At 72.4% G+C, this 51203-nt stretch carries 47 protein-coding genes and 1 pseudogene (1 of these 48 running past the window's edge); 22 read left to right on the top strand and 26 right to left on the bottom strand.

All coding sequences use genetic code 11. The features are described 5' to 3' along the window. The 6 genes and pseudogenes from ACGF0J_RS09845 to ACGF0J_RS09820 all read left to right on the top strand — a co-directional run. Nucleotides 1-831: pseudogene (locus ACGF0J_RS09845) on the top strand (DNA-directed RNA polymerase subunit beta); the annotation flags it as partial. A gap of 220 nt (nt 832-1051) precedes the next feature. Continuing rightward, nucleotides 1052-1429, top strand: a complete 378-nt coding sequence (locus ACGF0J_RS09840; protein WP_393143886.1) for a hypothetical protein — start codon at nt 1052-1054, stop codon at nt 1427-1429. Nucleotides 1430-1776: 347 nt separating this feature from the next. Next, complete coding sequence (locus tag ACGF0J_RS09835; RefSeq protein ID WP_393143884.1) at nt 1777-2940, top strand: phospholipase D-like domain-containing protein; 1164 nt, start codon at nt 1777-1779, stop codon at nt 2938-2940. Between the two features lie 168 nt (nt 2941-3108). Then, a complete protein-coding gene (locus ACGF0J_RS09830) occupies nt 3109-3792 on the top strand; it encodes a hypothetical protein (protein ID WP_393143882.1) in 684 nt (227 codons plus the stop codon). A gap of 182 nt (nt 3793-3974) precedes the next feature. Next, on the top strand, nt 3975-4856 hold the full coding sequence (locus tag ACGF0J_RS09825; RefSeq protein ID WP_393143880.1) for a sigma-70 family RNA polymerase sigma factor: 882 nt from the start codon (nt 3975-3977) through the stop codon (nt 4854-4856). Between the two features lie 160 nt (nt 4857-5016). Next, on the top strand, nt 5017-5364 hold the full coding sequence (locus ACGF0J_RS09820) for a DoxX family protein (RefSeq protein WP_393143878.1): 348 nt from the start codon (nt 5017-5019) through the stop codon (nt 5362-5364). Between the two features lie 140 nt (nt 5365-5504). On the opposite strand, the gene ACGF0J_RS09815 is transcribed toward ACGF0J_RS09820, so the two are convergent. Next, entirely contained in the window at nt 5505-7760 is a 2256-nt protein-coding gene (locus tag ACGF0J_RS09815; RefSeq protein ID WP_393143876.1) for an Orn/Lys/Arg decarboxylase N-terminal domain-containing protein, read from the bottom strand. 401 nt (nt 7761-8161) lie between these two features. Here ACGF0J_RS09815 and ACGF0J_RS09810 point away from each other — a divergent pair, with 401 nt between their 5' ends. Continuing rightward, nucleotides 8162-8509, top strand: a complete 348-nt coding sequence (locus ACGF0J_RS09810; protein WP_393143874.1) for an isoamylase early set domain-containing protein — start codon at nt 8162-8164, stop codon at nt 8507-8509. Nucleotides 8510-8664: 155 nt separating this feature from the next. Beyond that, nucleotides 8665-9534 carry a GNAT family N-acetyltransferase gene (locus ACGF0J_RS09805; RefSeq protein WP_393143872.1) on the top strand — a complete coding sequence of 290 codons (870 nt, stop codon included), beginning with the start codon at nt 8665-8667 and terminating at the stop codon, nt 9532-9534. A gap of 80 nt (nt 9535-9614) precedes the next feature. Here ACGF0J_RS09805 and ACGF0J_RS09800 read toward each other — a convergent pair whose 3' ends face one another. Next, nucleotides 9615-9863, bottom strand: a complete 249-nt coding sequence (locus ACGF0J_RS09800; RefSeq protein WP_393143870.1) for a hypothetical protein — start codon at nt 9861-9863, stop codon at nt 9615-9617. Between the two features lie 167 nt (nt 9864-10030). Between ACGF0J_RS09800 and ACGF0J_RS09795 the strand changes: the two genes are divergently transcribed. Further along, nucleotides 10031-10888 carry an arginase family protein gene (locus ACGF0J_RS09795; protein WP_393143868.1) on the top strand — a complete coding sequence of 286 codons (858 nt, stop codon included), beginning with the start codon at nt 10031-10033 and terminating at the stop codon, nt 10886-10888. 55 nt (nt 10889-10943) lie between these two features. Here ACGF0J_RS09795 and ACGF0J_RS09790 read toward each other — a convergent pair whose 3' ends face one another. After that, nucleotides 10944-11819, bottom strand: coding sequence for an alpha/beta fold hydrolase (locus ACGF0J_RS09790; RefSeq protein WP_393143866.1), 876 nt, complete (start codon nt 11817-11819; stop codon nt 10944-10946). An 85-nt stretch (nt 11820-11904) separates the two neighbouring features. On the opposite strand from ACGF0J_RS09790, the gene ACGF0J_RS09785 reads away from it, so the two are divergent. Then, on the top strand, nt 11905-12450 hold the full coding sequence (locus ACGF0J_RS09785) for a CGNR zinc finger domain-containing protein (protein ID WP_393143864.1): 546 nt from the start codon (nt 11905-11907) through the stop codon (nt 12448-12450). A 128-nt stretch (nt 12451-12578) separates the two neighbouring features. Here ACGF0J_RS09785 and ACGF0J_RS09780 read toward each other — a convergent pair whose 3' ends face one another. After that, a complete protein-coding gene (locus tag ACGF0J_RS09780; RefSeq protein ID WP_393143862.1) occupies nt 12579-12974 on the bottom strand; it encodes a VOC family protein in 396 nt (131 codons plus the stop codon). Between the two features lie 102 nt (nt 12975-13076). Between ACGF0J_RS09780 and ACGF0J_RS09775 the strand changes: the two genes are divergently transcribed. From ACGF0J_RS09775 to ACGF0J_RS09765, 3 genes are all read left to right on the top strand, one after another. Continuing rightward, nucleotides 13077-13703: an NTF2-like N-terminal transpeptidase domain-containing protein gene (locus tag ACGF0J_RS09775; protein ID WP_393143860.1), complete on the top strand. Its 627-nt coding sequence runs from the start codon at nt 13077-13079 to the stop codon at nt 13701-13703. A 204-nt stretch (nt 13704-13907) separates the two neighbouring features. Then, nucleotides 13908-14222 (top strand): hypothetical protein, encoded by a 315-nt coding sequence (locus tag ACGF0J_RS09770; RefSeq protein ID WP_393143858.1) that lies wholly within the window; start codon nt 13908-13910, stop codon nt 14220-14222. A 58-nt stretch (nt 14223-14280) separates the two neighbouring features. After that, entirely contained in the window at nt 14281-15690 is a 1410-nt protein-coding gene (locus tag ACGF0J_RS09765) for a serine hydrolase domain-containing protein (RefSeq protein WP_393143856.1), read from the top strand. A gap of 31 nt (nt 15691-15721) precedes the next feature. Here ACGF0J_RS09765 and ACGF0J_RS09760 read toward each other — a convergent pair whose 3' ends face one another. Further along, nucleotides 15722-16834 (bottom strand): serine hydrolase domain-containing protein, encoded by a 1113-nt coding sequence (locus ACGF0J_RS09760; protein WP_393143854.1) that lies wholly within the window; start codon nt 16832-16834, stop codon nt 15722-15724. A gap of 95 nt (nt 16835-16929) precedes the next feature. Here ACGF0J_RS09760 and ACGF0J_RS09755 point away from each other — a divergent pair, with 95 nt between their 5' ends. The 6 genes from ACGF0J_RS09755 (at nt 16930) to ACGF0J_RS09730 (ending at nt 21606) form a co-directional block, all read left to right on the top strand. Next, nucleotides 16930-17556, top strand: a complete 627-nt coding sequence (locus tag ACGF0J_RS09755; protein ID WP_393143852.1) for a TetR/AcrR family transcriptional regulator — start codon at nt 16930-16932, stop codon at nt 17554-17556. 139 nt (nt 17557-17695) lie between these two features. Continuing rightward, nucleotides 17696-18181 (top strand): hypothetical protein, encoded by a 486-nt coding sequence (locus ACGF0J_RS09750; RefSeq protein ID WP_393143850.1) that lies wholly within the window; start codon nt 17696-17698, stop codon nt 18179-18181. A gap of 187 nt (nt 18182-18368) precedes the next feature. Next, nucleotides 18369-18953 carry an isochorismatase family protein gene (locus ACGF0J_RS09745; protein ID WP_393143848.1) on the top strand — a complete coding sequence of 195 codons (585 nt, stop codon included), beginning with the start codon at nt 18369-18371 and terminating at the stop codon, nt 18951-18953. A 13-nt stretch (nt 18954-18966) separates the two neighbouring features. After that, a complete protein-coding gene (locus ACGF0J_RS09740; RefSeq protein ID WP_393143846.1) occupies nt 18967-19878 on the top strand; it encodes a GlxA family transcriptional regulator in 912 nt (303 codons plus the stop codon). Between the two features lie 39 nt (nt 19879-19917). Beyond that, the gene (locus tag ACGF0J_RS09735) at nt 19918-20499 is read left to right on the top strand and encodes a DinB family protein (RefSeq protein WP_393143844.1); all 582 of its coding nucleotides are present in this window, start codon (nt 19918-19920) and stop codon (nt 20497-20499) included. 75 nt (nt 20500-20574) lie between these two features. Next, nucleotides 20575-21606, top strand: coding sequence for a LacI family DNA-binding transcriptional regulator (locus tag ACGF0J_RS09730; protein WP_393143842.1), 1032 nt, complete (start codon nt 20575-20577; stop codon nt 21604-21606). Nucleotides 21607-21697: 91 nt separating this feature from the next. Here the strand turns inward: ACGF0J_RS09730 and ACGF0J_RS09725 are convergent, their stop codons facing one another. The 13 genes from ACGF0J_RS09725 to ACGF0J_RS09665 form a co-directional block, all read right to left on the bottom strand. Continuing rightward, on the bottom strand, nt 21698-22828 hold the full coding sequence (locus ACGF0J_RS09725) for a low temperature requirement protein A (protein WP_393143840.1): 1131 nt from the start codon (nt 22826-22828) through the stop codon (nt 21698-21700). Between the two features lie 342 nt (nt 22829-23170). Next, nucleotides 23171-23890 carry a cupin domain-containing protein gene (locus ACGF0J_RS09720; protein ID WP_393143838.1) on the bottom strand — a complete coding sequence of 240 codons (720 nt, stop codon included), beginning with the start codon at nt 23888-23890 and terminating at the stop codon, nt 23171-23173. After that, on the bottom strand, nt 23887-24807 hold the full coding sequence (locus ACGF0J_RS09715) for a PmoA family protein (protein ID WP_393143836.1): 921 nt from the start codon (nt 24805-24807) through the stop codon (nt 23887-23889). Before ACGF0J_RS09715 ends, ACGF0J_RS09720 begins: the two co-directional genes overlap by 4 nt. Then, nucleotides 24804-25898 carry a Gfo/Idh/MocA family protein gene (locus ACGF0J_RS09710; RefSeq protein WP_393143834.1) on the bottom strand — a complete coding sequence of 365 codons (1095 nt, stop codon included), beginning with the start codon at nt 25896-25898 and terminating at the stop codon, nt 24804-24806. The genes ACGF0J_RS09715 and ACGF0J_RS09710 overlap by 4 nt, the downstream gene beginning before the upstream one ends. 1011 nt (nt 25899-26909) lie before the next feature. Then, a complete protein-coding gene (locus ACGF0J_RS09705) occupies nt 26910-27842 on the bottom strand; it encodes a GntR family transcriptional regulator (RefSeq protein ID WP_393143832.1) in 933 nt (310 codons plus the stop codon). A gap of 105 nt (nt 27843-27947) precedes the next feature. Beyond that, nucleotides 27948-29282, bottom strand: a complete 1335-nt coding sequence (locus tag ACGF0J_RS09700) for an aminopeptidase P family protein (RefSeq protein ID WP_393143830.1) — start codon at nt 29280-29282, stop codon at nt 27948-27950. Then, the gene (locus tag ACGF0J_RS09695; protein ID WP_393143922.1) at nt 29275-30114 is read right to left on the bottom strand and encodes an ATP-binding cassette domain-containing protein; all 840 of its coding nucleotides are present in this window, start codon (nt 30112-30114) and stop codon (nt 29275-29277) included. Before ACGF0J_RS09695 ends, ACGF0J_RS09700 begins: the two co-directional genes overlap by 8 nt. Before the next feature lie 5 nt (nt 30115-30119). Next, on the bottom strand, nt 30120-30944 hold the full coding sequence (locus ACGF0J_RS09690) for an ABC transporter ATP-binding protein (protein ID WP_393143828.1): 825 nt from the start codon (nt 30942-30944) through the stop codon (nt 30120-30122). Beyond that, a complete protein-coding gene (locus ACGF0J_RS09685) occupies nt 30941-31930 on the bottom strand; it encodes an ABC transporter permease (RefSeq protein ID WP_393143826.1) in 990 nt (329 codons plus the stop codon). The genes ACGF0J_RS09690 and ACGF0J_RS09685 overlap by 4 nt, the downstream gene beginning before the upstream one ends. Further along, entirely contained in the window at nt 31930-32889 is a 960-nt protein-coding gene (locus tag ACGF0J_RS09680) for an ABC transporter permease (protein ID WP_393143824.1), read from the bottom strand. The genes ACGF0J_RS09685 and ACGF0J_RS09680 overlap by 1 nt, the downstream gene beginning before the upstream one ends. A gap of 2 nt (nt 32890-32891) precedes the next feature. Further along, nucleotides 32892-34565: an ABC transporter substrate-binding protein gene (locus ACGF0J_RS09675; protein WP_393143822.1), complete on the bottom strand. Its 1674-nt coding sequence runs from the start codon at nt 34563-34565 to the stop codon at nt 32892-32894. A 42-nt stretch (nt 34566-34607) separates the two neighbouring features. Next, nucleotides 34608-36605, bottom strand: coding sequence for a glycoside hydrolase family 127 protein (locus ACGF0J_RS09670; RefSeq protein ID WP_393143820.1), 1998 nt, complete (start codon nt 36603-36605; stop codon nt 34608-34610). A gap of 276 nt (nt 36606-36881) precedes the next feature. Further along, a complete protein-coding gene (locus ACGF0J_RS09665; RefSeq protein ID WP_393143818.1) occupies nt 36882-37334 on the bottom strand; it encodes a MarR family winged helix-turn-helix transcriptional regulator in 453 nt (150 codons plus the stop codon). A 98-nt stretch (nt 37335-37432) separates the two neighbouring features. On the opposite strand from ACGF0J_RS09665, the gene ACGF0J_RS09660 reads away from it, so the two are divergent. Both ACGF0J_RS09660 and ACGF0J_RS09655 read left to right on the top strand, forming a co-directional pair. After that, on the top strand, nt 37433-40693 hold the full coding sequence (locus tag ACGF0J_RS09660; protein ID WP_393143816.1) for an efflux RND transporter permease subunit: 3261 nt from the start codon (nt 37433-37435) through the stop codon (nt 40691-40693). 126 nt (nt 40694-40819) lie between these two features. Continuing rightward, entirely contained in the window at nt 40820-41227 is a 408-nt protein-coding gene (locus tag ACGF0J_RS09655) for a hypothetical protein (RefSeq protein WP_393143814.1), read from the top strand. Nucleotides 41228-41256: 29 nt separating this feature from the next. Here the strand turns inward: ACGF0J_RS09655 and mnhG are convergent, their stop codons facing one another. From mnhG to ACGF0J_RS09615, 8 genes are all read right to left on the bottom strand, one after another. Next, nucleotides 41257-41631, bottom strand: coding sequence for a monovalent cation/H(+) antiporter subunit G (gene mnhG / locus ACGF0J_RS09650; protein ID WP_393143812.1), 375 nt, complete (start codon nt 41629-41631; stop codon nt 41257-41259). Then, on the bottom strand, nt 41621-41890 hold the full coding sequence (locus ACGF0J_RS09645) for a monovalent cation/H+ antiporter complex subunit F (protein WP_393143810.1): 270 nt from the start codon (nt 41888-41890) through the stop codon (nt 41621-41623). The genes mnhG and ACGF0J_RS09645 overlap by 11 nt, the downstream gene beginning before the upstream one ends. Next, nucleotides 41887-42513, bottom strand: coding sequence for a Na+/H+ antiporter subunit E (locus tag ACGF0J_RS09640; RefSeq protein WP_393143808.1), 627 nt, complete (start codon nt 42511-42513; stop codon nt 41887-41889). Before ACGF0J_RS09640 ends, ACGF0J_RS09645 begins: the two co-directional genes overlap by 4 nt. After that, entirely contained in the window at nt 42510-44024 is a 1515-nt protein-coding gene (locus ACGF0J_RS09635; protein ID WP_393143806.1) for a Na+/H+ antiporter subunit D, read from the bottom strand. The genes ACGF0J_RS09640 and ACGF0J_RS09635 overlap by 4 nt, the downstream gene beginning before the upstream one ends. Next, on the bottom strand, nt 44021-44524 hold the full coding sequence (locus ACGF0J_RS09630; RefSeq protein ID WP_393143804.1) for a Na(+)/H(+) antiporter subunit C: 504 nt from the start codon (nt 44522-44524) through the stop codon (nt 44021-44023). The genes ACGF0J_RS09635 and ACGF0J_RS09630 overlap by 4 nt, the downstream gene beginning before the upstream one ends. Next, nucleotides 44521-47391: a Na+/H+ antiporter subunit A gene (locus tag ACGF0J_RS09625; RefSeq protein WP_393143802.1), complete on the bottom strand. Its 2871-nt coding sequence runs from the start codon at nt 47389-47391 to the stop codon at nt 44521-44523. Before ACGF0J_RS09625 ends, ACGF0J_RS09630 begins: the two co-directional genes overlap by 4 nt. Nucleotides 47392-47675: 284 nt before the next feature. Next, a complete protein-coding gene (locus ACGF0J_RS09620; RefSeq protein ID WP_393143800.1) occupies nt 47676-49373 on the bottom strand; it encodes a potassium/proton antiporter in 1698 nt (565 codons plus the stop codon). A 33-nt stretch (nt 49374-49406) separates the two neighbouring features. Further along, nucleotides 49407-49967, bottom strand: coding sequence for an SPFH domain-containing protein (locus tag ACGF0J_RS09615; RefSeq protein WP_393143798.1), 561 nt, complete (start codon nt 49965-49967; stop codon nt 49407-49409). Nucleotides 49968-50267: 300 nt separating this feature from the next. Between ACGF0J_RS09615 and ACGF0J_RS09610 the strand changes: the two genes are divergently transcribed. After that, nucleotides 50268-51203, top strand: partial view of a histidine kinase gene (locus ACGF0J_RS09610; protein ID WP_393143796.1) — the 5' portion only. The gene runs 84 nt beyond the window's last position; the window shows 936 of its 1020 coding nt (coding positions 1-936); its start codon is at nt 50268-50270; its stop codon lies off the right edge, out of view.

The following is a 51203-nucleotide window of genomic DNA, read 5'->3' as shown; positions in this document are numbered from 1 at the left end:
CCGGTCGAGGACATGCCGTTCCTGGAGGACGGCACCCCGGTCGACATCATCCTCAACCCCCTCGGCGTGCCCGGCCGGATGAACGTCGGCCAGGTGCTCGAGATGCACCTGGGCTGGATCGCAGCCCGAGGCTGGGACATCTCCGGCGTCGAGGAGGCCTGGGCCGGGCGGCTGCGCGACAAGGGGCTCGACAGGGTGGAGCCGCGCACCAACATGGCCACCCCGGTCTTCGACGGCGCCCACGAGGAGGAGATCGTCGGCCTGCTCGACACCACCCTGCCCAACCGCGACGGGGATCGGCTGGTGCGGCGCAGTGGTAAGGCCCGGCTGTTCGACGGCCGCTCCGGTGAGCCGTTCCCCTACCCGATCGCTGTCGGCTACGTCTACATCCTCAAGCTGCTCCACCTGGTCGACGACAAGATCCACGCCCGTTCGACCGGTCCCTACTCCATGATCACCCAGCAGCCGCTCGGGGGTAAGGCCCAGTTCGGCGGCCAGCGCTTTGGTGAGATGGAGGTGTGGGCGCTGGAGGCCTACGGCGCCGCCTACGCCCTCCAGGAGCTCCTGACCATCAAGTCCGACGACGTCCTCGGCCGCGTGAAGGTCTACGAGGCCATCGTCAAGGGCGAGAACATTCCCGAGCCGGGCATCCCGGAGTCCTTCAAGGTCCTCATCAAGGAGATGCAGTCGCTCTGCCTCAACGTCGAGGTGCTCTCCAGCGACGGCATGTCCATCGAGATGCGCGACACCGACGAGGACGTCTTCCGCGCCGCGGAGGAGCTCGGCATCGACCTGTCCCGGCGTGAGCCGAGCAGCGTGGAAGAAGTCTGACGGTCCCGTACGCCGGCGCGGGCGTCCCAGGTCCGCGCCGGCCCGCTCGCCCGAGCGCCTCCACCCGGCTCGCGCGATGGATGTCCCCTTCATGATCAGTTTCCTACGGGTGCGGGTCGAGCCGGCGAACACTGCGTGTCCGGCCTTCTGTCGCGACGGACGGTTGGTCCAAGATCGACACCGGGCGGCGAATGATCCGCTCGAACCGGAAGGGGAAACGATGAAGAAACTGATCAGGACCGCAGTGGTGGGCATGGGCGTGGCGGCGGCGACCTTCGCCCTCGCACAGCCGGCCTCGGCCGCCTCGTTCACCTGGAACGTCGGTGACGGCACCGTCAGCTACAACGACGGCACGGACACCATCTGCGCCCAGGCGTACAACACCGAGGGTTCGCGCTGGGTGGAGGTGAAGCTGACCCCGGTCAACGGGGGAGGGCCCTCCTACACCTGGAGGGACAGCAACACCAGCCACCCGGGCGGCACGTGCCGGAGCCTGGCCACGGCATACGAGGACACCTCCTACCGCGCCACGGTCAGGACGTACTGGGGCGAGCGCGGCACCGTCGTGAGCCGCGGCAGCCGCACCTTCCACAGCTGACCGCCTCTCCAGTTGACCGCGCGGGCGGCGGCGCGGCGACGCGCCGCCGCCCCGATCGGCCCACGCGCCGCTGCGCCCCTCCTCCGCGCCTCTCCTTTGCGTCCCTCCTCTGCGTCCTTCCGCGCCACTCCTTCCGCGCCACTCTTCCGTGCCCCTTCGTGGGGCCGGCCAGCTTCCCCGACGTTCTTCTGCCGTTGATCCCGGCTTCAGTGCGCCGTCCCCCAGGACCGCCAGGATCGGCGTGATCGGGGACCCGCAGGCGGGCCGCGGGGCCGCCCGTCGCCTTCCCCGAGGATGTCTCGGCCCCGAGGAAGGCGGCACTCGCCCGCCTCGCGAAGGAGTACCCCATGCCAGGCAAGTTCCCGTCCGTGCTGGCTGCTGCCGTCATGGCCGCGGCGGCGCTCGCCGCTCCGGCCGCACCGGCTGCCGCGGCCGCCTCCACCTGCGCGGACGCGCCCGACGCTCCGATGACCCCCAGGGCGGTCTTCAACGATCCGGTGGGAGGCGACGGTGCCGCCATCGTTCGCACGCTCTGCGGCCTGGTCCGTCAGACGCCCGCCGGGGCCCGCATCCAGGTCGCCCACTTCGTCATGTCGGGCGCTGACGGCGCCGCGTTCGCCGACGAACTGATCAAGGCGGACCGGCGGGGCGTGGACGTCCGGGTCGTCGTCGACGGCGACAGCCGCGGTCAGGCGGTGGCCCGGCGGCTGGCGGACGCGCTCGGCACGGACACCTCGACCCGGTCGTGGTTGCACGTGTGCACCGGCCCGATGTCCGGCGGGACCGCCGCGTGCATCGGCGACAAGGGTCAGCACAACAAGTTCTACCTGTTCTCCCGCACGGGCGGCACGTCCGACGTGATCGTGCAGTCGTCGGCCAACCTGACCGATCTCAACTCCACCACCTACTGGAACAACGCGGTCGTCCTGCCGGGCAACAGGCGCCTGTACGCGGCGTACGACGCCTACTTCGCAGACCTGGCGGCCGAGCGGAAGAACCTCGACTACTACCGCGTCGTCCAGACCGGAGCCGCGGGCGGCGCCGTGCGAGCCTCGTTCTTCCCCAAGGCCGAGGGCGACCCGGTCGTCGACGAACTGGACAGGGTGTCCTGCGAGGGAGGCGCCACGGTCCGCGTCGGGATGTCGGAGTGGGACACCTCCCGCAAGGGGATCGCGGAGAAGCTGCGCGACCTGGCCACGCGGGGCTGCACGGTGCGGATCGTCTACGGGATCATGGACGAGGAGGTCAGGAACGTCTTCCGGGCCGAGCCGCGCATCGAGTCGCGCGTCCTGGGCAGCGGCGGCGCGCTGCCCGGTCGCCTGCACTCCAAGTATCTGCTGATCGAGGGCCCGGCCAACGGACACCGGGTGCTGACCGGCAGCCACAACTACAACCAGACCTCACTGCGCCGCAACGACGAGACGCTGCTGAGGCTCAACAGCAGGACGATCTACCAGCAGTACGTGCAGAACTTCGAGCGCCTGCGAGAGGTGGCCCCGCCGGCGCCCTGACGCGGCCATGGCCGGATCGGTGCCCGCAGGAGCGCGAGCGGGCGCCGTCGGCCCGGACGACATGACCGAGCGGCTGACAGACCCCAATTTTCCGGGCGAAATGCCGCAAAGGGACGATCATCTGCGATAGAAGGGCATGCGTACCATCGCCTCTCCCTGAAGGTGTACGTGAAGCACTTCCTTCGTCTCGTCACGGCTCCCCTGTTCGCCGGTGCCCTGCTCGTCAGCGGCACGGCCGGGCCCGCCACCGCGAACACCACCGCCGCGGACACGACCGCGAACACCACCGTGGACACCACCGAGACCGACGCCGAACTCGCCGCCGAGTGGCAGACCGCCTGGGACACCCACGCGTTCTACGACACCACACCCCCCGCCCCGGGCTCCGGCCGCAGCCGGGCCACCACCGAGATCTCCATTGAGATCGACCGGCCCGTCGGGCAGGTGTTCTCCGCCTACTCGAACCTCGACAACCACATCGGAGTCAACCCGTTCCTGAAGCGGGTCGCCACCCATGCGGACTCGCGCCGGCACGGCACCCGGTACGTCAACCTCACCGCCATCGAGGAGATCCCGTACCAGGGCACGACGGTCACCAACAAGGTGCACGCCCAGCAGCGCCTCCACACCGCGGGCTTCTTCTACGAGACCGACACGTGGTCCGAGCCCGACGTCGTCACCCACCAGATGATCACGTTCAAGCAGGTGGGCGACGGCAGGACACTGGTCACCGAGAAGCTCACCTTCGACGCGGACACCGCCCTGATCGACTTCGTCGCCGCCAACGGCACCGCCTCCCACCAGCAGACGCAGGCCGGTCTCAAGCAGGCGATCGAGCAGGGCGCCGGCTGACCCCAAGGCGGCGCGGCGCCCGTGCTCCGCGCCGCCCGTGCTCCGCGCCGCCCGTGCTCCGCGCCGCCCGGCCCGCAGATCTCGCGGTCCACGGCCAAGCGGGAGCGCGGCCCCGCTTGGCCGTAGACCTCCTTGGACGTCACCCTTGATGCGCCGCATCCCTTGATGAAGGAAAGTGACGCGTGGACGGACATGGCTGGCTGGCCGAGCGGTTCACCGAGCAACGGGCCCAACTGCGCGCGGTGGCCTACCGGATGCTCGGCTCGCTGAGCGAGGCCGACGACGCGCTGCAGGAGGCCTGGCTGCGCGCCTGCCGGGCCGATGCCGGCGAGGTGCGCAATCTCGCCGGGTGGCTGACCACGGTGGTGGCGCGGGTGTGCCTGAACATGCTGCGGTCGCGCGAGCACCGCCGCGAGGAGCCGCTGGACCTCCAGGTTGCTGATCCGCTGCTCGGCCCCGCCCCCGGAGGCGATCCCGAACAGGAGGCGGTGATGGCCGACTCGGTGGGAGTGGCGCTGCTGGTGGTGCTCGACACCCTGACACCGGCCGAGCGGGTCGCCTTCGTGCTGCACGACCTGTTCGCCGTGCCGTTCGAGGAGATCGCGCCGATGCTGGAGCGGTCAACGGAAGCCACCCGGAAGCTGGCCAGCCGCGCCCGCCGCAGGGTCAGGGGGAGCGCGTCGGCGCCCGCCGTCGACCTGGCTCGCCGGCGGGCGATCGTCGAAGCCTTCCTGTCCGCCACCCGCGGCAAGGACCTCCACGCGCTGATCACTCTGCTGCACCCGGATGTCGTGCTCCGGGCTGACAAGGCCGTCATCCCCACCCCCGAACCCGTCACCGTCCACGGAGCCGAGCCCGTCGCCGAAGGCGCGATGGCCGCCATGCGGCGGGCCCGGTTCACCGGACCCGCCCTCATCGACGGCGCCGTCGGCCTCGCGATGGCCCCGCACGGCCGCCTGCGCGTGGCGCTCACTTTCACCATCGCCGACGGCCTCATCACCGCCATCGACGTCATCGCCGAAACCGGCCGGCTCGACCGGCTGGAGGTGGCGGTCCTCAGCTGACCGCCTCCGCACCGGGGCTGGGAGGCGGGTCACCCGGATCCGCCTCCCTTCCCTCCCCTCGCGAGTGACGCACGTCACACGGATTCGGGGTCACATCGACACGGCGGGCCGGGTCAAGGCAGTGACGGACCTACCGATCACCCCGCGAGGAGCGCCTCAGATGTCCGCTGTTCACGTCGTCGTCACCGTTCTCACCGCCGCCTGGGTGGGCTTCTCCGCCTACTCCGTGCTGACCGGCGCCCCATGGGTCGTCGACTCGCTGGCCGAGTACGGCGTGCCCCGCTCATGGTGGCCCTGGCTCGGCTTCGCCAAGGGCGCCGGGGCGGCCGGCCTGCTGGCCGGCCTGCTCGTGCCCGCCGTCGGCGTCGTGGCCGGAACCGGCCTGGTGGTGTACTTTGCCGGCGCCGTCGTCACCGTGCTCCGCGCACGCTCCTACGCCCACGTTCCTTACCCGCTGCTGTACCTGGCGCCTGTCGTCGCCGCCCTCGCACTGGGAGCCGCCGCCTGACGGGTCGAGCCCCCCGCCCGCCGGGCGGCACCCGACGCGGTGACGGCCGCGACCGCCGGGGCCCCGCGCCGGCCCCTGCGTGCCGGGCAGGCCGTCTCCGCGCTCCCGTCTCCGCGCTCCCTCCGCAGGTGGCGTCGCTGTCATCGGCTCGCGCCGGTCCGGTCGGCGACGACCTCTATCCAGTAGCGGCCGTCGCGGTCGCGGTGGGCGCCGTGGATGTCGGTGGCCAGGTCGGGGAAGGCCCGGTCGAAGTCCTCCAACGCGCGCAGGTACGTGATCAGCGGGCCGTCGGCCGCGCCGGTCGCCTCACCGGGCATCAGCATGGGAATCCCCGGCGGGGTGACCACGACCGTGGCCGCCGCGATCCGACCGGCCAGCTCGGCCAACGGGACGCGTTCGGTGCGGGCCCGGATCATGGCCTGGTAGCACTCCGCGGGAGTCGACACCGGCTCGGGCAGGGTGGTGAACACCTGGTCGAGCAGCTTCCCGACCTCCGAGTCGCGCAGTTTCTCGTGGACCAGGGCGCAGAGCTTCCGCAGCGACATCGCGGGCGGCCCGAAGCCGGGGAGCACGTCGGCCAGCGGCAGGTCGCCGTCGTAGGCGTTCTTGAAGTCGGTCAGCGCGTCGATCAGCGTGCCCCACTTGCCCTTGGTGATCCCCATGGAGAACAGCACCAGCAGCGTGTGGTCGCCCGTCTTCTCCACCACGATGCCGCGCCGCTGGAGGTAGGCCGCCACGACGCGGGCCGGGATGCCCCAGCCGAGGGTGCCTGTGGCGGCGTCGGCGCCGGGACAGGTGATCGTCACCTTGACCGGGTCGAGCAGAGCGTAACCTTCGGCCATCCCGTCGAACCCGTGCCAGGAGGCCCCCGCCGCCAGAGTCCAGCACCGGGGCTCGGCGCAGAGCAGTTCGAGGTCGGCCTCGGCGAACGGGACGACCTGGCCGGTGCGCGGGTCGGTGACCGAAGGGGGCTGCCAGACGCCGAAGAACCACTCGGGCCGCGTGCCGTCCTCACGCATGCGGGCGGCCAGCCGCACCATGGCCTGCCGGAACCGGACCGCCTCGACGATCGCCTCCCCCGTGAGGAACGGCCCCGACGGGCCGTCCATCATCGCAGCCGCGACGTCCAGTGAGGCGATCATCGGATACAGCGGCGAGGTGGAGGCGTGCATGAGGTAGGTCTCGTTGAACGCGTCGTAGTCGACCGGCGCCCGCGGTCCGGGACGGACGTGCAGCATCGCCGCCTGCGACAGCGCGGCCAGCAGCTTGTGCGTCGACTGGGTGGCGAACACGGTGGGCCGGCCCGGCCCCGGCAGCGTGCGCTCGTCGATCGCCATGCCGTATCGGCCGGCGTAGAGGGGGTGGAACCGGCCGTAGGCGAACCAGGCCTCGTCGAAGTGCAGCCGCGGCACGCTCGCGCCCAGCAGCTCGCCGACCCGCACGGCGTCGTAGCACACCCCGTCGTAGGTGGAATTGGTGATCACGGCGTAGGCCGGCTCGCCGCCGGCGAAGGGGTGCGCGCTCAGCCGGGCGCGGATCGCGCCGGACTCCAGGACGGCGGGCGGGATGGGACCCGCCAGCCCGAGGCCGTTGCGCTCGGGCACGAGGTAGACCGGCCGGGCGCCGCTGATGGCCAGCGCGTGCTGGACCGACTTGTGGCAGTTGCGGTCCACCAGCACGGTGTCGTCGCGGGCGATCGCGTGGTGGCCGACGATGCGGTTGGCCGTGGAGTTGCCGTTGACCACGAAGAACGTGCGATCGGCGCCGAAGACGCGGGCGGCGTTGCGCTCGGCCGCGCCGATCGGGCCGGTGTGGTCGAGCGGAGAACCGAGTTCGGTGACGGAGATGGACAGGTCGGTGCGCAGCAACCGCTCGCCGTAGAAGTCGAAGAACGCACGCCCCACCGGCGACTTGAGGAACGCGACGCCGCCGGCGTGCGCCGGCGTGTGCCAGGAGTAGTGGTGGTGGTCCTGAAGGCGGCGCAACGCGCCGAAGAACGGCGGCAGGATCTGCTCGGTGTACTGGTCGGCCGCGCGGGCGATCCGCCCGGCGATGAACTGCGGAGTGTCCTCCAGGGGGAAGACGTAGCCCTGGATGACCTCGTACACCCACAGCGGGAGCTCCTGCTCCCGGGTCATCAGGAAGACGGGCAGCCCCCGGAACCGTCCGGCCACCGCGCCCAGCAGCTCCTCGGCGCCCGCCGCGTCCCACGCCGCCAGTATCGCCGTCAACGACGCGTCGGACCCGACCACGGCCAGGGCGTCCTCGGGCCGGTGCGTCCAGCGCACGTGGAGGCCGAGCTCGTCCATCGCGGCGCACACGCGGCGCAGTTGCTCGGCCAGCGCCGAGTCGGCGTCGCGGCGTTCGGTGACGGCGGCGAGAACCGTACGCTCCATGGGGCACTCCGTAGTCGCACAGGGGGCAGGGCATCGGCAAGACTAACGCACGGTCATCGAACGGCAACACTGGGTTAAATTCGCGGGCGGTGACCGGGTGAGTCGCCTGCCCGGGTCCTGGTGCGAGGCTGAAACCGCGTCAAGAAACGTGCCGGACCAGAGGTTCGGTGCGTGCTCCAGAGTCAAGATCAGCCCAAGACCGGCTGAGGATCGGGACTTGGCGAGTGGCACGTGAGTCTGCCACGCCGAACGTTGTGGTGGATTTGCCCCATCAGGTGACCGATCGGCCCGGCCCGAGGTCGTGCACGTGCCCGACCGGCTGTGCTCGGGCGGCGCGGCACGCGCGCCGCGCCGGACGGCGGCCGGGCGGCGACACGACACGCGAACGACGGGGGACTCTCATGATCCGACAGGATGAGCCGGGCGAGAACGGCCTGGTCAACGTCACCTTCACGTTGCCGGCGGAGATCTCCGGCCCGGTCTCGGTGGTGGGCGACTTCAACGACTGGGACGCCTACGCCGATCCCATGACCCGCACCCAGCACGGCGCGCACCGCGCGGTCGTCGCCCTGCCCCAGGGCTCCACCATCTGTTTCCGCTACCTGGCCGACGGCGGGGTCTGGCTGGACGACCCGGACGCCGACTCCCGCGACGAGCGCGGCGGCATCGTCCACGTCGCCACCGCCCGCAGCGACAAGCCGGTCCGCGCCCGCGCCGCGGGCACGAACCCGGCTGCGGCGTCGACCTGACCTCGGCGTCAACCTGACCTCGGGGTCGGGCACGGTGTCGGGCGGCCGCCCGGCCTGCCACACCCCGCCCGGGCCGCCGCGCACGGCCGCCCGGCTCGCTGTCGCACGGGTAAATCCAGGTGCGGCGGGTCGGTGGGGTGGTGTGTGATCTGACAGTGGCGATCGAGATGGGCAGGCCGGGGGCCGACGGGCTCGGCGACGTGGCGCGGCTGTTGGGGGAGTGGCAGTACGACGGAGGGCCCGTGCAACTGCATCCGGGGGATGTGGGGTGGTTCTGGCGGTTCGGCGCGGAGCGGACGGCGGAGGCGTTGCGAACCTGGAGCCGGGCCGGGAGGGTTGTGGCGGTCGGGCTGCTGGATGGCGCGGAGTTGCTGCGGTTGGCGTTCGCCCCGGAGGCGTTGCGGGACGAGGAACTGGCGCGGCGGGTGGTCGAGGACGTCTCGGAGCCCGCACGTGGAGTGCTGCCCCAGGGCAAGGCGTACGTCGAGGCGCCTACGGGTGCTCTTGTCCAGGAGCTGTTGTTCCAGGACGGCTGGGAGAGCGGCGAGCCGTGGACGCCGCTCCGGCGCGACCTCGGCGCGCCTGTGCCGGATCCCGGCGTACGCGTCGAGGTGATCGGGCCCGAACAGGCCCACGAGTGGGCCGCGGTCCTGCGGGCGTCCTTCGACGGGTCGACGTTCGGTGACGAGCGCTGGCACGCGATGGCGGCGGGCGCGCCGTACGCCGACGCGCGGTGCCTGCTCCTCCGCGGCGAGCGGGGTGAGGCGGTGGCGGTCGTGACGGTGTGGTCGGCGGGTGAAGGCAGACCCGGGCTGATCGAGCCGATGGGGGTGCATCGGGCACACCGCCGTCACGGTCACGGCCGCGCGATCACGTTCGCCGCGGCACGCGCACTGCGGGAGCTGGGTGCGTCCAGCGTGGACGTGTGCACGCCGAGCTCCAACACCGGCGCCGTCGCGACCTACCGCTCGGCCGGCCTTGAGCGGTTGCCCGAGAGACGTGACCTGTGCCGCGACGCTTCCTGAGGCTTTCGTCGTCGGGCCGGAGGCGGGCCCGGCCGAGGTCCGACGAGAGATCGGCCCGTCGCCGGGAGCGCGTCGGCTGATCACTTCGGCCGTACCGACGCCTCGGCCCGATCGTGGTCCTCGACCCATGGGCCGGTCCGGGCATGGCCCAGCCGCTCCAGCACGGCATCCCGCTGCGCCGGTGACAGCGGCACCTCCGGGTGGTCGCGGGGCTCTACGTCGCTGGCGACGATGCCGTCATCGTCGAGGATCTCGAACGCGTCTCCGCGGGTGACGCCGAGGGCCTCGTCGGCCGGGTCCGGGTACATGCGCGCGACACGGCGTTTCACGAGCCGGTTCCTCCAGTCCTGCCGGTATGAGGACGTAGGGCCTGTATACCCCGAATGGCTGTCGTGACGATCGGCCGCTCGCGTACGCCGGCCTCCGCGGACGGACCCGGTGACCGGCTCTGCGGTCGCCTGCAGCAGGATGGAGTGACCGCGACCCCAGGAGAACGATGTTCGCCCACCCGTCCCCGCCGCCCGCCGTCGTCACCTACCAGGCTCCCTGCGGCGACCACAACGACCTGGCCATGACGGCCGCAGGCACGCTCGGCCGGGCACTCGCCGAACGCCTCGCCGTACCCGTGCAGGCCGTCGGTGTTCCCGCCCCCGTCCCGGACGGCGGGTGGGAGGAGGCGCTCGACGGGGCCGGCCCGGACCTGGCCGCGCTGGCCGATCGCTACCGGTCCGTGCTCGCCGGGGGCCACCGTCCGTACGGGGCGCTGTCCCGGTGCGCCGCGGCCCTCGCCACCCTGCCCGTGGTGACCGGGAGCCGCCCGGACGCGGTCGTGGTGTGGATGGACGCCCACGGCGACATCCACACCCCGGACACCACAGGCACCGGCTATCTGGGCGGCATGGCCCTGTCGGGGCCGCTCGGCTGGTGGGACTCCGGTCACGGCGCCGGGGTCGGCGACGGGCGGGCGGTCCTCGTCGGCGCCCGCGACCTCGACCCCGCCGAGACGGCCGCCGTCGAGGGCGGCCGGATCGCCTGTCTGCCGCCCGGCCCCGGCCTCGCGGCGGAGCTGGCCGCATGGATCGACGGCCGGCCCGTCTATCTGCACCTCGACTGCGACGTGCTGGAGCCGGGCATCGTGCCCACCGACTACCGCGTTCCCGGAGGGCTGACGCTCGACGACCTGCACGCCGTCTGCCTGGCCGTGACGGCGGCCGCCCCGCTCGTCGGGGCGGAGTTCGCCGAGTACGAGGGGTTCGACCGTGCCACCGGCCGGCACGTGCCGCCCGGCGACCTGCTCGACGCGCTCAGCCCGCTCTGGTCCGGGGAGCAGGGGCCGTTTCCGGTCGTCGGGTGACTGGTCGGTGAGGGGGCGGGTCCCGTCCGGCCGCGACGCCGCAGGAGGCTGACCGTCACGCGCCCGCGCGGTCGAGGAAGTCGGCGATGAGCGGGGCGATCTCCGGCAGGTGCTCCTCCAGGGCGAAGTGGCCGGTGTCGAACAGGTGCAGCTCCGCGCCGGGCAGATCGCGCAGGTAGGCGCGGGCGCCGGGTTCGGGGAAGAACGGGTCGCGGGCGCCCCAGGTGATGAGGGTGGGCGGGGTGTGCCCGCGCAGCCATGCCTGCCACTCGCCGTAACGCTCGACGTTGGTGTGGTAGTCGAGGGCGAGGGCGACTTGGGCCTCCTTGCGGCCGGGCAGGTCGAGGAAGTGCTGGTCGAGTGTCCAGCCGTCGGGGGAGAGCAGTTCGGGGTCGCCGGCGCCGGTCTCGTACTGGCCGCGGGTGCCCTCCAGGGTGAGCAGGCCGCGGACCGTCTCCTCGGCGCCCGCCTGCCCGGCGCGCAGGGCGACGAACTGGCGGGCGCCCGCTGACAGCCCCTCCTCGTAGGCGTTGCCGTTCTGCACGACGAGGCCGGCGATCCAGTCGGGGTGGCGGGTGGCGAGCCGGAAGCCGACCGGCGCCCCGAAGTCGAAGACGTACATGGCGAACCGGGTCAGGCCGAGCTGCTCCACGAAGCCCTCGACCACGTCGGCGAGCCGGTCGAAGGTGTAGGTGAACCCCTCCGGCGCCTCGGTGTGCCCGAAGCCCGGATAGTCGGGCGCGATCAGCCGGTAGCGGTCGCCGAGCGCGTCGATCACGCGGCGGAACTGGTGCGAGGCGGAGGGGAACCCGTGCAGGAGCAGCAGCACGGGCGCGTCGGGCCGCTCGGGGAGCGATTCGCGGTAGAAGACGCGAACCCCGTCGACGTCGAGGTGCCGGTGCGCGGTCCGGGCGATGAGCGGATATGTCATGACTAATGCCTTCCAGTGCGTTTGATGCATTAGTTGTAATGGCTCATGCTCTAATGCGTCAACCCGAAGGCGTACCATTAGAAGCATGAGCCCACTCACCGGGGAGCTCCTGCCGCTCGACCTGGTCAACACCCGCCCGGCCACGGGCGACCTGCTCGCCACCTCCGCCGACCTGCGCGCCTGGCTGGAGCTCCAGTCCGACCGGCTGACCGAGCAGTTCACCGACCTCACCGCCGCCGACCTGGCCGCTGTGCGGGCCGTACGCGAACACACCGCCGCCGCCCTGGAGCACGCCCGCCACGGCAGGCGGCCCTCCGACGCCGACCTGGCGGCGCTCAACGAGGCGCAGCGCGCCGCACCCGCCATCACCGAACTGGCCTGGACCGGCGCGACGGTCACCGCCACCCGCCGGCGCACCGGCCCGGCCGGACCGCGCCTGGCCGCCTGGCTCGCCGAGGCAGCCGCCGGCCTGCTGGCCGACCCGGCCGTGACCACGGTCCGCCAGTGCGCGGCCGACGACTGCGTGCTGCTCTTCCTGCCCGCCCACCCGCGCCGCCGCTGGTGCTCGGCCACCCGCTGCGGCAACCGCGCCCGCGTCGCCCGCCACTACCATCGGCACCGGCCGGCCTGACGCCCGGACCACCCCCGCATCCCGGCGAAAGGACCCAACCGTGACCGCAGCCATGGACCCGGGCCGCCGCGCATGCAGGGTGTACCGCACCCGTCCCCAGGGCGGTCCGGTGAGGGGGCCCGCGGGGTTCAGGGGAGGTTGAGCTGCCAGGACACGCCGAACCGGTCGTTGACCCAGCCGAACCGGGTGCTGAAGCCGTAGGAGCCGAGCGGCATCAGCGCCCCTCCCTTCTCCTCCAGCGCCGCGTACAGCCGTTCGATCTCCGCCTCCGACTCGCACGTCACGTACAGCGAGATCGCGGGGGTGAAGGTGAAGTCGTGCCGCACGTTGCTGTCGATGGCCATGTAGGGCTGTCCCGCGAGGGTGAAGACGGCGTGCTGGACCGTGCCCTCCGCGCCGGGCTGGCCGGGGCCGTAGCGGGTGATGGAGACGACCTCGGCGTCGTCGAACAGCGACATGTAGAACGTCATCGCCTCCTCGGCCTGCCCCTGGAACATCAGGAACGTCGTGATCTTCTGCGTCATGTCGGCACTCCTCCTGTGTGGTGCGGCGATCTGCGAACGAGTGTTTCAGTCACCCCTTATATAAGTCAAGGTTGATAAATGGATGAGATAGGGTCGGCCGATATGTCCGCATGCCTTCCACGCCGGCGACGGGCGGGGACCGCCATCGCCGTGGCCCTGGCCGCCGTCCTCGGTCTGGGGACTGCCGTCCACCTGTCGGTGCGCACCGAAGGTTCGCCCCGGCAGACGGCGTCCGCGTTCCTGACGGCCTGGCAGCGTGGCGACCTGCCCGCCATGAAGGCCCAGGTGCTGGAACCGCCACGAGACTTCGACCGCGTCTACGACGCCTTCACGCGGGGATCCCAGGCCAGGAAGATCACGGTTCGGGACATCCGCGTCCGTCCCGAGGCAGACCGCGATTTCGGGCAGGCCGCCACCTACCACGCCACCTTCTCCGTCACCCTCGACGGCCCGGTCCCCTACTCCTACGACGGATCCCTGGAGATCATCGACTTCGACCGCGCCTGGAGGATCCACTGGGATCCGACGGCGATCCACCCCGACCTGCAGGGGATCGGCTCCGGTGAGGTGCGGCAGATCCGCGTCGTCCCCCAGGCCGACGGTTCCTCCCGCCTGGTCCTGCTGGAGACGCGGGCGAAGGGGGAGCAGGCGGGATCCCTCTTCGCCGACGAGGGCCTCAAGCTGGTCGCGATCCTGGCCGACTCGGCCCAGCCGGGGGCCACCGGCTAGAGGCGGGGGTCACCGGCAGAGCGGGGCCGGGCCACCCGCCACGCTCGGGCTCGTCGTCAGTGTCCGCACCTGGTCCGCCGTTCCTGAGGCGTCCGGGCGGCGTCTGGTCAGGCCCGGCCCGCGGGCACGGTCGGGGCCGGCCGTCGCCCCGAGCGCGATCAGTAGCCTGGACGTCCAGACCCCCGGCTCCCGAGGACGGACCCGATGCAGCCCGAGCCGCCGCTTCCCGCGCTGACCCGCGCCGAGCAGGACTTCCTCCATCACTACCTGCGGATCCTCGAACTCCTGGGCCGGATCAACCCGGCCTCCGCCGAGCACACCTACACCGGCGTCAACGCCTCCCAGGCGCTGGTGACCGAGGCCGCCAGGCTCCGCGACGCGCTCACGCTGATGTACGACAGGGACGAGAAGGAGATCCACTCCGAGCCGCTCGTCCGAGCCCTCCGGATCCTCGGCGCGGAAGACCGCCTCCGCCGCCTCTCGCTGCGCCCGCCCGGGAGAGGTGGCGGTTTGCCGTAACGAACGTGACGGACTACCGCCATGGTCACGAGGGGGGCGCGGAACCTAGCGTCGACGGGTGATCAGAAACACCCTCGCCGCGGTCCTCCTCGCTCTGCTCCCCACGTCCTCCGGTCACGCGCCGCCACCCCGCATCACCCCCGCGGCGGTGGACGCGTTCGTCGAGCGCTACCGCGAGGCGACCGGCCTGCCCGGGGCCGCGGTCGCGGTCACCCTGGGGACGCGGGTGATCCACGCCGCCGGGTACGGCCGGACCGCCTCCGGCCACCCCCTGACCGCCGACACCCCGATGGCCGTCGCGTCGGTCAGCAAGTCCTTCACCTCCCTCGCCGTCATGCAACTGGTCGAGAAGGGCGCCGTCGACCTCGACCGGCCGGTGCGCGACTACCTGCGCGAGTTCGCCATGGCGGATCCACGGGCGGCGAAGATCACCGTACGGCAGTTGCTCCACCAGACGTCGGGCATGGCCGACTCCGCGTTCCGCGAGAAGAGCCTGCCCCAGCCGGACACCCTCGAAGGGGCCGTGGCGCGGCTCAGGTCGGCCCGGCTCGCCGCGGAGCCGGGCACGACCTTCAACTACCACAACACCAACTACCAGGTCGCCGCGCGACTCGTCGAGGTCGTGAGCGGCGAGCCGTTCGCGGCCTACCTGGACGCGCACGTGTTCGAGCCGCTCGGCATGCGGCACAGCACGACCATCGACACCGATCGCGACCTGCCCGGCAGCGCCCGGGGTCACCTGTACGTCCTCGGCCGGGCCGTCGCCCTGCCGGAGCCGGCCGGGTTCGGCAACGGCTCGGGGGGAGTCCTCAGCACCGCGAACGACATGGCCCGGTGGCTGATCGCGCAGCACCGGGGCGTGCTGCCTCCCCGCGGCGTCAAGGAGCTGCGCACACCGTCCGAACAGAACGATTCCTACGCCCTCGGCTGGTCCCTCGGCAGGACCGCGCGGGGCACGCCGGTCATCGAGCACGGAGGCGACCTCTTCACCTCCACGGCCCACCAGTCGCTGCTGCCGGACTCCGGGTACGGCGTGGCCGTCATGGCCAACACCGGCATGGCCTTCTCCGACGCCGGCGCCCTCATGGACGGCCTGGTCGCGATGATCGAGGGAGCCGAGCCGCAGATCCCCTCCGCGTCGCCCACGCTCGTCGTCGACGTCGTGTTCGCGCTGCTGACGGCGGCGACCGTGGGGCTTGCCGCGCGCGGCGTGGCACGTTCGCGGCGGTGGGCCGCCCGCCGTACGGGATGGCGGCGCTGGGGGCTGCTGCCCTACCTGGCGCCCCTTGCCCTGTGCGTGATGATCGCCCCGGTCTTCCGGGTGCTGGCCCGGGGCCGCGACATCATGGGGATCCAGGTGGCCTACCTCTACCCGACCTTCATGATCTGGCTGGTGGCGGCCGCCGCGGCGGGCGTGGCGGTGGTGGTGGCCCGGCTCGCCGGCGCGGCGCGGCTCCGGCGGCGCTGAGCCGCCGCGGGTCCCCGGGGCGGGACGAGGTTCAGCCGCGGGCGATGATGTCGCCGATCAAGGTCACCACGTCGAAGTCGTTGGTCAGCCGGTTCTTGGTGATGGCGACGGCGACGCCGGTGGCGGTGTCGGCGTAGGCGGCGCTGCCGCCGGCCCCGGCCATGCCGAACACCGTCGGCGTCCGCTCCGCCGATGAGTCGGGCCGGCCGATACCGTAGCCGAGCCCCCACGTCGACGGCATGCCGAACACCTCGTCCACGCCGCCGGACGCCACGGCCGTCACCTCGCGCAGCCGTTCGGGCGAGATCAGGCGCGTCCCGTCCACCTCGCCGAGCAGCGCCGCGTACATGCGGGCGATGGCCCTGGCGGAGGTCTTGCCGCCGGCGGGGATGTCGGCGGACAGGTAGTCGGGCCGGTTGCCCAGCTCGGCGGTGGGCATCAGGGTCATCGGGCCCGCCCTGAACATCGGCAGGTCCGCCGGCATGTCGTCGAACGACGGCAGGTCCGCCCCCGGCTCCACGGGGGCGTCCTCCAGCCGCGCCAGCCGGTGGTGCTCGGTGGCGGGCATGCCGAAGTAGAGCTCGTCGGCCACGCCGAGCGGCCCGCTCACCTCCTCGCGCAGCACCTGCGAGACGGGCTTGCCGGTGGCCCGCCGGACGATCTCGCCGACGAGGAAGCCGAACGTGTAGGCGTGGTAGCCCATCTTCGTGCCCGGCTCCCACCACAGCTCGGCGTCCTCCAGCGCGGCGACCATGGTCGCCCAGTCGCAGACGTCCTCGGGCGTCGTGTGCGGCGGGACGCCGGGCACCCCCGCCGTGTGCGACAGCACGTGGCGTACGGTCACGCCGCCCTTGCCGTGCGCGGCGAACTCCGGCCACAGCTCCGCCACGGGAGTGTCGTAACCGAACAGGCCGCGCTCGGCGAGCACGTGCGCGACGGTCGCGGTCGCGCCCTTGCCGATGGAGAAGTTGTAGAAGGGGGTGCCGGAGGTGACGGGCCGCCCGGTCGCGGGGTCGGCCACGCCCGCCACCACGTCCACCACCTGCTCGCCGCCCCGGTAGACGGCCACCTGAAGGCCTCGCTCCCGGCCCGACCCGACCAGTTCGTCGGCGGCTTCCTGCACCTGCTTCTGAAGATCGCTCATGACCATCCGTCCATGTCTTGTCGGAACTAGACGGTACCGTACTGGCGCAGTACGGAACTGTCTAGTACTATTTCGGCACCACGGAAAGGGAGCACATGGCGGCGGACGCGGAAGAAGGCCGGACGGCACGCAAGCGCAAGCAGATCCTCGACGCGGCCAGGGCGGTCTTCCTGCGCAACGGCTACGTCGGCGCCAGCATGGACGAGGTGGCGGCCCTCGCGGCGGTGTCGAAGCAGACCGTCTACAAGCACTTCACCGACAAGGAGCAGCTCTTCACCCACGTCGCCACCACCGCCGCCGGTGAGTTCGACGACCTCACCCGGGCGATCACGACCACGCTCGACGCCGACGACCCCGCCAAGGGCCTCGGCACGCTGGCCCGCACGTTCCTGGGCGCCCTGCTGCGGCCCGACGTGCTGCGGCTGCGCCGGCTGGTCATCGCGGAGGCCGACCGCTTCCCGCACGTGGGACGCGCCTGGTACGACGAGGGCTTCGAGCGCGTGCTCGACACGCTGGCCGACTGCTTCGCGCGCCTGGCCGGGCGCGGCCTGCTCCACCTGGACGACCCCCGGTTGGCCGCCGACCACTTCATGGGCATGCTGCTGTGGATCCCGGTCAACCGGCTCATGTTCCGCGGCGGCGACGACGACCCCTACGCCGAGGCCGAGCTCGACAGGCTCGCCGAAGCCGCGGTGACGGCGTTCCTGCGCGCCTACGGCTGACGCGCCCCCGGCGCGGCTCGAGCTCGGCTCGAGCGCCCCGGCCTACGCTCTCCGCGAGATCCTCGTCCGCGAAGAACGTCCGCGAAGAACGTCCGCGAAGAACGTCCGCGAAGAACGTCCGCGAAGAACGGAGAACCCGATGTCCCACTCAGCGGAACGCCGGAAGCTCCTGCGCGGAGCGGGCGTGGTCACCGCGGCCGGCGGCTTCGCGCTCGCGGGCGCGGCCGCGCCGGCCGCGGCGCAGGACGAGGAGTCGGCGAGCCTGATCCTCGGCACCTGGCACGCACGCCTGGAACGCGGCGACGGCGGCAGCGAACACGCGCTGTTCACCTTCCACGCCGATCACCGCGTGTACGCCGTGAGCACCGGCGGAGCGCGGACGGGCTCGATCGGCAACTGGCGGCGCTCCGGGGACGGCTCGTTCCGGTTCGGCATCCGCCACTTCCACTTCGGCGAGGACGGCCAACCGGTCGGCTTCGTCATCGGCACCCAGACCCTCAGGCTGGAGACGCCGGAGCGGCTCACCGGCACCGGCACCGGCCGGCTCGTCGACCTCGACGACCGGCAGCTCTTCAGCGGGCCGGTCACCTTCTCCGCCCGCCGGTTCACCCTCGACCGGCCCTGACCGCCCCTCCTCGACCCGCCTCGGCCACCCGGGCCACCCGGGCGGCCCGCTCTCCGCTCGCCCGGCGCCACGGCCGGCGAGGCCGGAGAGGCTGGCGGGGCCCGAGCGGAGCCGCTGACCGGATCGGCCCGCAGGCCGACCAGGTCGGGCCTTCAGCGCCGCACCCCGATTCGCCAAGCTGAACGCCATGACCAGAGCCCTCATCGTCATCGACGTCCAGAAGTCCTTCCTCCAGCTCCCCGACTGGCGGCACACCTCGCGGCCGGACATCGTGACCCAGGTGAACCGCCTGGCCGAGGCCGCCAGGAGCGCCGGAGACGCGGTCGTGTGGGTCCTCGGCGCGCGTCCCGGCTCGGGCTCCGTCTTCGACCCCGCCCGCGGATTCGTCAGCCTGATGGACGGCGTCGAGCCCCTGGCCGGCGAACCGGTCATCACCAAGAACGCGCACAACGCCTTCACGACCACCAACCTCCAGCAGTACCTCACCCAGCGCGGCATCAGGAAGCTCACCATCTGCGGCATCCGGACCGAGCAGTGCTGCGAGACGACGGCCCGCCTCGCCTCCGATCTGGGCTTCGATGTCGACTTCGCCATCGACGCCACCGCGACCACGCCGATCCCGCACCGCGAGGCGCCCGACGACGTGCCCTTCGCCGAACTCGTCCACGACGCGCGCACCCTCGGCGTCGACGAGATCATCGCGCGCACCGCGTACGCTCTGTCGGGCCGGTTCGCCACCATCAGGACCGTGGCCGAACTCACCGCGAACTAGGAGGTGCCCGGCCATGTCCCGTGTCGTCTTCCTGCTCATCCCGCAGGCGCACCTCCTCGACGTGGCCGGACCCGCCCAGGTGTTCTCCGCCGCAGACGACCTCGGCCACCCCCACACCCTCACGTACGTCGGAGAATCCACCGAGATCGCCACCGTCCAGGGCCTGCCTCTGCGAGCCGAGACCACCTGGCCGGCCCTCACGCCCGACGACCTGATCATCGTGCCCGGCTGGCGCGGCCCGGCCCGCCCGGCCGGCGCCGCCACGCTGCGGCGCCTGCGCGACCACCACGCGGCAGGCGGCACCGTCGCCGGCGTCTGCGCCGGGGCCGACGCCCTCGGCCGCGCCGGGCTCCTCGACGGCCGCCGCTGCACGACCCATCACTCCGTCCAGGACGAGCTCGCCCGCCTCTACCCGCGCGCGCACGTCGTCAGGGACGCGCTGTATGTCGAGGACGACCGGATCGTCACCTCGGCGGGCGTGGCCAGCGGCATCGACGTCGCCCTGCATCTGATCACCACCCGCCACGGACCGTACGCGGCGGGCCAGGTGGCCCGTGCCATGCTGGTCCACACCCGCCGCGACGGTACGGCGGAGCAGGTCAGCCCCCTCCTGAGATGGCGCTCCCACGTGGACGCCACCGTCCACCGCATCCAGGACCTCATCGAGACCCGCTTCACCGAACGCCTGCCCCTCAGCCTGCTGGCCGAAGCCACCGGCTGCAGCGAACGAACCGTCACCCGCCTGTTCACCCGGGCGACCGGCCGCACCCCGCTGGCCTACCAGACCGCCCTGCGCCTGGAACGCGCCGAGCACCTCCTCGCACGGGGCGCCACCGCCGAGGCCGCCGCACGAGAGGTGGGCTTCACGGACGCCCGCACGCTGCGCAGACTCCGCGCGCGCACGGCATCCCCGGCCGGCAGGTGACGGCGCCCCGCAGCTCGGTGAGCTGAGAGGATGGCCGGCATGACCGGATCTGACCCCAAAACGGACCTGCACCGCTACCTCCAGACCGCCCGTGAAGCCCTGGTGTGGAAACTCGACGGGCTCTCGGAGTACGACGTCCGCCGGCCCCTGACGCCGACCGGGACCAACCTGCTGGGCCTGATCAAGCATGTGGCCGGATGCGAGCTGGAGTACTTCGGCCTCGTCTTCGGCCGCCCGTTCGGCGAGCCGCTGCCCTGGGACGGCGACGGCGACGAACCCAACGCCGACATGTTCGCGACCGCGGACGAGTCGCGCGAGCAGATCCTCGGCCTCTACCACCGGGCGTGGGCGCACGCGGACGCGACGATCGACGCGCTGACGCTCGACTCGACCGGCCACGTCCCGTGGTGGCCGGACGACCGCAATCCGGTGACGCTCCATCTCGTCATGGTGCACATGATCGCCGAGACCAACCGGCACGCCGGGCACGCCGACATCGTCCGAGAGCTGATCGACGGGACCGTCGGGCTGCGCGTCGGCAACGAGAACCTGCCCCCTGTCGACCAAGCGTGGTGGGCGGACTACCGCGACCGGTTGGAGCGCCTGGCCCGGGACGCCTAGCGCCACCGGCTCCGCCGCGACGGCGAGCGCTCGCCGGGCGTCGGATCAGTGTCCTGATCGGGGTAAATTAGCGGCATGACACTGCGCCTCGCCGACGTCGCCGCCCAAGCGGGTGTGAGTGAGGCGACGGTGAGCCGGGTGCTCAACGGCAGGCCGGGAGTGGCGGCCGACACCCGCCAGGCCGTGCTGACCGCGCTCGACGTGCTCGGCGTCGAGCGTCCCCGCAAGCTGCGGCAGCACCACGCCGGCCTGATCGGGCTGATCCTGCCCGAGCTGAGCAACCCCATCTTCCCCGCGTTCGCGCAGGTCATCGAGAGCGCCCTGGTCCCGGCGGGCTACACCGCGGTGCTGTGCACGCAGACGCCCGGCGGCGTCACCGAGGACGACTACACCGCCCTGCTGCTGGAGCGCGGCGTGTCGGGCATCATCTTCGTCAGCGGTCTGCACGCCGACTCGCGTTCCGACCGGGCGCGCTACGTCCGGCTGATCGAGCTGGGTCTGCCGATGGTGCTCATCAACGGGTTCCGTTCCGACTTGGATGCGCCGTTCATCTCCAACGACGACACCGCGGCGCTCGAGATGGCCGTCGGCCATCTCGTCTCGCTGGGGCACCGGCGCATCGGCCTGGCCATCGGGCAGGAGCGCTACGTGCCGACCATCCGCAAGACGGCCGGGTTCGAGCGGGCGATGGCCGAGCACGTCGGCGTCACCGACGTGTCCGACCTGGTCGTCAACACGCTCTACACGGTCGAGGGCGGCCAGTCGGCGGCGCGGCTGCTGATCGAGCGCGGCTGCACGGCGATCTGCTGCGGCAGCGACATCATGGCCATCGGCGCCATCCGGGGGGCGCGCAACCTCGGGCTGCGGGTGCCGGAGGACGTGTCGGTCGTCGGGTTCGACGACACGCCGATGACCGCCTACCTCGACCCGCCGCTGACCACCATCAGACAGCCGGTGCGGGAGATGGGCCTGTCCGCCGTGTCGAGTCTGCTGGACGAGATCCGCGGCCTGCCCGGTCCGCGCGGCGAGCTGCTGCACCGGCCCGAGCTGGTCGTGCGCCGCTCCACCGCCCCCATCCACAGCCGGGTGCCCGCACCGGTCACCTAGGACGCACCTGAGACACGGTGCGCCACCGCGGCCTCCTGGGCGGCCCCTTGTCCGCCACCCCCTGTCCGGCACCGTGGCAGGGGCGTCGCGATCATCCGGCCACGGCTGTCCCGCGTGCCGGCGGGCGGCGGTCCCGCAGCGCGACGGTGCCGACGACCAGTACGGCCACGGTCGCCAGGACCAGGGGCGTCAGGATCGAGGGCATCAGGAGGGCGGCCAGAGCGGTCGCGGCGAGCACGGCGAGGGCGGCGATCCTGCCTGCGGGCAGGTCGCCGAAGACGGTTCGGTGGAAGGCCGCATGCCCGGCCAGGAACAGGGCCGGCCCGCCGAGGACGGTGAGCACGATGCCCGCCGTCGTCGTGTCGAGCGGGTGGGCGATCGCCAGCTCGTCGCCCACGGCGGTGACGATGACGCCGGCCACGATCGGGATGTGGCTGTAGGTGTAGGCCGAACGGCCCAGCCGTCCCCGATCGGCCGATGTGGCGATCTTCTCGGCGGCGGCCTCGGCGGTCCTGTCGAAGTACACCCACCACATGGCCATGCTGGTGAGGAAGGCCACGGCGAACGCGGTCACGGTGGCCGCCGACAGATGATCGCCTTCGGCCAGCGTCAGCCCGGTGAGCAGGATGGATTCGCCGAGGGCGAGGATCACGAAGAGCTGGCAGCGTTCGGCCATGTGCGCGCCGTCGATGGTCCATTCGGTGGTGCCGGACCGGCGCAGGAACGGCAGCCGGTAGCCGTGCCAGGGCGCCGCGTACTCCGCGGCCAGAGCCGTCACCCAGAGCAGCACCTGTACGGCGCCGCCGGCCAGCGCGCCGCCGATCCACAGCAGCGCGGCGGCCGTGTGCCAGATGAGGATGAGCCGGAAGAGGTGCCCGTGCGGTGAGTTCCGCGCCGCGATCGCGACCACCGTCGAACGCCCCACCTGGAGGGTGACGTACGCTGCCGCGAACCACAGGGCGCGTGCGCCGAACGCCTGGGGGACGGCCGCTGCCATGGCCAGTCCGGCCAGCATCATGCCCGCCAGAGTCAGTCGCATGGCGGGGTGGTCGGGATCGCAGTAGTTGGTGGTCCAGGTGGCGTACATCCAGGCCCACCAGACGGCCAGCGTCAGCAGCAGTGTCTGCGCCGCCCCGGCGGGCCCGAGGTGGCCCAGGAGCAGGTGGGACAGCTGGGTGATGGCGAACACGTACACGAGGTCGAAGAAGAGCTCGATGGGCACGACCTTGGCGCCTTGCCCTGGTGCTCGGAGGATGGTTGTCATGCGGGGGGTCTCAGCTTCTCGGTTCGTGGGTCGGACGCTCGGTCTGCCGGGCGGGGTGACTCATCCCTGGTGCGGTGGGGCGAGGGCCCCATCCCCAGTGGGGCACCGGGGCCTGCTCCGTGGGGTGTCCTCCGTGACATTGTCGATCACGACCCTAGCAGTAAGGGGGTAATCGTGTAATTCGCCAGGTCGGCCGCGACCCGTCATCCAGGCCGGTGATCGTGCGGGGTGGGCGGAAACGAGAATGGCCGCGACCCGCCGTCCAGGCCGGTCATCGTGCCGTCGCGGTGCCGCCGGACGTCAGGTGCGGACGACCGGGTCGGCCACGTCGTGGGCGAGCAGGTGGCCGCACATGCCCCACCTGCTGTGCGGCGGGCTCTCCAGCAGCGAGGACCGCCGCAGGTGCGCGCCGTCGCCGCGCTCCAGCGCGTCGAGCAGCTCGGCGGTCTCCCGCGCCTGCCGGGCGACGGTGTCCTCCCAGATCGCGCGCCAGCGGGCCGCGTTCGGCCGCACCAGCGCCACGGCACTGTCGTAGAAGGCACGCAGCGGCCCGAGGTCGCCGCCGGCGGCGCTGCGGGACAGCCGCAGGAACCCCTCGACGGCCAGGTCGCGCCGCCGTCGGACGGCCGCCGCCACCACCTCGGGGTCACCGTCCGGCAGGGTGGCGGCCTCGCGGTAGCGGCCGGGGTCGGCGACGATCTCCGGGGGAAACGTCATGACGGCGTCGCCGGCCTCCGGCAGGCCGGCGTTCTGCATGACGACGATCACCTCCAGGCCGCCGTGGTTGACGGCCCGGTGGACGGTGCCGGGGGTGAACCACACGGTCGAGCCCCTGGCCAGCTCCGTCTCACGCGGACCGGCCACGTCGAGGGTCTGCAGGGTGCCGCGCCCGCCGACCACCACGTACGCCTCGGTGGAGGCCGTGTGCAGGTGGGGAGTGCCCCCCTCCAGGCCGTCGGGGCACGGATGGCCGGAGTAGACCGACAGCCGGCTGACCGACGTGCCGCCGGGGAACGTCATGCCGGGACCCCGCCGGCCAGCGCCGACCGGCCCCGTTCGGCCAGCAGCGCCGTGCCGTCCTCGCCCCGGTCGCCGTCGGCCAGCACGACCGCGTACCGGAAGCGCAGCGTCTCGCCGTGCGGCAGCTCGACCTCCTCGCTGAAGAACGGCGCCGGGCACAGGCAGGCGAAGTCCTCGCTGCGGGCGAACCACTGCGGCGGATGCCGCGGGTTGGCCGCGTCGTCCACCATGACGATCGTGGACCAGTCGCCCGTCTCGTCGTGCCGGCCGCGGAACCCGAACCATTCCGCGCGCGTGCCGCGCAGCTCGTCGCCGCCCGCGCCGGCCGGTGACTGGATGACGCCGCCGGTGAACGACCTCGGGCCGCGCCAGAACAGGCCGCCGTACCCGGCGTTCTCGCGGCCCTTCGTCGTCGGGGAGCCGAAGGCCAGCGCGGCGCCCGAGACGTTGGTCATCGTCGTGTCGAAGAGCAGCGCCCAGGCGGCGTCGTCGACCGTGACGGCCGTCAGCGACCGCCGCTCCCCGACGACCGGTTCGCCCGCCTGGGACGACCAGTCGAGCGTGTGCCCGATCTCGACCCGGTCGCCGGTCGCCGTGAGCCTGGTCATCTCGCGGTGCACGGCGCTGCCGTTGTTGTCGAGCTGGACGTAGAAGCTGCCGGGCACGTACGTCGGGCCACCCCAGAAGTTGTGCTCCCCGACGTGCGGCAGCGACCAGGCGATGCCCTTGTGCCAGACGTGGTCGTGCGGCCTGAACAGCGACACCAGCGCCCCGCCGCGGGTGCGGACCGGGTGCAGGTACGGTTTGGGCGACTCCAGGACCGGGGTGTCGGGCCGGTAGGTGTAGACGAACAGCTCGACGTCCGCCGAGCCGACGGTGACCGATCGGCCCAGCTCGTGGTTGACGTGGAAGGTCACGCGTTCCTCACCTTCGGCCATGGGGTGCCCGTGCCGTCCATCCGCCGGGCGAACTCCGCCGGCACCTCCCCGGCCCGTACGCGCTCGCCGGTGAAGGCCGAGGCGTAGAGGGCGGCGATGAACTCCATCGTCCGGCGGGCGTCCCCGGCGGTCACCGGCGGCGCCTGACCCGCGTCGAGCGCGTCGAGCACCGCCTCGAGCCAGCCCTCGTGGCCGCTCGGCACGTCGCTGTGGTCCTGCTTCCACAGGCCGGCGACCGCGTCCTGGCCGGGGGCCGGGGTCACCGTCCAGTCGTCGTCGGTGTAGCCGTACAGGTGCGCCACCTCGACCGTGGCGCGTTCGTAGTCGAAGCGTAGCTCGGAGGTCTGACGCGGCGACACCACCGAGTTGACCACCGTCGCGACCGCGCCGTTCTCGAACGTCACCAGGGCCATCGACACGTCCTCGGTGTCGACGGAACGGTCGCGGCGGGCCGCGACCGCGGTGACCTCGCTCCACGGGCCGAGCACCGCGAGCAGCAGGTCGAACTGGTGGATGCCGTGGCCCATCGTGGGGCCGCCGCCCTCGCTCTCCCAGGTGCCGCGCCACGGCACCGCGTAGTACTCCTCGTCGCGGTACCACTGCGTGGCGCACGTCGCCAGCAGCGGGCGGCCCAGCTCGCCCGCGTCGGTCAGCCGGCGCAGCCGCCGCGCCCCCGCGCCGAAGCGGTGCTGCAGGACCGTCGCGACGTGCGCCGTCGAGCGGCGCTCGGCCTCGACCAGGGTGTCGAACTCGGCCAGCGACAGCGTGGGCGGCTTCTCCACCAGCGCCGTCACGCCCGCCTCCAGGCAGGCGACCGCCAGCGGGGCGTGCAACTGGGGCGGGGTGCACAGGTGGACGAGATCCACCTCGCCCTCCCGCAGCAGGTCGGCCAGCTCGGTGTGCACCCGCGGCACCTGCCACGTCCCGGCGAAGGCCGCGGCCCGGCCGGCGTCCACGTCGACCGCGGCGACGAGCCGGGCCCGTCCGCCGGAGGCGGCCACGGCTCGGGCGTGGGCCGTGGCGATCGCACCGGTGCCGACGATCGCGGCCCGGTAGCTCGGTGCGGACATCTCCATCCTTCTCTGGCCGGGCGCGCCTGGTGACGGGCGTGCCTGCCCTGGGATCGAGTTGGGAAAGCGTATTCCGCAGTGTGCCCGGACGTGCCGTGACCGTCAAGGCCGGCCGCGCCGGGCCTGGTCGGCGCCAACCGGATGAGGACCCTCGACAGGAGCAGGAAGCGCCCGGCGGAACGTGACCCGCGTGGACGCCATGGCGCCCCCGCCGGAATCCGGCGAGGGCGCGGCGTGGTCGTTCAGTGACGGCGAGCGCGGCTCCGCCTGGTCGAGGAGGCGGAGCCCGCACCTCGCGGGCCTCGCGGGTACGGCTCGGGCCCGCGGAGCGTGAAAGGCAGATAGCGGCTGATGGGCATGATGTCCCCCGGTGATCAATGAGGTGTCGGTCGGATGCGCACCGGCATGACTCTGGACTGTTACCCCTTTCCAACCGGGCGACCTCCGGGAGGCTTCCGGGATATGTCCGGCTTTGAGGGCATTTCTACGGGGGTTGGCCGTGCGCCGACGCAGTCTGGTCGTCCCGGGAAACTGCCGGACCTGCCGACACCTGGATTTCACCGGAGGCATGGGCGCGGATGAACGGCGACCGGCTCGCCGCCCTCTTCGCCCCGGCCGCCGCCGATCCGAGCCGGGCCCGGACTTTGCCTGCTGCGACCGGCTGCCCCGCCTCGTCCCCTCGCGGCGGTCCGTGGACGTGACCGGCCGGGCTCGTCCTGCCGGCGAAGGGCGCGGACGAGAGAAGGGCGCGGACGAGAATTGTCGGTGGCGTCCGGCATGCTCCTGCATGGCCGGCGGCTGCGGAGCCGTCCGGCCAGGCGTGTGACGACCGTTGCCCTGGACGGGAGCCGCGGTTCGCGACACGTCGGATCACCACCCGCGTCCCCCCGTCGAAAGGGCCCCTGTGACAGCCGATCAGCCGCTCATCTGCCCGACATGCCACGGCGTGACCGCCGCCGCGCATGCCGCTGCCTACACACCGGCCCGCGGACGGCTGATCGTCACCCACGGCTACTGCCAGGGCGGCTGCTCTCGCGTCGAGCCGGACCCCGAGCCCGAGCGGCCTGCCGAGGCCGCGGCGGCGTCCCCCCGGTCGACGCCCGCGGAAGCCTCCTGAGTGGCGCCGCCGGCCCACAGGCCGCGCACGTGACCGATGTGGCGGCGCATCAGCAGCTCCGTCCCCGCCGGGTCACGGGCCTCCACCAGGTCCAGCAGCTCGTGGTGCTCGGCGGCCGAACGGCCCAGCCGGCCGCTCTCCAGCAACGGGACCAGGCCGGGCAGCCGCGTCTGCGCGCGCAGCCCCGACACCACGTCCACCAGGAACCGGTTGCCGCTGTAGCCGAGCAGCGTCAGATGGAAGACGTGGTCGGCCTCGATGTACCCGACCAGGTCGGCCCGTTCGACCGCCTCGACGATGTCCTGCGCGAGCGCGCGCAACCGGGGGAAGTCGTCCTCCGGTATCACCGCCACCGCCTCCCGCACCGTCGGCGGCTCGATGAGCAGCCGCACGGCCGCCAGGTTGTCGAGGTCCTGCTCCGACACCTCGGTGATCCGGAAGCCCTTGTTCGGGTGCGGCACGACCAGGCCCTCCTTGACCAGGTCGAGCATCGCCTCCCGGACAGGGGTGGAGGAGACCCCGAACTGCGCGCCCAGAGTGGGGGCCGAGTAGATCACCCCAGGTTTCAGCCGGCCGGAGATGATGGCGGCGCGCAGCGCGTCCCTGATCCGGTCGCGCAGGTGCTCCCGCCTGCCGATGCCGCGTGTGGCCAAGCCGGACGCCCCCGGCAGGGGGCCGGGCGGCGGGCCGGGCAGTGTGGCGGGCGGCGGGCCGGGCGGCGGGGCGGGAAAGGCCTCGGCGTCGGAGCCCGCGGCGGGGGAGGTGCGGGAGCCCGCGGCGCGGGAGGTGCGGGAGCCCGCGGCGCGGGAGGTGCGGGAAGACGTCATGCGGACCCCTGCTGAGGACGGTTTCGGCGAGTCGGCGCCGCCCGGCGCCCGCCGGTGATCATCCGGCGGCCGGCACGGGACGAGAGCGGCGGGCGCGGGCGGATCCTACCCCGCGCAGGCGGCGGCCATCCACTTCTCCAGGCCGTCCGCGTCAAGCGGCAGCGCGCCGGACAGCACCTGCGCGCCACCGCCGGTGACCAGCAGGTCGTCCTCGATCCGCACGCCGATCCCGCGCAGCTCGGGCGGCACGGTCAGGTCGTGCGCGTGGAAGTACAGACCCGGCTCGACGGTGAGCACCATGCCCTCGGCCAGCACACCGCCCTGGTAGGCGTCCTCGGCGGCGCGGGCGCAGTCGTGCACGTCCAGGCCCAGGTGGTGGCCGATGCCGCAGACCAGGTAGCGGCGGTGCTGCTGGCCCTCGGGCGACAGCGCCTCGTCCACCGAGACCGGCAGCAGCCCCCAGTCGGCCAGCCCGTGCGCGATGACCTCCATCGCGGCGTGGTGGAAGTCGGAGAACCGGCGGCCGGGCGCGACCGCGGCCAGCCCGGCCCGGTGCGCCCGCTCCACGAGGTCGTGCACCTGCCGCTGCACCGGGGAGAACCGGCCGGACGCGGGGAAGGTCCGGGTGACGTCCGCGGTGTAGTAGCTGTTGACCTCGACGCCCAGGTCGAGCAGCAGCAGCTCGTCCGGCAGCACCGGTCCGTCGCAGCGCACCCAGTGCAGCGTGGGCGCGTGCTTGCCGCTGCCGACGATGGAGGCGTAGCCGGGGCCGTTGCCGTGGGCGCGGGCGTGGCGGTCGAAGGTGCCCTGCAGCCACCGCTCACCGGGCCCGGCGACGGCCGCCGGGATCTCCCGCAGCACCGCGGCGAAGCCCTCGACCGTGCGGTCCACGGCCTGGCGGAGCTGTTCGACCTCCCAGGCGTCCTTGTGCATGCGCAGCTCGGCCAGAACCCGCCCGGCCTCCTCGTCCGCGCCCGGCACCAGGCCCGCGGGCAGCTCGGACAGCGGCCGGACGGCGACCCCCAACGCCCGGGCCCAGTCGTCCAGCCCCGGCGCGGCGCCTACCCACAGCTCTCCGTAGCGGGCGTCCGTCCAGAACCCGGGCTCGCCCGGGTAGACCGGCGGCGGCACGTACAGCGTGGCGTCGGCGCCGCGCAGCACCACGACCGCGTTCTCGATGCCACAGCCCGTCACCCAGGCGAAGTCGCTGTCGGGGCGGAAGTCGTAGGCGGTGTCGTTGCTGCGGACCGGCGCCTGCCCGGCGGCGAGCACCACGGTCCGGCCGGGCAGCGCCGCGGCGAGCCTGGCCCGGTGCGCGGCCGCGGCCTCGGCCGCCCCCGCGACGACCGGCGGTGTGCGGTCCGGGGTTCCCCAGCCGGTGTTCATGTGGTCGACGAAGGCGGGGATCTCCACCAGCTTCGGCGGTCTGTCGTCACGCACCGGTGACTCCTTTCGGTCGGTGGTCGCGGGCCGCCCTCCTGCGGCGGTCCCACTCGGGGTCGATCCGCGGGATCGCGGCCAGCAGCGTGCGGGTGTACTCGTCCTGAGGGTCGGCGAAGACCTGGCGGCACGGCCCCTGCTCGATGATCCGGCCCTTGCTCATGACCGCCACCCGGTGGGCGAGCTGCCGCACCACGGCCAGGTCGTGGGCGATGAAGATGTAGCTGAAGCCGCTCTCCCGCTGCAGCCGCCGGAGCAGCTCGATGACCTGCGCCTGGACGGACACGTCCAGCGCCGACACCGCCTCGTCGCAGATGACCAGTTTCGGGTCGACGGCGAGCGCGCGGGCGATGCCGATCCGCTGCGCCTGCCCGCCGGAGAACTGCGCCGGGTAACGCAGCGCGTGGTCGGGGTTCAGCCCGACCCGTTCCATCAGCTCCCTGGTGCAGGCCCGCCGCCCGCCCCGGGGCGCGATGCCCTGGTAGTCGAGCGGCGCCATCAGGATGCGCTCGACCGTGTGGCGGGGGTTGAGCGAGGAGAACGGGTCCTGGAAGACGACCTGCACGTTGGCGCGGTAGCGGGCCAGGCTCGCTCCCGTGGCGCCGGTGACGTCCTCGCCCGCGAACTCCAGCGTGCCCGAGCTCGGCTGCACCAGCTTGGCGACGAGCCGCGCCGTGGTGGACTTGCCGCTGCCGGACTCGCCGACCACGGCGAACGTCTCGCCGGGGCGCACGTCGAAGCTCACGTCGTCCACCGCGGTGAACTCGTTCCTGCGCCCGTACGGGCCGCGTACGGCGAACCGCTTGGTCAGGCCGCGCGCCCGCAGCAGCATCTCGGTCACGGGACCACCTCGTCGGCAGGGAGATCGGGCAGCTCGTCGTCGATGCGCGGGATGCTCTCCAGCAGCATCCGCGTGTAGTCGTGCCGGGGCTCGGCGAAGACCTGCTCGGCGGTGCCGTACTCGACCTGCTCACCCCGCCGCATCACCAGCACCCGGGTGGCGATCGAGCCGATCACGGCCAGGTCGTGCGTCACGAAGATCATCCCGGTGCCGGTCTCCTGCTGCAGGCCGGCGAGCAGGCGCAGGATCTGGGCCTGCACGGTCGCGTCCAGGGCTGTCGTCGGCTCGTCGGCGATGAGCAGCGAGGGGGAGCAGACCAGCGCCATGGCGATCATGACGCGCTGGCGCTGCCCGCCGGAGAACTGGTGCGGGTAGTGACCGGCCCGCCGTTCCGGCTCGGGGATGCCGACCTGCTCCAGCGCCTCGACGACGACCTTCCTGGCCGCCCTGCCGGAGCCGCCGCGGTGGGCCCGGTACATCTCCTCGATCTGCAGGCCGACCGTGTAGTACGGGTTCAGCGACGACAGCGGATCCTGGAAGATCATCGCCACCTGCTCGCCGCGGATCCGGCGCAGCTCCCGGTCCGTGCGGCCGAGCAGTTCGGCTCCGTCCAGCCTGACGCTGCCCCTGGTCGTCGCGCCGCGTGGCAGCAGCCCCATGACGGCCAGGCTGGTCATCGACTTGCCCGAGCCGGACTCGCCGACGATGCCGACGGTCTCGTTCCGGCCCACCGTGAACGACACGTCCTTGACCACGTCGACCGGGCCGCGGGTGGTGGGGAAGGTGATGGTGAGGTTCTGCACCTCCAGCAGTTCGCTCATCGGACCCTCACTCTCGGGTCGAGGCCGGTGTAGAGGAGGTCGACCACGACGTTGCCGATCACCACGAAGAACGCCGCCAGCAGGGTGACCGCCATGATCACCGGTTGGTCGTTCTTGGCGATCGAGTCGGCGGCCATCTTGCCGACCCCGTTGAGCCCGAAGACGGTCTCGGTGATCAGCGCGCCGCCCAGCAGCGCGGCGAAGTCCATGCCGAAGATCGTCGTGATCGGGGTGAGGGCGGGCCGCAGCGCGTGCCGGCGCATGGTCAGCGTGGGGCCGAGGCCCTTGGCCCGGGCCGTCCGCATGAAGTTCTCGGCCAGCGTGTCGATGACGTTCGACCTGGTCAGCCGCGCGTAGAGGCAGGCGTACCCGGTCGCCAGGACCAGCCACGGCATCAGGTACGACTGCAGCCACAGGACCGGGTCCTCGGAGAAGGGCACGGCCGAGGGGAACGGCAGGATCTCCAGCCGCACCACCAGCACGTACTGCAGCGCCAGCGCGAGCACGTAGTTGGGGACGCTGGCGCCGCCGAGGGCCAGGCCCATGGCCGCGCGGTCCCACCAGGAGCCCTCCTTGACGGCGCTGACCAGCCCGGCGGTGAGGCCGATGAGCAGCCACAGCACGGCCGCGCCGACCGCCACGGTGGCGCTGACCGGGAGCCGGTCCGTGATCATCTCCCAGACCGACTGGCTCGTCTGGAAGGAGTAGCCGAGGCAGGGCGCCGGGCAGTGGACGAGGTTGGCGCCGGCGCCGTAGTCCCGCCCGGCGAACAGGCCGAGCAGGTAGGTGCCGAACTGTGCCAGGAACGGCTCGTCGAGCCCCAGGACCGCGCGGATCTGCTCGATCCGGTCGGGGGTGCAGGTCTTGCCGCAGATCATCAGCGCCGGGTCGGGCGACAGCTTGAAGAAGATCAGGTACGTGAACAGGCAGACCAGGAAGAGGATCAGCAGCAGTCCGGCCAGCCGGCCGGCGAGGTAGCGGGCCATCAGGAGGCCTCCCCGGCGTCGGCGGCGGCGCGGACCCGGTCCCCGAGCACGGTGAGCGACAGCACGGTGAGGAAGAGGAACGTGCCGGGGATCGCGAAGTACATGGGGTCCATCGCGTACCAGCTCACCGAACTGGCGATCATCTGCCCCCAGGAGGGCGTCGGCGGGCTGACACCCACGCCGAGGAACGACAGCCCGGCCTCGGTGCCGATGTAGCCGGGAACGGCCAGCGTCGTCATGACGATGACGGAGTTGCGCAGGTTCGGCAGGATCTCCTTGAACACCAGCGCCCGGGTGGAGGCGCCCGACGCGCGGGCCGCCTCGATGAACTCCCGGTTCACCAGCGTCAGCGTCTGCCCGCGGACCAGCCGCGCCAGGTACGGCCAGCCGAACAGGGAGATCACCACGACCAGCAGGACCGACCGGTTGCCCGACGGCAGCGACGACAGGATCGCGATCATGAAGATCAGTGCGGGGAAGGCCATCAGGAAGTCCATGATCCGGCAGATGACCTGGTCGACCCAGCCCTGGTAGAAGCCGGCCAGCATGCCGAACACCACGCCGAGCAGGGTCGTCAGCGCGGTCGCCGACAGCGCGATGAGGAACGACACGCGGGCGCCGTAGGTGATGCGGGCGAGCACGTCGCGGCCGTTCTGCGGCTCGACGCCGAACAGGTGTTCGGCGCTGATGCCGCCGAACGAGCCGCGCGGCAGGCCGCCGAGGTCGGGGTTCACGGCCGCCGGGTCGAACGCGTTGGGGCCGTGCCCGGTGATCAGGGAGATGAGCGGCGCGCAGATCGCCATCAGGCCGACCAGGCCGAGGAACGCCGCGCTGCACACGGCGCCCCGGTCGCGCAGCAGGGCGCGGACGATCCGCCGCCCCTCGGTGGGGGGCGCGCCGGGCGCGTCCCCCACCGAGGCCGCCGCCTTCGCGTCATGCGAGGGTGTGGCGATGGCCATGCCTACTTGCTCGCGTCCTTGAGGCCGACGGAGACCAGGTCGATGCCGCCGGAGTAGGAGTCGTGCAGGTAGGCCCCGGCCACGTTGGAGCCGGTGACCGTCACGTTCTTCTCGTACAGCAGGGGCACGATGGGGGCCTTCTCCATGATCTGCTTGTCCAGCTCGGCGTAGGCGGCGTTGGCGGCGTCCACGTCGGGCATCGCGGCGATCTCGTCGATGCGCTTGTTGATGGCCGGGTCGTCGATCTGGGCGAGGTTCGTGTTGCCCTTGTCGAAGATGTTGCGGCCGTCGAACAGCGGCGGCAGGAACGTCGCGCCCGACGCCCAGTCCGGGCACCAGCCGGTGATGGCCGCGTCGTTCTGCCGGGACGGAGTGGCGATGACCTCGTAGAACGTGGACGTGTCGATGTTGTTGATCTTCACGTCGATGTTGAGCGGCTTCAGCGACTCCTGGATGGCGACCGCCATGCCCTGCTGCCGCGGCACGGGGCGGACGTCCAGGGTCAGCTCGAAGCCGGCCGAGAGCCCGGCGTCGGCCAGGAGCTGCCGCGCCTTGTTCAGGTCCGTCGGGTACAGGTCGTAGTCCACCCGTCCGACGATGGTCGGCGGCTGGATCGTGGTGGCCCGGGTGGCGAGCGCGGTGCCGCCGTCACCCGACACCACGTTGTCCTTGTTGATCGCGTGGTTGATGGCCTGCCGGACGCGCACGTCGGAGAGGTTCTTCCTGGTGGTGTTCAGGCTCATGTAGGTGGTGCAGCCCATGTAGCCCGACAGCGTGCGCTCCTTGTAGCGCGGGTCCTGGATGCGGGCCACCGTGGCCGGCTGGATCGCGCCGGCGATGGCGTTGGCGTCCGCGCCCTGGCCGGCGAGCATGCGCTCGTCGATCGTCGCGCCGTCGAGGCCGAAGGTGAACTCGTAGGAGTCCGGCTTGGCCGCGCGCACGGTGTCGGTGGCGGCCTTCCAGTGGGGGTTGCGCACCAGCTTCAGCTTCGAGCCGCGCTTGTAGCTCTCCACCTTGTACGGCCCCGAGGCGATCGGCTTGGTGTCGAACGCGGCGGCCGCGCCCGTGCCCTTCGGGAACGGCACGAAGTTGGGCTGGGTCAGGGCGCTGGCGAAGTCGGCGAACGGCTTCTTGAGCTTGAAGACGATCGTCTTGGGGTCCGGGGTCTCGATCGTGTCCAGGTCGCCGGACACGTACGGGCCCTTGTAGTCCTTGGGGGCGTCGATGAGCAGCTTGGCGTACGGCGAGCCGATGCCCGCCTCCGGGTCCCAGGCGCGCGAGATGCCGAACTTCACGTCCTCGCTGGTGATCGGCTTGCCGTCCTCGAAGAAGATGTCGTCCTTGAGGGTGAACGTCCAGGTCTTGTTGTCGTCGGACGGCGTGCCGGTGGTGGTCGCCAGGTCGGGAACGATCTTCGTGCCCTCCGCGCCCTTGCCGGCGCCGAACGTGGTCAGGCCGCGGTAGACGAGGCGGTAGAAGTTGTTGACGCCGCCGTCCCAGCCCCTGACCGGGTCGAGGTGGGAGTAGTCGGCGGTGAGCAGGACGTGCACGGTGCCGCCGGAGGCGGACGACGCCGCGGGGGAACCGGCGGGGGAGGCGGGCTTGCCACCGCCGCACGCGGTCACCGCCAGCGTGGTGAACACCGCGATGCTGGCCAGAACGGCCGATCTCCTCATGTGTTGCCTTCTTTCCGTGTTGCTCGACGGCCGGGTGTGCCGTTACTGCGCCCTGACCCACACGCGCATGGCCGCGGCCGTGCGGTTGCCCCACAGGAAGTAGGGGACGAAGGTCACGGAGACCTCCGCTTCCGGGGCGGCGGGAGGGGCGGGGGTGAGCTCCGGGTAGAGCTCTGCCGGCGGTGCGGGCGCGACGCCCGCCGCCGTCCGAAGCACGACCGCCCCCGGCAGCCCGCACTCCGACGTTGAGGTGTCCGCGGCGGTGTCCGCGGCGGTGTCCGCGGCGGTGTCCGCGGCGGGGTTCGCGGCGGTGTCCGCGGCGGGGTTCGCCGACGCGTCCGCCCGGGCGATCGCGTCGGCGGACAGCAGCAGGTCGTCCACGGGGACCGGCGCGTCCTGCTGCTCGACGCAGTAGACGAGCGGGCCGCGGGCGACGGCGACCGCGCCGCGGGTGGCGTCCAGGTGGGGGTGCGAGACGTGGCCGCGCACCGGCATCGGCAGGTCCAGGAGCAGCCGGTCGTCCCGGGACCAGTGCCGTTCCACCGTCAGCCAGCCGTCCTCGGCCGTCACGGGCGCGCCGTCCAGCGTGACTTCCCGCGCCCAGGCGGGGATCCGCAGCTTGATCGCGTACGGCCGGGCGGGCGCGCGTTCGACGGTCAGCCGCACCGCGCCGTCCCACGGGTAGTCCGTCTCCACGCGCAGCGTGAGGTCGCCGGTCTCGATCCGGCCGGCGGCGTACTGGGCGAGGTAGAGGGTGTCGCCGCGCTCGGCGGCCAGGTAGTCGCCCAGTTGCGCCATCCAGCGCACCACGTTCGGCGGGCAGCACGGGCAGCCGAACCACGACCGGCGCAGCGGTTCGCCGCCGGTCTCGGCGCCGCTGCGCTGCTCGTGGTCGGGGCGGCGCTGGAGCGGGTTGTCGTAGAAGAACGCCGTCCCGTCGGCCGACAGGCCCACGGCGTAGGCGTTGAACAGGACCCGCTCGAAGACGTCGAGGTACGTGGACCCGCCCGTGGCCAGGAACATCCGCCAGGCCCACTGCATGAGGCCGATGGCGGCGCAGGTCTCGCTGTAGGAGCGTTCGGACGGCAGCTCGTACCGGTCGCCGATGGCCTCGTCGGAGTGGCGGCTGCCGAGGCCGCCGGTGATGTAGAGCTTGGTGGCGACCATGTCGTCCCACAGCCGCTCGAGCGCCCGCAGCAGGGTCGGGTCGCCCGTCTCCAGGTGGACGTCGGCCGCTCCGGCCGCCAGGTAGGCCATCCGCACGGCGTGGCCGGTGACCGACGGCATCTCCCGCAGCGGGAGGTGGTCCTGGAAGTAGTCCGGCGGGAAGATGCTGTGCGTCAGCCTGCCCCGGCCGCGCCGCTCCACGAACAGCTCGGCCTGGGTGAGGTAGGCGCGCTCGCCGGTCTCCCGGTAGAGCTCGACCAGTGCCATCTCCACTTCGGGGTGGCCGCAGACGGCCTCCTCGCCGGCCTCGCCGAAGCGCCGGACGACGAGGTCGGCGAACCGGACGGCCACGCCGAGCAGCCGGTCGTCGCCCATCCGCCGGGCGGCGGCCACGGCGGCCTGGATCAGGTGTCCCAGGTTGTACAGCTCGTGGCCCCAGGCGAGGTCCTCCCACGGCGTCTTGGCCGCGGCCGGGTCCTGGAAGAACGAGTTGAGGTAACCGTCGTCGGCCTGCACCCGCTCCAGCAGCCCGACGACCTCGTCGAAGAACTCACGGACGCCGTCGCCCGCGCCGCCGCGGCCGATCTCGTAGGCCAGGCCCTCCAGCGTCTTGTACAGGTCGGTGTCCAGGAACGGGTAGCGGCCGCGGTAGGGCGGGGGGTCGGCGGTGAGCAGGCGGCTCAGGTTGGCGACGTTGCCGGCGGCGCGAAGCTGCTCGACGGTGTGCGGGATCGTGGCCCGCCGGTTCCTGTCCTGCCAGCTCCGCAGCAGCCCGCCGGTGATGTGGCCCGCGACCGGGACGACGGCCCCGTGCACGGCCCGTACGGCTCCGTGGCGTACGTCGATACCCGGCTGGACATGCGGAGACGCCATCAATCGCTCCCAGTAAGGTGTGCTATTGCAGTGTGGCATTGCACTGAACCTTAGGGGTACGACAGCCGACTGCCAAGAGGCCGGAGGCGATTCGCCGGCTCACGATCCGGCGTCGAGAACCGCGCCGCGCGGCCGCCCGAACCCGCTGTCGCCGCTGCCGGTGGGCGGTCGTCGGGGTGCCCGTGAGGCCCGGGGGACACGCCGCGCCACGGCGTCGCCGCCCAGTTCGACGCACCCGGTCGTAACGAATCTACGTTGTAAAGGCGCCGGGCCGGTTCACGGCCGGTGCAGCTCCTCCGCGACCTCTTGCAGGCGGCGGGTGACGTGGGCGAGAGCGCGCAGCGTGTCGAGGTCGAGATGCTCCATGATCTGCCGGATGTGCTGCAGCCCCGCGTCGTTGATCTCCTCGATGACCCGGGTGCCGGCGGGGGTCAGCTCCACCCGCCGGACGCGGCGGTCGTTGGGGTCCTCGTGCCGGCTCACCAGGCCGTGCTGGACGAGCCGGTCGACGATGCCGGTGACCGTGCCCAGGCCGACGCCGAGGTCGTGGGCGAGATCCTGGCCGGAGAGCGACCCTCGGAGCGACAGCAGGAGGACCACCTTGAGCTGCCGCATGGTCAGGTTGGAGGTGAACAGCGGCGACTGCAGGTGGGCGAAGGCCCGCCCCAGCCCGCGCTGGGCCTCGGTGACTCGCCGGATCAGGTCTTCGCGCTCGTCGATCTCTCTCACCTCTCGTTGCCTGAGAATCTTATCAGGAAGGTTGGCTCACCCTAAATATTCGTCAAAGGCGAAGTGTTAGGCTGAGGCGAATTCTCGGAGGGGACCCCATGACCGCATTAGCCCGGTTGAGCCTTGCCAACCGCAGTCTTGTCATCCTGGTGGCGCTCGTGCTCAGCGCGTTCGGCGCGTTCACGATCCCGCAGTTGAAGCAGCAGTTGCTGCCCTCCCTGGCCTTCCCCGGCGCGTTCGTCATCGCCCCCTATCCGGGCGCCTCGCCGGAGATCGTGGAGGACCAGGTCACCAAGCCGTTGGAGGACGCCTTCCAGGGGCTCGCCGGCATGGAGGAGATGACGTCCACGTCGAAGGAGGGCCTGGCGCAGATCCAGGTCGCCTTCACCTTCGGCACCGACATCGAGGCGTCGCTGAACAAGATGCAGCAGGCGGTGACCCGGGTCCAACTGCCCGACGGTGTCGAACCGCAGGTCGCCGCGGGCAACACCGACGACATCCCGGTGATGGTGCTCGCCGTCGGCGACGGCGGCGACCCGCGGGCGATGGCCGACAAGCTGCGCCAGATCATGCTGCCGGAGTTGCAGGGCGTCGAGGGCGTGCGCGAGGTGACGGTCACGGGCACGCGCGACGAGGTCGTCACGATCACGCCCGACATCGGCAAGATGGCCAGGGCGGGCGTGTCGCCGGCGCAGATCCCCGACGTGCTGCGGGCCAACGGCACCCCGGTGCCGGCGGGCGCGCTGACCGACGACGGCAAGTCCCTGACGGTCCAGGTGGGCACCCGCGTCGACACGGTGGCCAAGCTCGAAGACCTCTACCTGACGCCCGCCGCGCCCCAGGCCCAACCCCAGGCCCAGGCTCAACCCCAGGCCCAGGGCCGGCCGCAGAGCCAGACGCCGGGCCAGCCGCAGTCCGGCCGGCCGGCGACCGGCCAGGTGCCCGCCGCCGCGCCGAAGCCCGTCCAGCTCGGTGACGTCGCCAAGGTCGAGCGCGGGCTGGCCGAGGCGACGTCCATCACCCGTACCGACGGCAAGACCAGCCTCGGCGTGTCCGTGACGATGGAGCCCGACGGCAACGCCGTCACGATCTCGCACGCCGTGCGCGAGAAGCTGCCGGACCTGACCAAGGCGCTCGGCGACTCCTCCGACACCGCGGTCGAGGTCGTCTTCGACCAGGCCCCGTACGTCGAGGAGTCGATCGAGAGCCTCACCACCGAGGGCCTGCTGGGGCTGGCGTTCGCGGTGCTGATCATCCTGGTGTTCCTGCTGTCGGTGCGGTCCACCATCGTGACCGCGGTGTCCATCCCGCTGTCGGTGGTCATCGCGCTGATCGCGTTGTGGGCCGGCGACCACTCCCTGAACATGCTGACCCTCGGCGCCATGACGATCGCCGTCGGCCGGGTGGTCGACGACTCGATCGTGGTGCTGGAGAACATCAAACGCCACCTCGGCTACGGCGAGGCGAAGCTGACGGCGATCCTGTCGGCCGTGCGCGAGGTGTCGGGCGCCGTGACCGCCTCGACGCTGACCACGGTCGCGGTGTTCGCGCCGATCGCGGTGGTCGGCGGCATGGTGGGCGAGCTGTTCGGCCCGTTCGCCGTCACCGTGGCGGTGGCGCTGCTGGCGTCGCTGGTGGTGTCGCTGACCGTGGTGCCGGTGCTGGCGTACTGGTTCCTGAAGGCGCCGGAGCTGACCCCGGAGCAGGCGCGCGCCCAGCGCGAGCAGGCCGAGGCCAAGGAACTGCGCAGCCCCCTGCAGCGCGCCTACCTGCCGGTGCTGCGCTTCGCCACCCGCTTCAAGATCGTCACGCTGGTCATCGGCCTGGTGGTGTTCGCCGGGACGATGGGCCTGGCGGGCCGCCTGGAGACCAACTTCCTCGACTCCTCGGGCCAGGACACGATCTCCGTCAACCAGCGCATGCCCGCGGGCACCGACCTGGCCACCACCGACGCGGCGGCCAAGAAGGTCGAGGACGTGCTGGCCGGCATGGCCGACGTCGAGTCCTTCCAGGTGACCGTCGGCGGCGGCAACGCGCTGGCGGGAGGCTTCGGCGGGGGCGGCGGCGCGGACCGGGCCTCGTACTCGGTGACGATCAAGGACGGGGCCGACACGCCGCGGATCGAGCAGGCGCTGCGCGAGAAGCTGGACGGACTGTCCGGCGTCGGCGAGGTGCGCGTCGGCGCCGGCGGCGGCGCGGGCGGCTTCTCCTCCGACACCGTCGAGGTGGTCGTGCAGGCGCCCGACGCGACCGCCCTGCGGGCGGCCGCCGACGTGGTCAAGGCGACGATGAGCCAGGTGACCGGGCTGCGCGACGTGACCTCCAACCTGGAGGCGAGCGCCCCCCGCATCGAGGTGCGCGTCGACCGCGAGAAGGCGGCGGCCAAGGGCCTGACCGAGGCGCAGGTCGGCCAGTCGGTGGCGCAGGCCTTCCGCGGCGCGCCGCTCGGCCAGCTCACCCTGGACGGCCGCGCCAGCGACCTCGTGCTGCGCGTCGGCGACGCGCCGCAGGACGTCAAGGACATCGAGGACCTGCGGCTGCAGACGGCGACCGGCCTGGTGAAGCTGTCGTCGGTGGCCGACGTCGAGGAGGTGGCCGGCCCCACCCAGGTGACGCGGGTCGACGGCGCCCGCTCCGCCACGGTCACCGCCAAGGTCACGGCCAGCGACCTGGGCAGCGTCACGCAGACGCTGACGCAGCGGCTGACCGGCCTGGACCTGCGGGGCGGCGCCTCCTACAAGATCGGCGGCGCGTCCGCCGACCAGGAGGAGGCGTTCGCCGACCTGGGCCTGGCCATGCTCGCCGCCATCGCCATCGTCTTCATGATCATGGTGGCGACGTTCCGCAGCTTCGTGCAGCCGCTCATCCTGCTGGTGTCGGTCCCGTTCGCGGCCACGGGCGCGGTGGGGCTGCTGCTGGCCACCGGCACGGCGATGGGCGTGCCGGCGCTGATCGGCATGCTCATGCTCATCGGCATCGTGGTGACGAACGCGATCGTGCTGATCGACCTCATCAACCAGTACCGCGAGCAGGGCATGGGCATCGTGGAGGCGGTGATCGAGGGGGGCCGGCGCCGGCTGCGCCCCATCCTGATGACCGCTATCGCCACGATCTGCGCGCTGACGCCGATGGCGCTGGGCGTGACGGGCTCCGGCGGGTTCATCTCGCAGCCACTGGCCATCGTCGTCATCGGCGGCCTGATCAGCAGCACCCTGTTGACACTGGTCCTGGTGCCCACGCTCTACGTGATGGTCGAGCGGGCCAAGGAGCGCCTGCGCCGCCGCCCCGACGCCGCCGCTCCGCCTCGCCAGGACACCGACGCCGCAGGGAAGGACAAGCTCGCCGGTCACCCGGCGTGACATCCCGCCGCAGAAGCCCCGGCCGCCCGCCGGGGCTTCGCCCTTCCGCCTCGTGACGGCTCGGCGCCGCACCCTGACGCCGCTATGGTGATCACCACAGTGCGGGTCATGAGGAGGCACCCCCCAGTGAGCAACATCAGGCGCAGTGCGACCCTCGCTCTCGGGATGGCCGCCACGCTGGCGGCGTCCGTGACGCTGAGCGGTCCTGCCGTGGCGGCGTCCTCGCCCATCGAGGCCTGCGGCGGCGGCAGCTACCACGTGATCGACAGCCACGCCTTCGGCTCCAGCGCCACCACCTACCTGCTCTACAACGGCAGCACCAACTGCGTGGTGACGTGGAAGACCGGCGGGAGGGGCAACACCGCCTGGGTGCGGGCGATGGTGCAGGCGTACGGCTCGTCGGGAAAGGTGGACGCGGATCACTATCGCTACTACGCCGGCCCGGTCAAGGCCCATGCGCCGGGCAAGTGCATCAGGTGGGGCGGCTCCTACGGCGACCAGTGGTGGGAGAGCCCCTGGGAGCACTGCGGCTGACCCCCGACAGAGCCGGACGACCCACGTCCTCAGCTCCCTTCTGAACGGGGTCGCCGGCCGGTCCGGTCGTCGTGGGCCGGCAGTTCGTCCACGACGAGCAGGTCGGGGCGTAGCTGTCCGTCCCGGTGGGCGGCGCGGCCGACCATGTGCGCCGCGACGGGGGCGGTGGCCAGCTGGAACGCGCCGATCAGCAGCAACGTCGTGATGTCCACGCCGGTGCGCAGCCGCAGCCCGCAACCGACCAGCACCAGCAGCAGGCCGAGCACCTGAGGTTTGGTGGCCGCGTGCATGCGTGACAGCAGGTCCGGGAAGTGGGTCAGGGCGAGCCCGGCGGCGAGGCTGAGCAGGGCGCCGGTGATGAGACACGCCGCGGCGGCGATGTCGAAAACCGTCTCAGGGCTCATGGCGGCGGCTCCGGACGGCGAAGCGGGCGACGCTCACCGAACCGGTGAACCCCAGGATGGACAGCACGACGAGGACGGGCAGCGCGGTGGCGTCGCGGCTGTAGGCGACGTCGGTGGCGATGGCGGCGACGATGACGGCCAGCAGCACGTCGGTGGCCACGATCCGGTCGAGGACGGACGGGCCACGGATGATCCGGGTGAGGGTGAGCATGCCGGCGACGGCGAGCAGGATGGTGACCGTCATGGCGACGATGGTCATGCGCGTGGGCCTTTCCGGTCGGCGGACGACTGTGGACGGGTGGGATCGGCCGCGGCGACCAGGCGCCGTTCGGCGGCCGAACCGATCGCGGCGACGATCCGCGCTTCCAACTGCCAGACGCTCCGGCGGAACCGTTCGACCTCCGCGGGGGTGCGCACGCCGAGAACGTGGACGTACAGCGTGCCGGTGGCGCGGTCGACGTCGATGACGATGCTGCCGGGAACCAGGCACAGGGCTTCCGCGGTCAGTGTCACGTTGAGGTCGGAACGGACCCGCAGCGGCACGGCGATGGCCGCGCTGCGCGGAGTGTGCCCGATCCGGAAGGCGAGCGCGGCGACCTGGGCGCTGGAGACGACGAGGTCGAACAGGAAACGCAGGGCGAAGCGCAGCAGGCCCAGCGGGTGGAGACGGCCGGCGAAGGTCACCGGCGGCAGCGGGAACACGGTGAGGACGACGGCGGCCACGGCCAGGCCGCTGATGAGGTTCGCCCAGGTGAAGGAGCCCCACAGCAGGCTCCACACGGTGACCAGGGCGGTCACGGCGATCGCCCGGTTACGGCGCCGGTCGCGCCGGGTCAGCGGTGCGGAGGCGAGGTCGCCGCGCGGGGTGTGGTCGTGGCTCATGGCGCACCGTCCGGGTAGACCGCCTGGACGTAGGTGGTCCGGCCGAGCAGGTCGGCCGCGGTCGTGCTGCTCAGGTCGAACAGCGGTCCCGCCACAGCGGTGAGCCCCACGCTGAGGACCACCAGCGCGGCGGTGGAGGCGACCATCAGCCTGGGCAGCATCACGCCGGAGGAGGTGTCGGCGGGCATGTCGGCGTGCGGGGTGCGCCAGAAGGCCAGGTTCCACACCCGGGCGATGGCGTAGAGGGTGAGCAGGCTGGTCAGCAACCCGCCGGCGACCAGACCCCAGGCCAGCGGGCCGCCCGCGTCGATCCCGGCCTGCAGGAGGCCGGTCTTGCCGAGGAAGCCGGAGAACGGCGGGATGCCGGCGAGGTTGAGCCCGGGGACGAAGAACAGCACCCCGAGCAGTGGCGACATCCGGGCGAGCCCGCCGAGCCGGTCCAGTGAGGTGCTGCCACCGCGACGTTCGACCAGGCCTGCGGCGAGGAAGAGCGTCGTCTGGATCGTGATGTGGTGCACCACGTAGAAGATCGCCGCCGACAGGCCGACGGCGCTGGTGAGGCCCACTCCGAACAGCATGTACCCGATGTGGCTGACCAGGGTGAACGAGAGCAGCCGTTTGATGTCGGACTGAGCGACCGCGCCGAGGATGCCGACCAGCATGGTCAGCAGCGCCACCACCAGCATCAGGTCGGCCGCCCGCCCGCCGGGGAACAGCAGGGTCTCGGTACGGATGATGGCGTACACGCCGACCTTGGTCAGCAGGCCGGCGAACACCGCGGTCACCGGGGCCGGGGCGGTGGGATAGCTGTCGGGCAGCCAGGCCGACAGCGGGAAGGCCGCCGCCTTGATCCCGAAGGCGAGCAGCAGCATGCCCTGCAGCATCAGGCGCAGGTTGTCCGGCAGGGCGTCGAGCCGGCCGGCGAGTTGCGCGAGGTTGAGGGTGCCGGTGGCCGCGTAGACGAGCCCGATGGCGGTCAGGAAGATCAACGAAGACAGCAGGCTGACCACGACGTAGGTGGTGCCGGCGCGGATGCGGTTCTCCGTGCCGCCCAGGGTGAGGAGCACATAGCTGGCCACCAGCAGGATCTCGAAGCCGACGTAGAGGTTGAACAGGTCTCCGGACAGGAACGCGTTGGTCACGCCGGCGGTGAGCACGAGGTAGGTCGGGTGGTAGACCGACAGCGGGGTCTCCTCGTCGCCGTCGGCCATGCCCTGGCCGATGGAGTACACCAGGACGGCGAGGGTGACGGCGGCGGAGACGACCAGCATGAGCGAGGCGAGCTGGTCGGCGACCAGGACGATGCCCAGCGGCGCCACCCAGCCCCCCGCTTCGACGACCAGCGGTCCGCGCAGCGAGGACACCACCAGCAGGACGGCGGCGACCAGCAGGGTCGCGCTGAGCACGGTGAGGCTGACGGCCCGCTGCGCGCGCGGGCGCCCGGCCAGCATCAGCGTCAGCGCCGCCCCGAGCAGCGGCATGACCACCGGCAGGGGGACGAGGGCCGTCATGGCCGTGCCTCCGTCCCGTCGCCACGGCGGGCCGGCCGGTCGTCGTCGTCGCCGTCGCCGTCGCCGTCGCCGTCGCCGTCGCCGTCGCCGCCGCCGTTGCCCTCGCCGTTGCCGTTGCCGTCGCCGTCGGCCAGGCCCTCGTCCCGTTCGGCGAGCCGGACGATCCGGCGGTCCTCGGCGTCGTCCTGCACCTCGTCATGGCCGACGAGGAGCCAGCTGCGGTAGGCCATCGCCAGCAGGAACGCCGTCATACCGAGCGTGATCACGATGGCGGTGAGGATCATCGCCTGCGGCAGCGGGTCGCTCATCCGCTCGGGCGGGGTGACGCCGACGATCGGCGCCCCGCCGGCCCGGCCGCCCATGAGGATCAGCATGTTGACGCCGTTGCCGAGCAGGATCACGCCCATCAGGACCCGGGTGAGGCTGCGCTCCAGCAGCAGGATCGCGCCGGCGGCGAACAGCACGCCGATCGTGGCGACATAGGTGAGGTTGGGCGTCACACCGGCTCCTTGGTCAGGGCGTCGTCGTCGGGGTCCTGCTGGCGGTCCATCTCGGCGCCGAGGCTGCGCAGGATGTCCAGCACCAGCCCGACGACGATGAGGTACACGCCGATGTCGAAGAACAGCGACGTGACGAGGTGGACGTGGCCGAGGACGGGCAGGTGGAAGTCCAGCATCGCGCTCTGCAGGATCTGCCCGCCGAGCAGCATCGCCGCCGCGCCGGTGCCCGCCGCCACGAACAGGCCCGCGCCGAGGACGGCGCCCGCGTCGATGGGCGCCGCGGCGTTCAGCTCGGCCCGGCCGCCGGCCAGGTACCGCACCGTCAGGGCGAGTCCGCAGACCAGCCCGCCGGCGAACCCGCCACCCGGCGTGTTGTGGCCGGAGAAGAGCAGGTAGACGGAGAACAGCACGATGGTGTGGAACAGCAGCCGGATGACCACCCGCAGGATGATCGAATGCCGGTGGGCCTCAGGGGCGGCACCGGTCGTCAGCCACTGCCCCGAACCCCGGGCTTCGGGAGCCGGCGTCCAGTCGCCCTTGCGCCGGCGCAGCGCCTCGGTGCCGCGGAAGATCAGGCTCGCCACGCCGGTGGCGGCCGCCACCAGCACCGCGATCTCACCCATCGTGTCCCAGGCGCGGATGTCGACCAGGGCGACGTTCACGATGTTCTCGCCGCCGCCGTAGGACACCGCCGGCCCCGGATACCCCGCCGAGATCGGGACGGCCTGGCGGGCGCCGGCGGCCGCGTACGCCATGCCCGCGGCGACCGCGCCGACGGCGACGCCGATCGCGACGCGCCCGCGCCGGCCGGCCCGGATGGGCCGCCGGGAGAACGTCGCCGGCAGGTGGCGCAGGACGAGCACGAACATCGCGAGCGTGACCGTCTCCACCAGGAACTGCGTCAGCGCCAGATCCGGCGCGCCGTGCAGGACGAACAGCACCGCGGTGCCGTAACCGGCCACCCCCACCAGGACCATGGCGTTGAGCCGGCGCAACGCCCGGACGGCGAAGACCGCCGCAGTGATCACTCCCGCGGCGGCGACCGCCTGCACGGGGGTGTCCCAGGCGCGCCCGTGCCGCAGCCACGGCTGCCCGGCGAGCATCACCCCGCCGGGCAGGGCGACCAGCACGAGCAGGATGACCCCGAGGTAGAACGGCAGCGAACCACGCTGCGTCGCCCCGGTCAGCTCCACCGCGAGCCGTCCCACCCATCCCATCACGCGGTCGTAGCCGCGCTCGCCGTCGATCGGCAGCCGTAGCCTGCCCGGCAGGCGCCCCGCGCGCAGGAACAGGCCGCAGCCGGCCGCGAGCGCCAGCGCGGACAACCCCAGGGCCGGGGTGAACCCGTGCCACAACGCGAGACGGTACGGAGCCTCGGCGGCTCCCCCCGCGCCGGCTCCTACCGTGTCGGCGTACGCGGCCAGCATCCCGCCGACCGCCGGGGCGGACACGCCCACCACGAGCCCGGCCACGGCCAGCGACGCCGGCGGCCCGACGAACGCCCACCCGATGCGGCGGGGTCGTACGGCGGCCACGCCGGGCTTGTCGGCGAAGACGCCCCACAGCAGCCGCAGCGTGTACGCCACCGTGAGGGCCGAGCCGAGCACCAGGCCGGCGAGCGCGATCCGGTCCGCGCCGGAGCCGTGCAGCAGCGCCTCGAACACCGCCTCCTTGCCGACGAAACCGGCCGTCGGCGGCACCCCCGCCATCGACGCCCCCGCCAGCACGGCCACCGCGGCCGGCCACGGCGCCCGCCGTCCGAGGCCGCTGAGCTCGCGCAGGTCCCTGGTGCCGGTGGAACGGTCGACGATGCCGACGACGAGGAAGAGAGCCGCCTTGAACAGCGCGTGCGCCAGCAGCATCGCCGCGCCGGCCAGCGCCGCGTCGCGGCTCCCGCCGCCGAACACCGCCATGAGCAGGCCGAGCTGGCTGACGGTCCCGTACGCGAGCAGCAGCTTCGCGTCGTGCTGGCGCAGCGCCGCCCACCCGCCCAGCAGCATCGTGAGCGTGCCGGCGGCCAGCAGCACCGCCCGCCACACGTCCACCTCGCCGACCGCCGGAGTCATCAGCGCGGCCAGGAAGACCCCGGCCTTCACCATCGCGGCGGCGTGCAGGTAGGCGCTGACCGGCGTGGGCGCGGCCATGGCGGCCGGCAGCCAGAAGCTGAACGGGAAGATCGCGGACTTGCTGAGCGCGCCCAGCAGGACGAGCAGCAGCGCGACCGTCAGGTAACCCCCGCCCGGCAGCGTCCCGGCGATCTGCGACCACTGGTAGGTCCCGGCATGCTGACCGAGCATGATGAATCCGGCCAGCATCGCCAGCCCGCCCAGCGTGGTGACCAGCAGCGCCTGCGTGGCGGCCGCCCGGCTCGCCCGCCGGGCCGGGTCATGGCCGATCAGCAGGTAGGAGAAGACGGTGGTCAGCTCCCAGAACACGTACAGCAGGAGCAGGTTGTCGCTGACGACCAGGCCGAGCATGGCCCCGGCGAACGCGACGAACACCGCCGCGAAACGCCCGAGCCCGTCGTCGTCGGCGGCGAAGTAGCGGGCGCTGTAGCACAGGACCAGCGCGCCGATCCCGCCGACGAGGACGACCATCAGCCAGGCGAGGGCCCCCACCCGGACGGCGATCTCGAGGCCGAGCTGCGGAACCCACGCGTACGTCCCGGCCACGGCGGCGCCGGCACGGATCTGGCCGGTGTGCGCCAGCGCCCACGCCGACGCCGCGGCCGGGGCCGCCGCCAGCACGTACAGCGCCCGCCGCCCCAGCAGGCGGACCAGCGGGGGAGCGGCCACGGCGGCGAGCGCGTGCACCACGACGAGCAGAAGGGCCCCCTGCGCGCCGAACATCACGTCCGGTGCACTCATCGACGTTCCCCTCGCCCGGCCCGCATGCGGGTCCGGTCCTCGTGTGGCGGTCGTGGACGGTCGCCGCCCGGCATCCCGTTCGGGCGTGGGCGGCGGGGACGCGGGCGCCGGACCGCCGGGAGGCCGGCGGCAGGTCCGCACCCGTCAGCGGGGGACGACGCTCGGCTACCGGTGAGCCTCATGGAGCAGGCCGGCCAGGCGTCGTTCCACGGCGGCCAGCCGGTCAGCGATGGGGCGGCTGTGGAGCAGGTCGGCGAGCTGGTCGGCCTCCCGCTGGTCGAGTTCTACGGTGTGCGCCGGAGTGTCGGGGTCGGCTCTGTCGTAGAGGACGAGGGAACGGGCGCCGTCGCCGGTGACGATGACGGCGAGGTGGTCTCCTCGCCGGGTGTCGCAGTGGTGGACGGTGCCGACCTCCGGGACGGTGCTGTGCGTGATGTCCATGGCTCGGTGTCTCCTTCCGGGAGCGTCACGTGGCTGGGTTCCTGGTCGGGGTCGCCGCGCTCGCCGTACCAGTGCGCCAGGCGGCCCTGCCGGCCCACGGCGCGCAGCCGCCGCTCGACGTGCGCTCGCGTGGCGCTGGTGGCGACGACGAGCACGTCGTCGCCCTCCCGCAGCCGGGTGTCCGGCTGGGGGACGACGGTGTCGCCGTCACGGATGATCAGGGTGACGTTGGCGGGCGCCGGCAGTCGCAGCTCGAAGACCTCCACTCCGTGCAGGCGGGAGCCGGGCGGGATGGTGAGGGTCAGCAGGTCGGCGTCCAGGGTGTCCAGAGGGGCGGCCTCGATGCTCGCCTCCCTCGTCTGGCCCGGCTGGGTGACGTGCAGCAGGCGGGCGAGCGCGGGCAGGGTCGGCCCCTGGACGAGGGTGAAGATGACGACGAGGACGAAGACGATGTTCAGCAACTGCCCGCTGCCGGGGACGGCGGCCACGATCGGGTAGGTGGCCAGCACGATCGGCACGGCTCCGCGCAGGCCGGCCCAGGAGATGAACGCCTGTTCGCGCCAGCCGGCCCGAAAGGGGGTCAGGCAGGCCGCCACCGAGACGGGCCTGGCCACGAGCAGCAGCACCAGGCCGATCACCGTGGCGGGCAGCAACGCGCCGGCCAGCTCGCTGGGGTCGACCAGCAGGCCGAGCATGACGAACAGGCCGATCTGCGCCAGCCAGCCGATCCCTTCGGCGAAGGAACGGGTGGCGACGCGGTGCGGCAGGACGGCGTTGCCGAGCACGATGCCGGCCAGGTAGGCGGCCATGAAACCGGAGGCGTTCGCCGCCCCGGCCGCGGCGAAGGCGATGACGCCCAGGCCGACGGTGGCCAGGGGGTACAGGCCGGTGGCGGGCAGGGCGACGTAGCGCAGCGCGGCGGTGCCGGCCCAGCCGACCAGCAGCCCGACCACGGTTCCGGCGACGAGCTGGTAGGCGATCTGCCCGGCGATGACGCCGGGATCGGGCAGGTCGGCGGTGGCCGTGCTGAACACCAGCACCAGGATGACCGTGGGGGCGTCGTTGAACCCGGACTCCGCCTCGACCATCCCCGCCATGCGCCGGGGCAACGGCAGCGCGCGCAGGACGGAGAACACCGCGGCCGCGTCGGTGGAGGAGACGATCGCGCCCAGCAGCAGCGCCAGCTGCCAGTTCATGCCCAGCAGCAGGTGCGCCCCCGCGGCGGTCAGCCCCACGCTGATGGCCACGCCGACCGTGGCCAGCAGGGACGAGGGGAGCAGGAGCCGTCGGATGTCGGCCCACCGGGTGCTGAGTCCGCCCTCGATGAGGATGATCGCCAGCGCCGAGGTGCCCAGGGTCTGCGCCAGTTGGGCGTCGTCGAAGTCGATGCCGAGGGCGTCCTCGCCGAGCAGCACGCCGAGGGCGAGGAACAGCAGCAGGCTGGGCAGGCCGAGCCGGCCGGCGGTGCGGACGGCCGCGATGCCGGCCAGCAGCACCACTCCGCCGGCCAGCAGCACGCCGTACAACTGCTGCAGGTTCATGGCGGAGCCCCGACGGCCCGGCGGGAAGGACTTTCAGCCATGCGGGATCTCCCGCCGCCGCACGTCCGGCCGGTTCCGGGCCCAGGCGATCAGCTCACCCCTGAGCGGGACCTGGATGTCGGCGATGTCGAGCAGCGTGACGCGCACCCCCCACCGCCGGGCCGTCTCGCTGACCTGAGCCGCCAGGTCAGCGCCGGCGTGGGCGACCATGGGGGGAAGATCGGCCAGGTCCCGCTGGGCGACCTGCCGCCGCAGCACGCCTTCGGCGGCGATCGTGGTGGCCGTCAGCGGGCCGTCCACCGTCATCGCGAAGCGGACGGGGTCGTCCACGGCGGCCACGGCGGTGGCCTTCACCCGGACGGTGACGCCATCGCGGGTGACCACCTCGTTGCAGAACAGGTCCAGGGACACCAGCCGCAGCGACACCCGCACCCCGCGCTCCAGCACCGGCCACACGACCACGAGCCCGGGGCCTCGTACCCCGGCCAGGCGGCCCATCCTGAGCACGACCAGCCGTTCGTCCTCGCCGACCACGCGCAGCGCCCGGGAGACGATCACGAGGAGCGCCAGCAGCCCCAGGAGAAACCATCCCACGGGCTCCGCTGTGCCGAGTGCCTGTACGGTGGCGGTCGTCTGACCGCCCCACGCCAACATTCCCTCTTCCCCCGTCGTCGTCGCTTCTTCGGCGCGGACCTCGGACGTTTCCGCAGCTCCGGAATCAGGTCCGCCCGCTTACCAGTCTGGCCGAGGGTCGGCAATGACACCATCGGGGGCAGCACCCATTTCCCCAGGTGGCCACCATGTAGACGGCCGCAGGTCAAGCCGTCGCCCTCCGCGGGGGATGGGGGACGCTCCCGATGGACAGATGCCGGCCGCATTGGCGAGGCTAGGAGCATGAGCCGGCCAGCCAGCAACGACCCGCAGGCACCAGCACGCGCCCCCCGGGGGATCCGCTCGCCGGCCTCGGCGCTGTTCTGGCGCCTCGTCGTGATCAACGGGCTGGTCTTCACCGCCGGGCTGACCACGCTGGCGCTGTCACCGGCCACGGTGTCCTCGCCGGTGCTGCTGACCGAGCTGCCGATCCTCGCCGTCGGCCTCGCGGTGATGCTCACCGCCAACGCGCTGCTGCTGCGTACCAGCCTGGCGCCGCTCGGCGCGCTCACCACGCTCATGGAGCGGGTCGACCTGCTGCGTTCCGGCGACCGCATCGCGCACAGCGGCAACGGGGACCTGGGCAGGCTGATCGCGACCTTCAACGCCATGCTGGACCGCCTCGAAGCCGAACGCAGCACCAGCACCGCCCACGCCCTGGCAGCCCAGGAGGCCGAACGCCAGCGCATCGCGCGGGAGCTGCACGACGAGATCGGCCAGAGCCTCACGGTGGTCCTGCTCAGCCTCAAACGGGCCGTGGACCGCGCGCCCGGCGAGCTGCGGGACGAGCTGTGCGCGGTGCAGGAGACGGTCCGCGCCAGCCTGGACGAGGTCCGGCAGGTCGCCCGCCGGCTACGGCCTGGGGTGCTGGAGGACCTGGGCCTCATCAGCGCCATGAACTCCCTGGCCGGCGACTTCTCCACGGTCAGCGGCGTGACGGTGACCCGGCTGCTGGACCCCCGGCTGCCTCCGGTGAGCAGTGACACCGAACTGGTGATCTACCGTATCGCGCAGGAGTGCCTGACCAACGTCGCCCGGCACGCCCGCGCATCCCGTGTGGAGCTGTCGTTGCGCGCCGAGCCCGGCGCCGTCGTGCTGTGCATCACCGACGACGGGACCGGTGGCCCGATCCGCGAGGGCGCCGGCATCCGCGGCATGCGCGAACGCGCGATGCTCATC

The sequence above is a fragment of the Nonomuraea sp. NPDC047897 genome (assembly GCF_043204415.1).
GTDB lineage: Bacteria > Actinomycetota > Actinomycetes > Streptosporangiales > Streptosporangiaceae > Nonomuraea.
This window is presented reverse-complemented; position numbering and strand designations above follow the sequence as displayed.

Coding starts and splice junctions, on each gene's coding strand:
- ACGF0J_RS09840 (WP_393143886.1), top strand. CDS start 1,052: ATGAAGAAACTGATCAGGACCGCAGTGGTGGGCATGGGCGTGGCGGCG.
- ACGF0J_RS09835 (WP_393143884.1), top strand. CDS start 1,777: ATGCCAGGCAAGTTCCCGTCCGTGCTGGCTGCTGCCGTCATGGCCGCG.
- ACGF0J_RS09820 (WP_393143878.1), top strand. CDS start 5,017: ATGTCCGCTGTTCACGTCGTCGTCACCGTTCTCACCGCCGCCTGGGTG.
- ACGF0J_RS09815 (WP_393143876.1), bottom strand. CDS start 7,760: ATGGAGCGTACGGTTCTCGCCGCCGTCACCGAACGCCGCGACGCCGAC.
- ACGF0J_RS09810 (WP_393143874.1), top strand. CDS start 8,162: ATGATCCGACAGGATGAGCCGGGCGAGAACGGCCTGGTCAACGTCACC.
- ACGF0J_RS09795 (WP_393143868.1), top strand. CDS start 10,031: ATGTTCGCCCACCCGTCCCCGCCGCCCGCCGTCGTCACCTACCAGGCT.
- ACGF0J_RS09790 (WP_393143866.1), bottom strand. CDS start 11,819: ATGACATATCCGCTCATCGCCCGGACCGCGCACCGGCACCTCGACGTC.
- ACGF0J_RS09785 (WP_393143864.1), top strand. CDS start 11,905: ATGAGCCCACTCACCGGGGAGCTCCTGCCGCTCGACCTGGTCAACACC.
- ACGF0J_RS09780 (WP_393143862.1), bottom strand. CDS start 12,974: ATGACGCAGAAGATCACGACGTTCCTGATGTTCCAGGGGCAGGCCGAG.
- ACGF0J_RS09775 (WP_393143860.1), top strand. CDS start 13,077: ATGTCCGCATGCCTTCCACGCCGGCGACGGGCGGGGACCGCCATCGCC.
- ACGF0J_RS09770 (WP_393143858.1), top strand. CDS start 13,908: ATGCAGCCCGAGCCGCCGCTTCCCGCGCTGACCCGCGCCGAGCAGGAC.
- ACGF0J_RS09760 (WP_393143854.1), bottom strand. CDS start 16,834: ATGAGCGATCTTCAGAAGCAGGTGCAGGAAGCCGCCGACGAACTGGTC.
- ACGF0J_RS09755 (WP_393143852.1), top strand. CDS start 16,930: ATGGCGGCGGACGCGGAAGAAGGCCGGACGGCACGCAAGCGCAAGCAG.
- ACGF0J_RS09750 (WP_393143850.1), top strand. CDS start 17,696: ATGTCCCACTCAGCGGAACGCCGGAAGCTCCTGCGCGGAGCGGGCGTG.
- ACGF0J_RS09745 (WP_393143848.1), top strand. CDS start 18,369: ATGACCAGAGCCCTCATCGTCATCGACGTCCAGAAGTCCTTCCTCCAG.
- ACGF0J_RS09740 (WP_393143846.1), top strand. CDS start 18,967: ATGTCCCGTGTCGTCTTCCTGCTCATCCCGCAGGCGCACCTCCTCGAC.
- ACGF0J_RS09735 (WP_393143844.1), top strand. CDS start 19,918: ATGACCGGATCTGACCCCAAAACGGACCTGCACCGCTACCTCCAGACC.
- ACGF0J_RS09730 (WP_393143842.1), top strand. CDS start 20,575: ATGACACTGCGCCTCGCCGACGTCGCCGCCCAAGCGGGTGTGAGTGAG.
- ACGF0J_RS09720 (WP_393143838.1), bottom strand. CDS start 23,890: ATGACGTTCCCCGGCGGCACGTCGGTCAGCCGGCTGTCGGTCTACTCC.
- ACGF0J_RS09710 (WP_393143834.1), bottom strand. CDS start 25,898: ATGTCCGCACCGAGCTACCGGGCCGCGATCGTCGGCACCGGTGCGATC.
- ACGF0J_RS09705 (WP_393143832.1), bottom strand. CDS start 27,842: ATGACGTCTTCCCGCACCTCCCGCGCCGCGGGCTCCCGCACCTCCCGC.
- ACGF0J_RS09695 (WP_393143922.1), bottom strand. CDS start 30,114: ATGCTGCTGCGGGCGCGCGGCCTGACCAAGCGGTTCGCCGTACGCGGC.
- ACGF0J_RS09690 (WP_393143828.1), bottom strand. CDS start 30,944: ATGAGCGAACTGCTGGAGGTGCAGAACCTCACCATCACCTTCCCCACC.
- ACGF0J_RS09685 (WP_393143826.1), bottom strand. CDS start 31,930: ATGGCCCGCTACCTCGCCGGCCGGCTGGCCGGACTGCTGCTGATCCTC.
- ACGF0J_RS09680 (WP_393143824.1), bottom strand. CDS start 32,889: ATGGCCATCGCCACACCCTCGCATGACGCGAAGGCGGCGGCCTCGGTG.
- ACGF0J_RS09675 (WP_393143822.1), bottom strand. CDS start 34,565: ATGAGGAGATCGGCCGTTCTGGCCAGCATCGCGGTGTTCACCACGCTG.
- ACGF0J_RS09670 (WP_393143820.1), bottom strand. CDS start 36,605: ATGGCGTCTCCGCATGTCCAGCCGGGTATCGACGTACGCCACGGAGCC.
- ACGF0J_RS09660 (WP_393143816.1), top strand. CDS start 37,433: ATGACCGCATTAGCCCGGTTGAGCCTTGCCAACCGCAGTCTTGTCATC.
- mnhG (WP_393143812.1), bottom strand. CDS start 41,631: ATGAGCCCTGAGACGGTTTTCGACATCGCCGCCGCGGCGTGTCTCATC.
- ACGF0J_RS09645 (WP_393143810.1), bottom strand. CDS start 41,890: ATGACCATCGTCGCCATGACGGTCACCATCCTGCTCGCCGTCGCCGGC.
- ACGF0J_RS09640 (WP_393143808.1), bottom strand. CDS start 42,513: ATGAGCCACGACCACACCCCGCGCGGCGACCTCGCCTCCGCACCGCTG.
- ACGF0J_RS09635 (WP_393143806.1), bottom strand. CDS start 44,024: ATGACGGCCCTCGTCCCCCTGCCGGTGGTCATGCCGCTGCTCGGGGCG.
- ACGF0J_RS09625 (WP_393143802.1), bottom strand. CDS start 47,391: ATGAGTGCACCGGACGTGATGTTCGGCGCGCAGGGGGCCCTTCTGCTC.
- ACGF0J_RS09620 (WP_393143800.1), bottom strand. CDS start 49,373: ATGAACCTGCAGCAGTTGTACGGCGTGCTGCTGGCCGGCGGAGTGGTG.